We start from the raw sequence: 57,671 nt of genomic DNA, 5'->3' as shown, positions 1-57,671 counted from the left end.
ATCGGGCTGAGCCTGCTCCTCGCCCTGGTGGCGGGGGTGTTGATCCTGGCGCTGACGTCCGCCGCGGTGTTCGGCCTGTGCGTCTTCCTCGTGACACTGTGCCTCCCGCTGTGGCTCGTCAAACGGCGCGCACGACGTCGCACGGCCGTCCTGCGCGAGGTCTGGCCCGACGTCGTGGACCACCTGCGCTCCGCGATCCGCGCGGGCATGGGTCTGCCCGAGGCCCTGATGCAACTGCAGTACCGGGGACCGGAACCCCTGCGACCCGCGTTCGCCCAGTTCGCGGCCGACTACCGGGCGAGCGGTCAGCTCCACGGGTCGCTGACCATGCTCAAGCAGCGGCTCGCCGATCCCGTGGCGGACAACATCGTGGAGGCGCTGCGCGTGACCCGCGAGGTGGGCGGCACCGATCTGGGGAAGTTGCTGGGCACCCTGTCCGAGTTCCTGCGGGAGAACGAACGAACTCGCAGTGAACTGGAAGCCCGGCAGTCCTGGACCGTGAACGCCGCTCGGCTGTCCGTGGCGGCACCGTGGCTCATCCTCGCCCTCATGGCCACCCAACCCGCTGCGGTGCGCGCCTACAACACGGCCACCGGCGCCGCCGTGCTCCTGGGTGGGCTCGCGATCTCGGTGCTGGCGTACCAGCTCATGCTGCGTCTGGGTGCGTTGCCCACCGAGCGGAGGGTGTTGCGATGAACATCACGGTGCTGTCCGGGGTGCTCGGACTCGTCCTGGCGCTGGGACTGTGGCTCATCCTTGCCGCGGCCAAGGCCGTGGGAGCGCCCAGCTTCGCGGACCGGATCGCCCCGCAACTGCGCGCCGCGGAGCTCACCGCCGGTCTCGGGGACAACCCCTGGCGCTCTCGGCGGTCCCGCGGTCAGTCCTTGACGGGTGCGGCGGGCAACGCGCTCATGCACTGGATCCTGCAGCGCGCCGCGCCCCTGTTCTCCAACGCGGACGTCCTGGCGCGTCGACTCGTGAAGGACGGTTCCTGCAAGGACGTCATGGACTACCGCGCCGAACAGGTGCTCTTCGGTGTGGCCGGAGCGGTCGTGGGCAGCGTGATCGGGACGGCCCTGGTGCTGCGTGCGGACGTGAACATCGCGATTCTCGCCGTGGGTGCCGTCCTCGGCGCGGGGACCGGTGTGTGGCTGCGCAACTACCTCTTGAGCCGCAGCATCCAGCGCCGGGAGAAGCGCATGCTCGCCGAGTTCCCCGCCGTGGCCGAGCTCATGGCGCTCGCCGTGGGCGCCGGGGAGAGTACCGTGGGCGCGCTCGAACGGGTGTGCCGGGTCGCGGAGGGCGAGTTGGCCGGGGAGTTCCGAGCGGTGCTCGCCCAGACGCGCGCCGGGTCCGGATTGACGACGGCGCTGCAGGACTTCTCGGCGCGCACCGACGTCGTGGCGCTGGGCAGGTTCGTGGACGGCATCGTCGTCGCCATCGAACGGGGCACCCCACTCGCGGACGTGCTGCGGGCCCAGGCCCAGGACGTGCGGGACCACGACAAACGGGTCCTGATGGAGATCGCCGGCAAGAAGGAGATCGCGATGCTCGTCCCGGTCGTCTTCTTCATCCTGCCGCTGAGCGTGATGTTCGCGGTGTTCCCCGGACTCGCGGTCCTGGACCTGGGGTTCTGACGGACCGGCTCCCGGACTCACTGACTACACAAGGAGAAAATCATGAAACACCTGATGCGCTGTCACGCGGCCACCGTGTGGCTGCTGACCGTCGCCCTGCCCGCCCGGCTCGCACCGAGTGATGACCACCCGGATCGGGGAGACGTACCCGGCTGGGTCATGCTTACGCTCATGTCCGCGGTGCTCGTGGCGGGGTTGTTGCTGATCGCCCGGCCCGCCTTGGAGGGGCTGTTCCAGGATGCCATCAACCGCGTCTCGGGCCTCTGACCCCGCCCTGGACCCGGACGCCGGCAACGCGGTGGCCGAATACGTCATGGTCCTCGCGCTCGCGATCGTGCTGTTCGGCCTCATCCTGCAGGTGGGGTTCGCCCTGCACGTGCGCAACACCCTGATCGACGCCGCCGCGGCCGGGGCCCGGTACGCGAGCCTCGCGGACCGCACCGACGAGGACGGCATCGACCGCACGCGCGGGATCATCACCGACACCGTGGGGGCGAGTTATGCGCGGGACATCTCCGTGTCCCGTACCAGCGTGGGCTCACTGCCGGCGGTCGAGATCCGTGTGGTCTCGCCCCTACCGGTCATGGCCACGCTGGGCCCGCCGCGCGCGCTGGAGGTGAGTGGGCATGCGGTCGACATGGATTCGTGAGGTCCTGGCACGGCGGGGTTTTGGGGACGATCCGGACCGGGGGAGCGCGATCGTGGAGTTCATCGGACTGGGCCTGCTATTGCTCGTGCCCGTGATGTACCTGGTGGTCACGGTGGCCCGGGTCCAGGCGGGCTCGTTCGCCGTGGTCGCGGCGGCGGACCAGGCGGCTCAGGCCGTCTCCGTTCTCGAGGCCAAGGACCTCAATCGCGTGGGGGTGCACGACGTCGCCGCGGTCGCCGCCCAGGATCACGGTTTCGACCCGCAGGACCTCGCCGTGACGGTGAGCTGTTCGGACGGCACATGTGAGACGCCCGGTTCGGTGGCCCGGGTCCACGCAACGATCACCGTGGAACTGCCCGCGATGCCCGGGTTCGTCACGGCCCGGATCGCCACGCTGTCCTCGGACGTCACAGTCATCGCGGGGCGGTACTCATGAGGCGCGCGATGCTCTACGGCCGCGACGTGATGCGGCCCCTCATCGGTATCGCGACTGCGCAGATCGACGACCTCGACGGGCCGCGGCCACACGAGGATCTGGCGAACGCGGGGAGCCAGGACCGCGATGAACGGCATCGCGCGAACCCCGAGGATCCTGACTCCGGACAGACCACGATCGTGCTGATCGGTTTCGCCCTGGTGACCCTTCTCCTGGTGGTCACGGTCATGGCGATCACCAGCGTGTACGTGGGGGAGCGACAACTGCAATCGCTCGCCGATCGGGCGGCGGGGGCCGCCGCGGACACGTTCACGAACGTGGACCGCTCCGGCTCGGGCCCGCCCACACCCATTCTCACGAACGGGGCGGTGGCCGCCTCGGCCACGAGTTACCTGGGGACCGTGGGGGCGTTCCAGGACGTGAGCGGCCTGTCCCTCGCGGCGCCCACGGGATCGGCGGACGGGACGACCGCCCAGGTCACGCTCTCGGCCGTGGTGCATCCGCCGGTGGTCAACGTGTTCATCCCCGCGGGTGTCCCGATCAGCGCTACGGGGGACGCGCGAGCCGTCATGCGGCGGTGATCCACCTCACCCGGATCGCCGCCTGACCAGCGGTTTCACAGGTGACGTGTTGTGTAACGTTGACGCGTCACTGGTAGCGTTACTTTCCATGACAAGTAAAACTGCCATGACCGACGCTCCGACCACCACGACCGACACCGCACGCGCAACCTCATCGACCGCCGTCCAGCACGACGGCGCTCCCTCGGTGTCCGTGGGCCTCCTGATCCTGCGCCTGGCCCTGGGCATCACCTTCGTCATGCACGGGTGGCAGAAGTTCTCCGAATGGGGTCTGGACGGAACCGCCCAGAGCTTCGACGGGATGGACATCCCCGCCCCGGAGGCCTCCGCCGTGTTCACCGCCGTGGTGGAACTCGCGGGCGGGATCGCCCTGATCCTCGGGATCCTTACCCGGATCGCCGGCGTCCTGCTCGCCCTGGCCATGGCCGGTGCACTGATCCTCGTGCACGCCCCGGCGGGCTTCTTCGCCTCGGACGGCGGGATCGAGCTCGTGATGGTCCTCGGTGCGGGCGCGCTCGCCCTGGCCTTCACGGGCCCGGGCCGCTACGCGGTCGCCCGTGCACTGCCGTCCCGCGGTGGAGCGCAAGCCTGGGCCTGACGCCCCAAACGGCCCGATGACGGGTGCCGTCACGGGTGACGCGCCGCCATCAACGAGGCCTTGTCACAGGCGAGGTGTCGCTATGGACCACGCACCGCTATGAGCGTGGCGACGCTCTGAATGACATACCGCCGTGAACGAAGCACCGATACGACGAAGGCACGGCCGGGAGATTCCCGGCCGTGCCTTCGCCACATTGCAGTGGACGTGACTCAGCGGCGCAGCATGCGCAGCAGTCGACGGGCGGTGGCCACCCGGCGGTACGCGGCCACGGGAGGCACCACGCCGATGAGGCGGCGGGTGGCCTGGCGGCGCACGGTGGAACGCAGCACTTGACGCAGCACGGGGCCCAGGGTGGATCGGGAACGGCTCATGACGGGACGACCTTTCGAAGGAGGGGATCAGTACTGCTCATGGTTCCGCGGCAGGACCGCGGAGGTGTCGAACGCTTCTCGCTGGCTCACGGTACCGGTGCGGTCGATCACCGTGACGTGCTGCGCGGAACCGCGCTGCGAACCGCCGGTGATGTCCGCCCCGGAATCGGCGACCACGTTGCTGAGTTCCACCGTGGGGCCCACGTGCACGTTGTCGAGCAGCACGGAGTTGCGCACCACGGCCCCGGCCTCGATCACGCAGTTCTGGCCGATGATCGAGTGTTCCACGGTGCCGGCCACGCGCGCCCCGGGGGCGACGTACGAGCGGGAGACCGCGGCGTCGTCGTCGACGAAAGCGGGCGGGAGGGCGACCTGACCGCTCCAGATGGGCCACGCGGGATCGTCGAGGGTCGCGCCGTCGCCGTCGATGAGCTGCATCTGCGCGGTCCAGTAGGACTGGACGGTCCCGAGGTCCATCCAGTACCCGAGGTGGCGGTGTTCGACCACCCGGTGGTGTTCCAGGACGTAGGGGATGAGGTCCTCGCCGTAGTCGCCCAGCTGGCCCAGTTCGGACTGGAGGGTGTCCAGCGCGGACAGCAGGACGTCCGTGGAGAACAGGAACATCTCACCGGCCACCAGGTTGCCGTTGGGCTCCTCGGGCTTGTAGGCGAACCCGATGACCTGGCCGGCCTCGTCGGTGCGCACCACGCTGTAGCGGGAGGGGTCCTCGGGGACCTCCGTGGTGACCATGGTCAGGTCCGCGCGCTTGGTCAGGTGTGTGTCCACCACGGACCGGAAATCGATCGTGTAAAGGTGGTCCGCGGAGAGCACGAGGACCAGATCCGGGTTCGCCTCGCGGATGATCGCGCTCTGGCGGTAGATGGAGTCCGAGTTGCCGCTGGCGAAACCCTCGCCGTGGGATCCCTCGTACGGCGGGAGGATCTGCAACCCGCCGTGGGAGCGGTCCAGGTCCCACGGGCGACCGCCGGCCATGTAGGCGTTGAGGTCGTGGGGTAGGTACTGCTGCACCATCCACACGTCGGGGATGTGCGAGTGCGCCAGGTTGGAGAGGGAGACGTCGATCAAGCGGTACGTGCCGCCCACGGGCAGTGCGGGCTTGACCACGTGATCGGTCAGGGCGCCCAGTCGGGACCCCTTGCCTCCCGCCAGGATGAGTGCGAGTACGGTGGGGCGTTCCATCGGCGGGCTCCTCAGCAGCGGGGTCGCAGGGAATCCTACCGGCTCACGGGCCCGGGCACCATGACGTAAAGTGATGTGTCATGGCCTCCATTGACTACGCTGCAGAAATCCGTGCCCTCCGAGCCACCTACGACTCCGTGGCGGCGGTCAGCGACGTCGAGTCCATGAAGAAGCAGATCGCCGTCCTGTCCGAGCAGGCCGCGGCCCCGGACCTGTGGGACAACCCGGACGAAGCCCAGAAGGTCACCTCGCAGCTCTCGCACCAGCAGAGCAAGCTGGACCGGCTCAAGAAGATCTCCGGGCGCATCGACGACCTCGAGGTCATGGTGGAACTCGCGGAGGAAGAGGACGACCAGGACACCCGGGACGCCGCCGCGGAGGAACTCGGGTCCATCCGCAAGGCGCTGTCCGAACTGGAGATCCAGACCCTGCTGGCCGGCGAGTACGACGAGCGAGAGGCCGTGGTCACCATCCGCTCGGGCGCCGGTGGTGTGGACGCCGCGGACTTCGCGGAGATCCTCATGCGTATGTACTTGCGCTGGGCGGAACGCCACGGGTACCCCACCAAGGTCCTGGACACCTCCTACGCGGAGGAGGCGGGTCTGAAGTCCGCCACGTTCGAGGTCAAGGCGCCCTACGCGTTCGGGACCCTGTCCGTGGAGGCGGGCACGCACCGGCTCGTGCGGATCTCCCCGTTCGACAACCAGGGGCGGCGCCAGACGTCCTTCGCGGCGGTCGAGGTCATCCCGCTCATCGAGTCCGACGACACGATCGAGATCCCGGAGTCCGAGCTGAAGGTGGACGTGTTCCGCTCCTCGGGTCCCGGTGGTCAGTCCGTGAACACGACCGACTCCGCGGTGCGCATGACCCACATCCCCACGGGCATCGTGGTGTCCATGCAGAACGAGAAGTCGCAGATCCAGAACCGCGCGGCCGCGCTGCGCGTGCTGCAGTCCCGCTTGCTGCTGTTGCGCCAGCAGGAAGCGGACGCCAAGAAGAAGGAGATGGCGGGGGACGTGAAGGCATCCTGGGGTGACCAGATGCGCTCGTACGTGCTCAACCCCTATCAGATGGTCAAGGATCTGCGCACCAACTACGAAGAGGGTAATCCCAGTTCCGTGTTCGACGGCGGGATCGACTCGTTCATCGACGAAGGCATTCGCTGGCGCGCGGACGCCCGCCAGCACGACGAGGACTAAGGGTTCCACGCCGCACGACGACGCCGCTCCGCCCGGCAGGTGCCCCGCGCACCCGGGCCGGGACAGCGGCGTCGTCCCCGGCGGGACCCGGTGAAGGAAGAACAGGCCGATGGCCAAGAAGAACGCTGATGACGGCCGCCAGATCGTGGCCAACAACAAGAAGGCGCGCCACGACTACAACATCTACGACACCTACGAGGCCGGTCTGGCGCTCATGGGGACCGAGGTGAAGTCGCTGCGCATGGGGCGGGCGTCCCTGGTGGACGCGTTCTGCCAGTTCGACAACCGCGGCGAGCTGTGGCTCGAACACGCCCACATCCCGGAGTATCTGCAGGGCTCGTGGACCAACCATTCCGCGCGGCGGCGGCGCAAGCTGCTGTTGCACCGCTCCGAGCTGGACAAGATCGCGGGCAAGACGCGCGAGGCCGGCTACACCATCATCCCGCTGTCCCTGTACTTCGTGGACCACAAGCGCGTGAAGGTGGAGATCGCGGTGGCGCGCGGTAAGCGCGAGTACGACAAGCGTCAGACCCTGCGCGAGAAGCAGGACAACCGCGAGGCCCAGCGCGCCATGCGCTACCGCAACATGCGCGGCTGAGCCCTTCGACTCACGGCATCCCGGCCGGCACCTCCAGTGCGAGGTGCCGGCCGGTCCAGTTCCGGCGTAACCAGCGGTCGTGGGAGGCCACGAGCACGGTTCCCGGGTAGTCGGGTACCGCCGCCTCGAGCTGCGTGGCGAGCACGAGTGAGAAGTGGTTGGTGGGCTCGTCCAGCAACAGCACGTGGGGCGGGTCCGCGAGCAGTACCGCCAGCGCGAGCCGACGCCGCTGTCCCACACTGAGTTCACCGACCCGCCGGTTCTCGTCCCGCCCGGCCAGCAGACCGAACGTCCCCAGGGGTACGGTCTCCGCGCGGTCCTCTCCCACGAGCTCACGGTAGATATGGGCCGCCGTGTGCTCCGGGTCGGCGCCGGGCAGTGTGGCGTCCTGGTCCAGCATCCCCACGCGGACGCCGGGTGCCACGTGCACGGAACCGCTCGTGGGTTCCAGTCGCCGGGCGAACAGGCTCAGCAGGGTGGATTTGCCCACGCCGTTGGGACCCGTGATGAGCCACGACTCACCCGCGCTCACGGTCAGGGACGCGGGTGCCATCCGTCCCGCGACCTCGGCCGCGGAGGCGGTCAGTACCGGACCCGTGCGGTGCAGTGCGGCCTCCGATCCGGACAAACCCGCGGTGAGTCCCTGGAAGAACAGCTCCCGGGGTGGCTTGCGGATCTGCTCGTCCTCGAGGGTGGCCAGGCGGGTCCGGGCATCATTGACCCGCCGGGAGACCACCGCCGCGTTGCGGTCCGCGTAGAACTTCTTCGCCGCACGACCCTCCGTCTTGGGGGACCAGTCGCTGTGGCCCACGGTCTGCTGCTCCCGCACGGCCGCGCGCAACTTCTTCAGCTGCGCCTGTTCGTCCCGGTAGGTGCGTTCCCAGCGCTCGCGGGCATCCATGCGGGCGAGCACGTACTGGGAATAGGTCCCGCCGAAGCGGGTCACACCGATCCCCGTCCCGGTGCCGTCCCCCACGAGATCCGAGGTGACGGCATGCGGTCGGGGTGCCGGGTCCAGGTCCACGAGCGAGGTCACGGCGGTGTCCAGAAACGCGCGGTCGTGGCTCGCCAGCAGCACCGGACCGTGCCACGACCGCAGGGTGGCGCGCAGGAACTCCGTGGCGGCGTCGTCCAGGTGGTTCGTGGGTTCGTCGAGCAGGAGCACGTCCGGGGTGAAGAGCAGCAGCCAGGCCAGGGACAGCCGTGAACGCTGCCCGCCGGACAGGGCACCCGTGGGCCGGTCGCGATCCACGCCGCCCAGGCCGAGCCCGTTCAGGATGACGTCGATGCGGGTGTCCACGTCCCACGCGTCGATGCGTTCGGCGGCGTCCAGGGCAGCGGCGTACGCGGTGGCAGCGCCCTCGTCCTCCGGGGCGCGGGCAAGGGCGTCAGCTGCGCGGTCGACGGCGGACGCAACGTCCCGTACGGCCCGCACCGCCGATTCCACCGCCTGGGCCACGGTGTCGTGCGGCGCGAAGGGCGGTTCCTGGTGCAGCAGACCTACGCGCAGCGGATCGCCGGGGCCGACGGCGCGGACCTCACCGGCGTCGGGCGCGCGCAGGCCCGCCATGATGCGCAGCAGGGTGCTCTTGCCGGAACCGTTCTCGCCGATCAGACCCGTGGGATCACCCGCGGTCACGGAGAAGCTGATATCCGTGAGCACGCGGTGGGAGCCGTAGGAGGCGGAGATGCCGGACACGCGGATGTGCGCGGCCGTATTAGGGGTGGCGGGAGAATGCGGGGGATGAGCCATGGGTGTCCTCGGATAGCCGGGGTCCCCGCCGGGCAGCGGCCACGGGCGCGGGGAGGTCGAATGGCTCATCGGGACATGCGTTACACCCTAGGGCATCCCGCGGGGGAGGGCCAGGTCAGTGGAGCACCGGGGGTGTCAGCGCGGGCCGTGGGGGCCCGCCGTTCTCCGATCCTGTTCCCGGGGCCTGGGCCTTGGGGTCGTCGGGCTCAGCGTGCGGGAGGCTCGGTGGTTGGGGCCCGGTGCACGAGTGGGTCGGTGCATGGGGCCGGGGGCTCAGGGGCCCACGGCGAGTTGACGGTTTGGCCCGAGCGGGCGTATTCTGATGTGTCCACGCGCGGGCGGACCTTCTAGTTTCGTCGGCACGTGGAAGCTCATTGAAAAATGAATACGGGGATGATCGGTTTCGACGATGTGAGTTGAGACAGGGGAAGCGGGTCGAGGACGCAGAGTTATCTCGTAAACGCTCTCTGTAAAACAATAAGTGCCAAATCCAAGCGCACTGACTTCGCTCTCGCTGCGTAAGTAGCGACAGCAGTCTGGCAGCCCAGGTTCACCTTCGACCTGGATCCTGCCATCAGCTAGAAGGTCACTGCTGCGGACGCAGGTTACGGGCGTTCGTGGGACTCTTACGTAACTGAGTTCGGCGGTCACTCGTGTGCGAGATGACCGGAACTGAGAAACCTGTAAGCACACTGCACCCGGAGAAGCCCTGACAATGCTGCATCGGACGGGGGTTCAATTCCCCCCATCTCCACTGTCGTCCTGTCCCAGGACGTGAGAAAGACCCTGAACCATTGGTTCAGGGTCTTTTTATTTGGCTGAGCCCGGAAACATCTGAGTCCCGAGAAAGCACGTGGCCGATGCCTGAGAGTGCGTTATCGGGACATATTTGTGTCCTGGGGTCCGCGTTCGGCGGGGCAAGCACGGGAGCCCGGCGGACCCGAGGTACACGTCCGCATGTGTCCCCGGCCGGCCCATGTATGCCCGACCGGCGGGTGTCCTCGGGCCTAGGGTGGAGCCATGGCGACTCCACAGCCTCCAGTCCTTCGGCACGCTTTCACGGTGCGGGTGGAAGTGGCCGCACCCCTGACCGTGGGCCGGACCGCCGCCGGGACACGCAGGGTCGTACCCATCACGGGTGGCGCGGTGACTGGTCCTCATGGCTCTGGGCGAGTGCTGCCCGCGGGAGCCGATTACCAGGTGGTGGGTGCCGAGGTCTCCTGGCTCGAGGCCAAGTACGTCCTGGAACTCGCCGACGGTCACCTGGTCTACGTGGACAACCGCGCCGTACGGGTGGCCAGCGCGGAGGATTCCCGTGCGATCGCGCAGGGGATACCGGTGGACCCGAGTCGCGTGTATTTCCGCTGCGCGCCCGTGCTCACCGCGGGCGAGGACGGGCCGTGGGCGTGGCTCAACCGCACCGTGTTCGTGGGAACGGGGGAGCGGGACCCGGATTGTGTCCGCCTGGAAATCTTCGCGGTGCAATGAGGCGTGGAGAAGTGCGGTGAGGCGCGCCGTCCGTAACTGGGAGCGGTGGCCCAGGTCCACGCCCGCGCCCCTGGAACATTTGTGCTGCGATAAGACCGTGTACTGGCCGGTATCTGTGCGGATCGCAGCACAGAGGTTCAAGGCGGCCGGAAGGGGCGTGCCCGAGCGGGGTGGGCTGGGGCGTCCCCCGGTGTTCCCGGCTCGATGTGGAAGACTTGAGCCGGAAACCCATCATCGAAACCGAGAGGTAGGCGCTTCCATGAGTGAGCGGTCCAACGATCAGTCGGGTTCGTCCTCGGCCTCCCACCGGGACCAGCCGCAGTACGGTCAGTACTCCGACGACCGGGTTCAGGGTGCGGGCGGGACGCAGCAGCCCGAGTACGGCCAGTACAGCGATCCGTCCGCTCAGCAGGGCGGCCAGGGCTACGGGAACAAAGCCACCCAGACCGGCGGCTACGGCACCACGGGCCAGTACGGCACGTCCGATCAGTACGGCACGTCCACCCAGTACGGTGCCTCCAGCCAGTACGGCGGGGGCGACCAGCACGGCCAGTCCGGTCAGCAGGCCTACGGCGGCCAGGGTTACGGCAGCCAGGGCTACGGCAATCAGGGCTACGACCAGCAGGGCTACGGCGCCGGCGGTTACCCCCAACAGGGTTACGGCGTCCAGGGGCAGGACACCCAGGGTGGCTACCCCACGCACTACCAGAACGACTACAACCAGGGCGGGTACGACAACCAGGACGGCTACGGCAACCCGTACGCCCCGGTGCCGGGCCGCGGGCTGGGCATCGCCTCGCTCGTGCTCGGTATCCTGGGCATCCTCACGTTCTGGTTCGCCGGTCTGGGCGGTGTACTGGGCCTCGTGGGCCTGATCCTCGGCATCATCGGCGTGGTCAAGATCCGTAAGTCGCGCCGTGGTTCCCCGGCACTCGCGGTCGTGGGCATCGTACTCTCCGCACTCGCGCTGCTGGGAGGCATCCTGATGGCCGTGCTGTTCGCCTGGGTCTTCGGTCAGGCCGCCGACTGCATGGACCTCGCGGTGGCCGGAAACGACGCCGCGTACCAGGAGTGCGTGGAGAACGCCCTCAACGATTCCTTGAACTCCTGAGGTCCCCGCGGGTGATCCCGCCCCTCGGATGAGACGAACGAGCCCGGTGTCACGCACGTGACACCGGGCTCGTTCAGTCCTGGGAGGCGCGGGTACCGAGGACGTCCAGAGCGGCGTCGTGCAGGAGACCGTTGCTGGCCAGGGCGTTGTCCCCGAAGGGACCGTCCTGCCCGGCCAGGGACGTGAAACGCCCGCCGGCCTCGGTGACGATGGGCACGAGCGCGGCCATGTCGTAGAGGTTGAGTTCGGGTTCGCACGCGAGGTCCACCGCGCCCTCGGCGACCATGCAGTAGGACCAGAAGTCCCCGTAGGCCCGCGTGCGCCACACGGAATCGGTGAGCTCGATGAACTGCTGGCGTACACCCAGATCCCGCCATCCGCTCAGGGACGAGTAGGACAGCGATGCGTCCGAGAGCTGGTTGACTGAGGAGACCGACAAGCGCGTGGCCTGCGAGAGTGAGCGCCCCGTGAAGGCCCCCGACCCGGCGGCGGCCCACCAACGGCGGTTGAGCGCCGGCGCGGACACCACGCCCAACACCACCTCACCGTCCTCGATCAAACCGATCAGCGTGGCCCACACGGGTACGCCGCGCACGTAGTTCTTGGTGCCGTCGATCGGGTCGATCACCCACTGGCGGCCGCCCGAACCCGTGGTCCCGAACTCCTCACCGATCACGGCGTCCCGATTGCGTACGCGCCCCAGTTGCGCGCGGATCACCTGTTCGGCCTCGCGGTCCGCGTCCGTCACGGGTGTGAGATCGGGTTTGGTCTCCACGGTGAGGTCCTGGGACTTGAACCGTTTCATGGTCAGTCCGTCCACGGAATCCGCGAGGATATGGGCCAGGCGGAGGTCGTCCGTGTAACTGCTGGGTGTACGCATGCGTCTACGTTATCGCTTGTCCGAGCTGCTTCTCGCTGTCCCCCCGCTGTGTCTGCCCGCGCGACGCCGCGAGCAACCTGCGCAGCGATTCGAGCCGCTGCGGGGCCGCCGGGGAGGCCCCCGGGCGGTGCACCCACGCGTCCAGCGCGCACCCGGGGGAATCCTCCGTGTGCAGGCACCCGCGAGGACAGTCCGCGGTGGCGGGGACCAGGTCGGTGAACGCGTTGAGCAGTTCCTCCTCGGGCACGTGGGCCAGACCCAGGGAACGGATCCCGGGGGTGTCCACGACCCAGGTCCCGGGGCGGGTTCCGGGCACCGTGAGGGCACGCGCGGAGGACGACGTGTGCCGGCCACGGCCCGTGACGTCGTTGACGCCGCCGGTGGCCCGCTGCGCTCCCGTGAGGGCGTTGACCAGCGTGGACTTGCCCACGCCGGAGGGCCCCAGGAACACGCTCACATGACCGTCCAGCAACGACCGCAACCGCTCGAGGGAATCGTGGGACACGGCCAGGGACTCCTCGTGGATGCCGGCCTCGGGCCGTTCACCGCGGTCGGTCGCGCGCTGCGTGCTGAGGGTGATCACGTCCAGGTCGTGGAGGTAGTCCAGGAACTCCGTGGGATCGGCCAGATCAGACTTGGTCATGCACACCACGGGGGTGATTCCCGCGTCCCATGCCGCCACCAACCCGCGGTCCACGAATCCCGTGCGGGGGGTGGGAGAGGCCGCCGCGAGCACGAGCACGAGCCGGTCCGCGTTCGCCACGATCACGCGTTCCACGGGATCGGTGTCATCGGCACTGCGACGCAGCACGGTGGTGCGCGGTTCGATCCGCACGATGCGTGCCAGGGTGTCCGGGGCACCGGTGACGTCACCCACGACGCCCACGAGATCCCCGGGCACGATGGGCCGGCGCCGCAGCTCCTTGGCGCGCACGCACGTCACCGTGCGAGGTTGTTCCTCGTCCTCTCCCACCACGCACGTGTACCGGCTGCGGTCCACGGCCACCACACGTACGATCACGGCGTCCGCGTGCGTGGGTCGTTGCTTGGTGCGAGGGCGGGAGCCGCGCTTGTTCGCGCGGATCCGGACGTCGGACTCGTCCCAGGTCCTGCGGGCCACTGCGTCAGGAACCCCGCCGCGCGAGGCGGTCCCACATGCCCGGGAAATCGGGAAGCGTCTTGGCGGTGGTGGCGACGTTCTCCACCCGGATCCCGGGCACGCGCAGGCCCAGGATGGCTCCCGCGGTGGCCATGCGGTGGTCGTGATAGCTGTGGAAGACTCCGGCGTGCAGCTCAGCGGGGGCAATCCGCAGTCCGTCCGCGGTCTCCTCCACGTTCCCACCCAGCGCGTTGAGCTCGGTGCGCAACGCGGCGAGCCGATCGGTCTCGTGCCCGCGCAGGTGGGCGATACCGCGCAGCACGGAGGGGCCGGTGGCTAGCGCGCAGATCGCGGCCACGGTGGGCGCGAGCTCGCCGGCTTCCGAGAGGTCCAGGTCTACCCCGGCGATCTCGTCCGGACCGGTCACGGTGAACGTGCCGCCCTGCACACGGACGTCCGCGCCGAACAGGGGCAGGATCCGCCGCCACTGGTCCCCGCCCTGCGTGGTGTGGGCGGGCCAGTCGGGGATGCTCACGGTCCCGCCCGTGACCACGGCCGCCGCCAGGAACGGTCCGGCGTTGGACAGGTCCGGTTCCACGGTCACGTCCAGGCCGGCGACGTCGCTCGGGCTGACCCGCCACGCGGCGTCACCGATGCGCTCGGCGGCCACACCGGCGTCGCGCAGCACGGACACGGTCATGTCTACGTGCGGTAGTGAGGGCACACCGGAGCCGCCCTCGTGGTGCAGTACGAGCGGGGAGTTGAAGCGCACCGCGGAGAGCAGTAGCGCGGAGACGAACTGGGACGAGCCGCTCGCGTCGATCGTCACGGTGCCCCCGGTCACCGATCCGGTGCCGACGACGCGCAACGGCAGCGTGCCCCGGCCGTCGTCCTCGACGGACACGCCGAGCTCGCGCAACCCCGCGATCACGGGACCCATGGGTCGGACGCGCGCTCCGGCGTCGCCGTCGAAATCCACGACCCCGGAACATAGCGCCGCCAGGGGCGGGACGAAGCGCATCACGGTACCCGCAAGACCGCAGTCCACGGCCACGGGCCCGGTGAGAGTGTGCGCGCGGGGCAGGGGGGTGATCCGCAGATCCGGACCGAACGGCCCCGGGTCCGGCAGCGCTTCGATCACCGCGCCCAACTGCTCGAGCGCGGTGATCATGAGCTTGCTGTCACGCGAGTGCAACGGCTTGCGCAGCACGGACGGTTCGTCGGCGAGGGCCGCGAGGACCAGATACCTGTTGGTCAGGGACTTGGAACCGGGGACGGCCACCGTGCCTCTCACGGCGGCCCCCTCCGAGAAGGGGGCCCGCCAGTGAGCGGCATCCAGGGCTTGCGGTTCGCCGTTGCTCGGCATCACGTGGCGCGGTGCTCCTAGTTGGAAACGGCGTCCTGGACGGCCTTCTCGGCCTGCTCCAGCTTTTTCTTGGTGTCCTTGCCGACCTTGACCGCGTTCTTGCGGACGTCGTCGGCGAGGTGGCTCGCGCGCCACACGAGGGACGGGTTGCCCGAAGTGTCCACGGCTGCGATCATCACGGCACCCAGCAGGGACACGTTCTTGAGCAGGTCCGACCGGCGGGCGGCCTTGCCCTCGGCGGTGCTCGCGTCCGCGGAGCGGTATTGGGTGTAGCCGTTGAGCGCGGTGGTGCCGAGCAGCACGGTGGACGACAGGCGCGGGAGCTTGCTCGCGGCGAGCAGCGACGCCGCGACGACCTGGGCGGCGGCGATGCCCTGCGCGACCTGAGCGCGGTTGGCAGTCACGGGGCGCACCTGCGGGGCGGCGCTCTCGAGGGCCTTGAGGACCGGGTCCAACTGCTTCGCGGCAGCGGACGAGTTGCGGAACGCGTTGACGCCCCCGGCGATGTAACCGGTGGCGAGCAGCGGGCGGGCGAGACGACGAACAATGCTCATGGTTCTCCTCCTTACGGCCCCGGCATCTCCGGGTACGCACTGTAGCCATCCTATCGGCCCGAGTTCGCGCCGCCGCCGGGAATACTCGCACGGCGCGTGCGTGTTATCCACGGTGTACAGAAGCGCCACATATGTGACGTAACACTCGGCAATGACCAGGGAAGTGGGTGACGGCGGAGGATGACGGCCCCCACCTTAGACTGGGACGTGATGAACGATCAGCGAACTCACGATTCCCAGCCGGTGGAACACCCCGAAGAGGTGCCCGCCGGAGCGGAAACCACGCAGCAGCGCCGTAAGCGTTTCGAACGCGACGCCATGCAGTACGTGGACCAGCTCTACGCCGCGGCGTTGCGCATGGCCCGCAACCCGTCCGATGCCGAGGACCTGGTGCAGGAGGCCTACACCAAGGCATTCTCCGCGTTCCACCAGTACAAGCCGGGGACCAATCTCAAGGCCTGGTTGTACCGGATCCTGACCAACACGTACATCAACCTGTACCGCAAGCGGCAACGCGAACCGCGCCAGGCCAACACGGACACCGTGGAGGACTGGCAGCTGCACCGCGCGGAGTCGCACACCTCCACGGGATTGCGTTCCGCGGAGGCGGAGGCGTTGGACCACCTGCCGGACTCGGACGTCAAGCGCGCCCTGCAGGAGCTGCCCGAGGAGTTCCGCCTGGCGGTGTACTTCTCGGACGTGGAGGGATTCGCGTACAAGGAGATCTCCGAGATCATGGACACGCCCATCGGGACCGTGATGTCCAGGTTGCACCGTGGCCGCAAGCTTCTGCGCGAGAAACTGGGCGACTACGCCCAAGAACGAGGATTCGACACGTCCAAGGTCCAGAAGAAGACCAAGGACGGCGCACGAGCGAAGGATCGAGGCTAGAGCATGACCGCGAAACCGTGTCACAACGGCTGCACCGACGAACGCATCCAGCGGATCTACGAGTACCTGGACGGGGCACTGACCACCGAGGACCTCGAGGAGATCCACGCGCACCTCACGGACTGCGCCGACTGCGAGCGTGAGTACAACCTGGAGTGCGTGATCCGCTCCGTGATGAAGCGTTCGTGCTGCGAGACCGCGCCGGACGAGCTCAAGCGCTCGATCCTCGCGCGCATCGACGCCCAGTGCAACGAGCACCCCGCGGCATAGGAACCCGGCGGCGCAACTCCCGCGCACAGAGCGAAGCCCCCGCGACCTTGCCGGTCACGGGGGCTTCGTGATGCGTTCGCTGAACCTCAGGAGTTGGGCCGCTTGCCGCGGTTTGCCGAGTTCTTGCGACGATCCTTGCGCTTACGTCCACGCTTGCTCATGATGTACCTCCTGCGATGATTGGCTGGGACATCGTCCGCCAGTATCTCACATTCCGGGCGGTGCTCATGCCACGGCGAGAGGTGAGAGCGTCAGCGCGGCTCGGGCAGCTGCAGCCAGTCGTACCACCCGCGGTGCAGCACGAGCCATGCGATGAGCCCGTAGCCGGCCTGGCCGGGGTTGCCGTGGTTGGCCGCGAGGTCCTTGCGCCACTGCTCGTGGTGCTGCAGGGGGTTGAACGTGTCCACGTACACGTGGTTGCGCCGCGTGGTCACGTCCCCGTAGGCCGCGGAGAGGTCCGCGATCTTGCGGTTGCGCTGCGGGTCCAGGGTGGGCGGGGGACCCACCACGAGCACCTTGGCGTTGTTCTGGGTGGCCTGGTCCACGATGTTGGCCATGTTCAGTCGGGACCGGGCGGAGGTCATTCCCAGGTCGATGTCCAGGGCGGACGGTGCGATCACCAGACGGTTGTCGCACGCGGGATCGAAGCGGCGGGAGGCCTCCGCGAACCAGTGGTCGTTGAGGGTCTCACTGCCCTGACCGGGTGCGGCGAGATTGTAGGCGTCCACGGGAACCACGTCTCGGGGGGTGCGCGCCATGACTCGTCCGAACCAGCCGAGCGCGCGGGGGTCATCCACGCCGGCCAACAGTTCGTCTCCCACGGCCACAATGCGGATCCTGCGTTGGTCCACTCTTCTTACATCCTTCGCTAGCTGGGACCCGGGGGCCGTCTCGCGACGGCCCCCGGGCGGGTCATGCCCGGTGTTCGGGCGGGGGCGTACGACGCCGCGTGGCTCGCGGTCCCGTGCGCCGCACGGCACTCACTCGCCGCGGTCGAACGCCTGCTGCACCAGGGTCTCCAGCTCCGCCGCGTGGCGCTTGGCCGAGCCGTTGGCGGGGGAGGCCGAGGCGGGGCGGGACGCGAGCGTGACCGGGCGGTCCAGCTGCGGCACGAGGTTCACGGCCATGAAAGGCCACGCACCCTGGTTGGCGGGTTCGTCCTGAGCCCACAGGATCCGGGCCTCCGGGTAGCGCGCCAGCTGTTCCTTGATCTCGTCCACGGGCAGCGGGTAGAGCTGCTCCACGCGCACGATCGCGGTGGAGTGGTCGTCCGACTTCTTCCGCTGGGTCACGAGGTCGTAGTACAACCGACCGGAGACCAGGATGACGTCGGTGACCTTGGCGTCGTCGAGCCCGGCGGTGTCAGGGATGACCGTCTGGAAGCTGCCCTGCGTGAACTCCTCCACCGGGGACGCCGCGGCCTTCAGGCGCAACAGCTGCTTGGGCGTGGCCACGATCAGCGGCCGGCGCGGGCGCGAGTACGCCTGGCGGCGCAGCAGGTGGAAGTGGTTGGCCGGGGTGGAGGGCTGGGCCACGATCATGTTCTTCTCCGCGCACAGCACCAGGAAACGCTCGATGCGCGCGGAGGAGTGGTCGGGTCCCTGGCCCTCGAAGCCGTGCGGCAACAGCATCACCAGGTTGGAGCGCTGACCCCACTTCTGCTCCGCGGAGGAGATGAACTCGTCCACGATGGTCTGCGCACCGTTGGTGAAGTCACCGAACTGCGCCTCCCACACCGTGAGCGCCTCGGGGCGCTCCACGGAGTAACCGTACTCGAAGCCCAGCACGCCGTACTCGGAGAGCAGGGAGTTGTAGATCGAGAACCGTGCCTGGTCCGCGGAGAGGTGGTTCAGCGGGGTCCACTCGGCACCGTTCTCGGCGTCGAAGAACACCGCGTGGCGCTGCGTGAAGGTACCGCGGCGCACGTCCTGACCGGACATCCGCACCGGGACGCCGTCCATGAGCAGCGATCCGAAGGCCATGAGCTCGCCCATGCCCCAATCGATCCCGCCCTCGCGCGTCATCTCGCGGCGCTTCTCCGCGAGCTTGCGCAGCTTGCGGTGCATGGTGAAGCCCTCGGGCAGGTCCACGTAGGCGTCACCGATGCGGTGGGCGGCTTCCTCGGAGATGGCCGTGGTCTTGGGCACGGACACCCCGGAATCGGCCTGCTGGGCGGAGGGCCGCTCGATGTTGGCGATCGCGGCGGCGTCCCCGGTCACGAGCGGGACGGTGGAGGTCTGGGCCTCGTGGGTCTCGGCGAAGACCCGCTCCAGGCGCTCCTGGTAATCCTTGAGGGCGCGGTCTGCTTCTTCCTGCGTGATGTCCCCGCGGCCCACGAGGTTCTCGGTGTAGACCTTGCGGGTGGAGCGCTTGCCGTCGATCAGGGAGTACATCAGCGGCTGGGTCATCGAGGGGTCGTCGCCCTCGTTGTGCCCGCGGCGGCGGTAGCACACCAGGTCGATCACGACGTCGCGCTGGAACCGCTGGCGGTACTCGAACGCGAGCTGCGCCACGCGGGCCACGGCCTCGGGATCGTCCGCGTTGACGTGGAAGATCGGGGCCTGCACGGTGCGCGCGACGTCCGTGGAGTACGTGGACGTGCGGCCCGCGGAGGGAGCGGTGGTGAAGCCCACCTGGTTGTTGACCACCACGTGGATGGTGCCACCCACGTTGTAGGCCTCGAGCCCGGACATCTGCATGACCTCGTAGACGATGCCCTGACCGGCCATCGCGGCGTCACCGTGGACCTGGATGGGCAGCACGGGGTACTCGCCGTTGCCCTCCGGCCCGGCGCCGAGCACGTCCGTCTTGGCGCGGGCGATGCCCTCGATCACCGGGTCCGCGGCCTCCAGGTGGGAGGGGTTCGCGGCCAGGTACACCTGGGTCTCGTTGCCGTTGTCGGAGGTGAATACGCCCTCGGTGCCCAGGTGGTACTTCACGTCACCCGAGCCCTCGGCGGCGCGCGGGTCCTGGCTGCCTTCGAACTCGCGGAACACCTGGGCGTAGGACTTCCCGGCGATGTTGGTCAACACGTTGAGGCGGCCGCGGTGGGCCATGGCGATGCCCACACCCGCGAGGGAAGCGTCCGCGGCCTCGGAGATGATCGCGTCCAGCAGCGGGATCAGCGACTCGCCGCCCTCCAGGGAGAACCGCTTCTGACCCACGTACTTGGTCTGAAGGAAGGTCTCGAAAGCCTCGGCGGCGTTGAGCCGCTCGAGGATGTGGAACTGCTCCTCGCGCGCGGGCTTCTGGTAGTCGCGCTCGAGCTTGGACTGGAACCATTCGCGCTGCTCGGGCTCCTGGATGTGCATGTACTCCACGCCCACGGTGCGGCAGTAGGCGTCCCGCAGCCGACCCAGGATCACGCGCAGCGTGAGCAGGCTCTGGCCGCCGAAACCGCCGGTGGGCCACTCGCGCTCCAGATCCCACAGGGTGAGCCCGTAGGTGCGGATGTCCAGGTCCGGGTGCCTGCGCATCACGTATTCGAGCGGGTTGGTGTCCGCCATGAGGTGACCGCGCACGCGGTAGGAGTGGATCAGCTGCTGGATCCGGGCGACCTTGTTGATCTGGATCTCGGGGTTGACCTGGTTGTCCACGGCCCAGCGGACGGGCTCGTAGGGGATGCGCAGGGCCTCGAAGATGTGGTCGTAGAAGTCCTCGCCGCCCAGCAGGTAGTGCTCCACGAGCTTGAGGAACTCACCCGAACCGGCGCCCTGGATCACGCGGTGGTCGTACGTGGAGGTCAGGGTGATGACCTTGGAGACCGCGTTGCGCGCGATCGTGCGGGGGGAGGCACCCTTGTACTCGGCGGGGTAGTCCAGCGCACCCACGCCGATGATGCACGCCTGGCCCTTGGACAGCCGCGGCACCGAGTGCACCGTGCCGATGCCACCGGGGTTCGTCAGGGACACCGTGGTGCCCGCGTAGTCCTCCATGGTCAGCGCGCCGTTGCGCCCGCGCTTGACGATGTCCTCGTACGAGGTCCAGAACTGCTGGAAGGACATCTCCTCCGCACCCTTGATGTTGGGCACCACGAGGTTGCGGGATCCGTCCTTGTTGGGGATGTCGATCGCGATCCCGAAGTTCACGTGCGCCGGGTGCACCGCGGCGGGCTTACCGTCCACCTCGTCGTAGATCACGTTCTGGGACGGGAAGTTGGCGAGCGCGCGGATCACGGCGTAGCCCACGAGGTGGGTGAAGGACACCTTGCCGCCGCGGTTACGGGCCAGGTGCGAGTTGATCACCAGGCGGTTGTCGATCAGCAGCTTGGCGGGCACCGCGCGCACCGTGGTGGCGGTGGGCACGGTCAGGGAGGCGTCCATGTTGGCGGCCACGGCCTTGGCGGGACCGCGCAGCTTGACCACGGTGTCCTCGGCGGGCTTGTCCTGGCCCTTGTCCTTCGCGCGGTCCTCCGGCTGCGCCCGGATGGGGCGCTTGGTCCCGGAGCCCTCGTTGGTCTCGGTCTCGGTGTCCACGCCTTCGGGTCGTCCCTTCGCCTTGGATCCGGTGGTCGACGGCGCGGGGGACTTGGCCCGCTGCGCCTTCCTGGGCGCGTCCGCGCTGGCACCGGAGGTGTTCTGCTCGGTCTTGGATGAGGTCGACGCCGCCCCGGTGGCGGGCTTGCTCTCGCCGGACGTCCCGAAAGCGGCCTTGCCCGCGGAAGTCTTGGCGGCGGCGTCGTCGTCGCGCCGTCCAGCGGGACGATCACCCCCGGACGTGCGCGCAGCCGCCCCCTGGGACGGGGCGGCCGCGGAAGTCTTGGTGTCGGAGGTCTGGGTGTCGGACCGGTCGTCGCCGGCCATCTGTTCGAAGATGGGCCACCACTTCTTGTCCACCGAGTTCTTGTCCGCCTGGTACTTGTCGAACAACTCGTCCACGAGCCATTCGTTGCCGGCAAATTCTTCAGGGATAAGGTGACGCGGCTGGTCTGGCACTAGTGATACGCCTCTTCCATCTGTGCTGGGTGTCCCGGGCGGCGAGCTGGTCCTTGCGGCCCTCGTGTGGCTCCCACGGAGCTTACCGGCCGCGGGACTTGCGAACTGGCTTCGCGCACGCAAAGCCGTACCGGTTTTTCAGTCTAGTGAGGCATCTGGACGGTTGCCACCTACCCGCCGGCCCGCGGGTACCGCCCGGCCCACCGGCCCGCGACGGAGCACGTAGACTCTTCTCTCGTGCGATTCCTGACGACACCCACCACGGACCTGACCTACAACGACGTCTTCCTGGTGCCCTCGATGTCCCGGGTGACCTCCCGGTTCGACGTCGATCTGGCCCCCGCGGACGGCACCGGCTCCACCATCCCGCTCGTGGCCGCGAACATGACCGCGGTGACCGGGCGGCGGATGGTCGAGACCATGGCGCGCCGCGGCGGTCTGGGCATCCTGCCCCAGGACATCCCGCTGGACGTGATCGCGGAGGTGACCTCGTGGGTCAAGCAGCGCTCGCCGCGCTACGAGACCCCCGTGGTGATGCACCGCAGCAACACCGTGCACGACGCCCTGGGGATCATGCACAAGCGCCCCCACGGCGTGGTGATCGTCGTGGACGCGGACGAGCACTACGCGGGCATGGTCCTGGACTCCGATTGCCGGGACGTGGACCGCTTCACCCAGCTGGGGGATTTGGCCCATTCGGAGGGCCCCGAGTTCCAGGACAGAGACTTCCCCGTGGACTCCGACCCGGACGTGCTGCGCGCCGCCTACGAGACGATGTCCGCCGCGCGCGTCAACGTGGCCCCGGTGCTGCGCGGACGCGAAGTCGTGGGCATCCTGACCCACCAGGGCCTCGTGCGTTCCACGATCTACGCACCCGCCCTGGACGACGGCGGCCGGTTGCGCGTGGGTGCCGCGGTCGGGATCAACGGGGACGTCTCCGGCAAGGCCGAGCAACTGCTCGAGGCCGGGGTGGACGTCCTCATGGTGGACACCGCCCACGGTCACCAGATCAAGGCGTTGGAAGCCGTGTCCGCCGTGCGGGCCCTGGATCCCCGGGTGCCGATCGTGGCCGGCAACGTGGTCACCGCGGACGGCGTGCGGGACCTCGTGGGCGCGGGTGCGGACATCATCAAGGTGGGTGTGGGCCCCGGGGCCATGTGCACCACGCGCATGATGACGGCCGTGGGACGCCCCCAGTTCTCCGCCGTGGTCGAGTGCGCGGAGGCCGCGGCCGATCTCGGTAAGCACGTGTGGGCCGACGGCGGGGTCAAGCACCCGCGCGACGTCGCCCTCGCGCTCGCGGCCGGCGCGAGCCAGGTCATGGTCGGATCGTGGTTCGCGGGCACGCACGAGAGCCCCGGCGAGATCAACATCGACGCCAACGGGCGCGCCTATAAGGAGTCCTTCGGGATGGCCTCGGCCCGCGCCGTGCGTCACCGCACCGCAGGGGAGGACCGCTTCGCGCGGGCCCGCAAGGCCCTGTTCGAGGAGGGCATCTCCAACTCCACCATGTACCTGGACCCCCAGCGTCCCGGCGTGGAGGACCTGCTGGACCACATCACCTCCGGGGTGCGCAGCTCCATGACGTACGCCGGTGCGGCCACGCTCGAGCAGTTTGCGGCGCGGGCCGTCGTGGGCATCCAGTCCCAGTCCGGGTACGACGAGGGCCGCCCCCGCTCCGAGTCCTGGGCCTGAGCGGTCCGTTCTCACGACGCCCCTTATTGAGAATGATTCATGATATGCTCGCGCACGGCTACATGACATTGATTCTCATCGGCGTGAGCCGGGGGTCGGACGAGGGAGATGGACGATGACCGCAGGGCGCAACGTGCGCAAGGGGAGGACGAGCGTGATGGGCGCGGGCGTGGTGGTGGGTCTCGCGCTCGCCGGGTGTTCGAGCGGGACCGCATCGGACGCGCAGGGTTCGCCCGGTGCGTCCGAGGCGGGGAAGATCGCCGTGGTCACCTCCACGAACGTCTACTCGGACCTCGCGTCCCAGGTGGGCGGCGACAGGGTCTCCGCGACCCCCGTGATCGACTCGAGCGCCCAGGACCCCCACTCCTACGAGGCCACCCCCCAGGACCGGCTGACGGTGGAGAAGGCGGACGTCGTGGTGCGCAACGGCGGCGGGTACGACCAGTTCATGACCGATCTGGCCTCCGAGAACCAACACGTCGTGGACGCGGTGGAGGCCTCCGGGCTGCAGCCCGACGAGGACGCGCACGACGACCACGACCACGCGGGCGAGGACCACGACCACGGCTCCGGACACCACCACCACGGCGACTTCAACGAACACGTGTGGTACGACGTCGAGAGCATGCAGAAGGTCGTGGACCGGATGGCCGAGCAGCTCGGCCAGGTGGACCAGCAGAACGCCCAGTACTACCGGGACAACGCCGCGCGCGTGAAGAACGAGCTCGGCACGGTCGAACAGAAGGTCGAGGGGATCAAGGCCTCGGGCGGGTACATCGCGACCGAGCCTCTGCCCGGGTACCTCCTGCAGGACGCCGGTCTGCACGACGAGACCCCGCGGGCGTTCACCGAGGCCATCGACGCCGGCTCCGACGCCGCGCCCGCGGTGCTCAACGACACCCTCGGGCTCGTCAAGGGCGATGACGTGAAACTGCTCGCCTTCAACAAGCAGACCTCCACGGGGCAGACCGACCGGTTGCGCTCGGCCGCCGGGGACGCCGGCAAGCCCGTGGTGGAGTTCACCGAGACCATCCCGGACGGGCTGAACTACCAGCAGTGGATGACGCAGAACGCGGACCGCGTGGCCCACGCGCTCCAGAAGTAGGGACATGAACGCACCCGAACCCGCCCCCGAGGTGACCACCCGTTCCGGGGCCGACGACGCCGTCGTCCGGCTCCGGGACGCGCGCCTGGCCTTCGGGGACCGCACCCTGTGGTCCGGTCTGGACCTGGACGTCGCCCCGGGGGAGTACCTCGCGGTCCTGGGCTCCAACGGGACCGGTAAAACGAGCTTCCTGCGCGTGCTGCTGGGGCTGCTCCCGCTCACGAGCGGGACCGTACGCGTCAACGGGACCCGACCGCGAGCCGCCGCCGCCCGCGTGGGGTACGTGCCCCAACAGCGCGGCTTCCCGGCGCGCACGCCGCTGCGGGCCCGGGACCTCGTGGCGCAGGGGGTGGACGGGCACCACTGGGGGATCCGCCTGCATCCGCGGCGCGTGCACCGCACCGTGGACGAGCTGCTCGAACGCGTGGGTGCCACCGACTACGCGGACGCCCCCGTGGGCGTGCTGTCCGGGGGCGAGCAACAACGCCTGCGCGTGGCCCAGGCGCTCGCGGCGGACCCCACGCTCGTGCTGTGCGACGAGGCCCTGCTGTCCCTGGACCTGCATCACCAGCACGTGGTGAGCGAACTCGTGCACGAACAACGTGAACGCAGCGGGTGCGCCGTGGTCTTCGTGACCCATGACGTGAACCCGATCATCGAGCACGTGGACCGGATCCTCTACCTGGCCAACGGCTCGTTCCGGATCGGCACACCGGACCAGGTGCTGCGTTCGGACGTGTTCTCCGAGCTGTACGGGACCCGCATCGAGGTGCTGCGCAGCAACGGTCGCATCCTCGTGGCCGGGCGCCCGGACAGCTCCCACCACACCGATTCCCCGGAGGAACTGATCCCGTGAGCCTGGCCGCGATCGACTGGAACTCGCTGTTCGGTTCCGTGTTCGTCTTCGACAACTACGGCGAGCTGCTGTCCCTGCTGCGCAACTCCGTGTGGGCGGGCGCGGTGCTCGGCCTGGTGGGCGGGCTCGTCGGCACGTTCGTGATGATGCGCGATCTCGCGTTCTCGGTGCACGGGATCGCGGAGCTGTCCTTCGCCGGTGCCGCCGCGGCCCTGCTGATCGGCGCCGATGTGGTCACCGGTTCCCTCGTGGGGTCCGTGCTCGCCGCGCTCATCATGGGGTTCATGGGCCTGCGCGCGCGGGAGGGCAACTCGTTCGTGGGCGTGCTCATGCCCTTCGGCCTGGGGCTCGGAATCCTCTTCCTGTCCCTCTACGAGGGCAGGTCCTCCAACAAGTTCTCGCTGCTCACGGGCCAGATCGTCTCCGTGTCCTCGCTGCAGCTGACGTCCATGATCGTGCTGTCCGTGGTGGTGCTCGCCACCCTGCTGGTGGTGTGGCGGCCGCTGACGTTTGCGAGCACGGACCCGCTCGTGGCCCAGGCCAAGGGGCTGCCGATGCGCTCCTTGGCGATCGTGTTCATGGTCGTGCTGGGGATCTCGGTCGCGATGTCCGTGCAGATCGTGGGTGCGCTGCTCGTGCTCGCGCTGCTGATCACCCCGGCCGCGGCGGCCATGAATCTCACCTCGAGTCCCGCGCGCACCGTGGTGCTCTCCGTGGTCTTCGCCGAGCTCGCCATGGTGGGCGGGATTCTGTTGGCCCTGGGTGGCAACGTCCCCATCAGCCCGTACGTCACGACCATCTCGTTCGCCGTGTGGCTCGTCTCGCGGTGCGTGCGCGCGGTGCGTGAGCGCTCGTCGTCGTACCGCCGGACGACGACGCCGCGGTCCACGACGCCGCTCGGCGCCGGCGGCGCGGTTCAGAACAGGACGCGCACCGCGGCGGGGAGCACCTTGAGCGAGGCGGGCAGCGGACCCAGTCGTTCGCCGTCGCCGTAGGCCGCGTCCCCGTCCCGCGGCTCGGAGGGGATGCCGTGGGGTGCGACGGTCGCTGCTTTGGCGGGTACCACGGTGACCTCCCGCAGGGATTCGTGCGTGCCCAGGAACAAGCGGGGGAGCAACCACGCGAGCCGTAGCGCGCCCACGTCGGAGACCATGAACAGCTCGCCCGTGCCGTCTGTGGGATCCGCGCGGGGCACGATGGTCAGCCCGCCCCCGATCGACGAGGTGTTCGTCAGTGCCAGGAAGGTCAGCGTGCGGTCACTCACGTGGCATGCGCCGTCCGGGCCGGTCCAGCTCAGGTCGTAACGCCGCGCGCGCATCGAGACGGCCTCCACGGCGAGCGCGGCGACGTACTTCACCGAGTGCGTGACGCGGGACCAACGGTTGGCGCGCGCGTTCACGCGGGCGTCGAGGCCCAGGCACACCGCGGTCGCGCACACGTGGTGGCTGCCGTCCGCGCACGTGACGTGCACGAGGTCCATGCTGCGTTCGGGGGACTCGAGTCCGCGCAGCACCCGGCCCGCGGCGCGTTCGACGTCCCCCACGGGCACGCCGTGGAACCGGGCCAGATCGTTGCCGGAACCGGCCGGGATCAGCCCGAACGGGAACTCGACGCCCTGTTCCCTCAACAGGTTCAGCGATTGCAGGACCAGGTGCACCATGCCGTCCCCGCCGACCGCCACGACCGCCGCGATCCGGGTGGAGGCATTGCGCAGGGTCGCGGTGAGGTCGCGGGACAGGGCCTCGGCCGTGGCCGCTTGGAGCGGACGGGGTTCGTAGCCGCCGGCCCGCAGGATGCCCACGGCGCGTTCGCACGCGTTCCGGCCCATGCGGGAGGCGCCGTTGTGGACGAGCAGGATCTTGCGGGGTGACATCCGGGTCACCGGGCGGGCTTCGCGGTTTCTCGGGCGTCGGAGGACTCGGCGCGGTCCCGGGCCGCGCACTCGGCGCAGATCCCTGAGATCTCCACGGTGTGGTCCACGTCCGCGTAGCCGTAGCGGCGCGCGGTCTCCTCCGCCCACGTCTCGACGTCCGGGGCCTCGAGTTCCACGGCCGCGCCGCACGAGCGGCACACGAGGTGATGGTGGTGGTGCTCGGCCTCGCACCGGCGGTAGATGGCCTCGCCCTCGGCGTTGCGCAGCACGTCCACCTGACCCAGCTCGGCCATGGACTGCAGGATCCGGTACGTGGTGGCCAGGGACACCGACTGTCCGCGATCGCGCAACAGCCGGTGCAGGTCCTGCGTGGAGATGAAGTCCTCCAACCCCTGCAGCGCGCCGGTCACGGCACGGCGCTGCTTGGTGTTGCGAACCTCCGCGGTTCCGGTGGTCTTGGTGCTCAACCCAGGTGTCCTTTCCGCGAGCGGTCGTCCGGGACATCTTAACGTGCGGCGCGGACATGCACAGGCGGCGTCGTCACGGCCGGACCGAGCCGCTAGGGTGAAGCCATGTTGCTGACCAAGTTCACCCACTCGTGCGTGCGCCTCGAGAAGGACGGCGCGGTGCTCGTGATCGACCCGGGCACGTTCTCCGAGGTCGAGGAGGCACTGCGCGGAGCGGACACGGTCCTCATCACCCACGAGCACCCGGACCACTACGACGCCGAGCGGCTGGGCGCCGCCCTTTCGGCGGATCCCGAGTTCACGGTGCATGCCCCGGGCCAGGTGATCGAGAAACTCGCGGAGCACATCACGGACACGGACCGGTTGCACGCCGTGTCGGCGGACACCACGTTCACCGCGGGGCCGTTCTCCGTGGCCACGTACGGGGGCCAGCACGCACTGATCCACCCCCTCATCCCCACCATCGCCAACGTGGGCTACGTCATCGACGACGCCGTGTTCCACCCCGGGGACTCCTTCACCGTCCCGCACGGACTCACCGTTCCCACGGTCCTGGTCCCGTTGCACGCCCCGTGGTCCAAGATGTCCGAGGTCATCGACTTCATCATCGCGACCCGCGCGCAGCGGGTGTACCAGATCCACGACGCGCTGCTCTCCGAGACCGGCTTCGGTGTCGTGGAGAAGCAGGTCAAGCATTTCTCGCGGGTCTACGGGACCGAGTACCGGCACCTGGACACTCGCGAGAGCGTGGAGCTCCACACCGCATGACCCATCCGGCCACCAGCCGGTTCCACCCGACGGAAAGGACATCACCGTGAGTTCAGTGTTCACCAGGATTATCGAGGGCGAACTGCCCGGCCGGTTCGTCTGGGCGGACGAGCACTGCGTGGGCTTCCTGTCCATCCAGCCCCTGTCCCAGGGCCACGTCCTGGTGGTCCCGCGCCAGGAGATCGACGCGTGGGTGGACCTACCCGTGGAGCTGGCCATGCACCTCATGAAGGTCAGCCAGTTCATCGGCAAGGCCATCGACGCCGCGTTCACGCCCAAACGGGTGGGGCTCATGATCCAGGGCTTCGAGGTGCCCCACACCCACCTGCACGTGTGGCCCACCAATTCGATCGAGGAGTTTGACTTCGCCCAGGTGGATCAGGACCCGGACCCCGCGGTCCTGGACGAGTCTGCCCGCCGGATCCGCGAGGCCCTCGAGGCCCAGGGCCACCAGGACGAGGTCCCGCAGCAGTAGCGACCGACGGCCTCGCTCACGGGTACCGGCGGCGGGTGCAATGCACCCGTCGCCGGCGGGCTTTAACCGCCGGTGTCGCTCAGCCGAGCTCGCGCAACCGCTTGCGGATCCGCTTCTCCGACACCGTGTGCGCGGTGCCCAGTTCCTGCGCGAACAACGAGATGCGCAGTTCCTCGAGGTCCCAGCGCACGGCCCGCAGCGCAGCGGGCGTGGGTACGGTCGAGGGGACGGCGTCCACCGCGGCGCGGTACTCGGCCTCGAGATGGTGCACGGTCTGCATGGCCACGGCGTCCCGCTGCAGGTGGCCGGAGAGTTTGTCCAGGCGCACGTTGATCCCCGCGAGGTAGCGCGGCACGTGCTGCAGGGCCCGCCACCCGGTGCGGGCCACGAAGCCGGGATGGATCAAGCGGGAGAGCTGCTCGGACATGTCCTTGAACGCGGCGACCGCCCCGAGTGACCCGGGTTTCTTCAACCGTTTGCGCACGGTGTTGGACTCGGTGAGCGCGGTGGTCACGAGCGCGGTGACGGCGAAGACCGTGTCGATCAGCTCGGCGCGTACGTGCTCCGCGACCGCCCGGAACTGGTCCCGCGTGAACGGCGGCTCCTCGGGTACCAGCCGGTCGATCGCGGCGATCGTGCAATCGGTGATGAGCGCCTCGACCGAACCGTGGGGGTTCTGGGTGAAGATCAACCGTTCCTTCTGGCTCAGGTGGTCCACCACGTAGCGGTGCACGGACGGCAGGGTCCGGTGCAGCAGGGCGATCACGCCGTCGCGTTGCGCGGCGCGCTGTTCCTCCGCGTCGCTCAGGATCCGCAGGTCCACGCGGGGTGGCTGCGAGGCATCGGTGTCCCGCACCGCCACGAGTGTGGGGTATCCCGTGACCGTCTGACCCGCCACGGTCGTCTCCACGCGGCGCGGCGGATCGGGTTCGGGCCACGCCGTGAGGTCGGTGCGTTCCAGCGAGGCGGCCTGGGGTGCGCCGGATCCGGGGGAAGCCCCTGGGGCCGGTCGCGCCGAGCCCCGCTTGCCGCGACCGCGACGGGCCGCGGCGGCGTCGTCACCGGACGAGGCCGAACCCTCGGCGCTGCCCCGAGCGGCGTCGTACAACTGGGCCGCAGCACCCCCGAGGGACTCGGCGAGCGCCGCGCGGACCTTGGGCCGCAACCGCTGCTTGAGCTCCGTGAGGTCGTCGCCGCGGCCCAGGACCGAGTTGCGGGCGTCGCGCACCTCGAAGCGCATGCGCAGGTGGGCGGGCAGGACCTCCGGGTGGAAGTCCGAGGCCTGGACGGGGTGACCCCGCAACCGCCGCAGCACGGTGGCCAGGGACTCCAGGAGGGAGTCGTGGGCCGGGTCGAACTCGGCGTCCAGGTGCTTCACGGCGGTGACGGCGGTGTCCGGGGCGGGCACGAAGTTGCGCCGCACGGCCTTGGGCAGCGATTTGATCAGCGCGGTCACGAGTTCCACGCGCAGCCCGGGGATGTGCCACTCGAACTGCTCGGGGGCCAGGCGGTCCAGGAACAGCACGGGGACCCGCACCGTGACGCCGTCCGCGGTGTCCGCCCCTGGTGCGAATTCATAGTCCAGGTCCAGGCTCAGCTCGCCGTCCGGGGACGCCACGGTCCAGGACCGCGGGAAGGAGGCCGTGTCCAGCTCCGCGACCTCGGGCGCGATCAGGTCCTCGGGAGTGAGGTCCAGCAGGTGCTCGTCCCGCTGGCGGGCCTTCTTCCACCACGCATCGAAATGCCGCTGGGAGACCACGTCCGCGGGCACGCGCGCGTCGTAGAAGTCGAACAGCACCTGGTCGTCCACGCGCAGGTCCTTGCGGCGCATGCGGTTCTCGAGCTCCTCGACCTGGGCCAGGGCCTTGCGATTGCGCTTGACGAACGTGTGGCGGGTCTGCCAGTCACCCTCCACGAGCGCGTGGCGGATGAAAAGTTCCCGGGAGAGCTCGGGATCGATCCGGGAGAACAACACGGACCGTTCGGACACCACGGGCAGCCCGTAGAGCGTGACCTTCTCGTAGGCCATCACGGCCCCGCGGGAACGGGACCAGTGGGGTTCGGAGTAGCTGCGCTTGACGAGCTGCGGCGCGATCTCCTCGGCCCACTCGGGCTTGATCGCCGCGTTGGTGCGCGCCCACAAGCGGGAGGTCTCCACGAGTTCCGCGGACACGAGCCAGTCCGGGGACGTCTTGAACAGCGCCGAGCCCGGGAAGATCGCGAACTTGGTCCCGCGCGCGCCGCGGTACTCGCGCGTGCGTTCGTCCCGCACGCCGATGTTGCTCAGCAGCCCGGACAGCAGGCTCTTGTGCACGGCCTCCTGGTGCGAGGCGACGTCGATCTCCCGGGACGCCCCGGCATCGATCCCCACCTGGCGTGCGATCTGCCGCAGCTGCGCGTAGAGGTCCTGCCACTCGCGGATCCGCAGGAAGTTCAGGTACTCGCGTCGGCACAGCCTGCGGAACTGGGACGAGGACAGCTCGCTCTGCTGCTCCTGCAGGTACTGCCACAGCAGACCGTAGGACAGGAAGTCGGAGGTCTTGTCGCGGAAACGCGCGTGGAACTCGTCCGCCGCCTGGCGCTTCTCGAGTGGGCGTTCCCGCGGGTCCTGCACCGTGAGCGCGGCCGTGAGCACGAGCACCTCGCGCACGCAACCCCGGCGCTGCGACTCCACGATCATCCGGCCCAGTCGCGGGTCCACCGGCAGCGCGGCGAGCACCTCGCCCGTGCGGGTCAGCGGACCCCGCGGTCCGCTCTGCCGACCGCGGTGACGTCCGGACCGCGAGCGCCGCTCCCGGTGCCCGTCACGCGCGGACGACGACGCCGCGTCGTCGCCCGCGTCCGCCGCACCCGAGCGCAGGGCGCCGAGTTCGCGTAGCAGCACCACCCCGTCCCTGACCGCGCGCGCATCGGGTTTCTGCACGAACGGGAACCGGGTGATGTCGTGCGGTTGCTCCACCACGCCCACCGAGATCATCTGCAGGATGACCGCGGCGAGGTTGGTGCGCAGGATCTCCGGGTCCGTGTACTCCGGCCGGGACTCGAAGTCCTCCTCGGAGTACAACCGGATGCACACGCCGTCGGACGTACGCCCCGAGCGCCCCGCACGTTGCCGGGCCGACGCCTGGGAGATCCGCTCGATGGGCAGGCGCTGGATCTTGGTGCGCGCCGAGTAGCGGGAGATCCGGGCGGTGCCCGGGTCGATCACGTACTTGATCCCCGGGACCGTGAGCGAGGTCTCGGCCACGTTGGTCGCGAGCACGATCCGGCGGTGCGTGGACGGCGCGAACACACGGTTCTGCTCGGCCATGGACAGTCGCCCGAACAGCGGCAGGATCTGGGTCCCGGCCAGGGAGCGGTGCGAGTCGATGACCTTGTGCAGCGCGTCCTGGGCGTCCCGGATCTCGCGCTCGCCCGCGAAGAACACGAGGATGTCCCCGCGGGGTTCGCGCGAGAGTTCCACGACGGCGTCGCACACGGCGTCGATCGGGTCGCGGTCCTCGTCCGCGAGGCCGTCACCGGTGTCGTCCTCGTCCTCGCCGCCGTCCCCGCTGCGCTCCTGGGTCAGGGGCCGGTAGCGGATCTCCACGGGGTAGGTGCGCCCGGAGACCTCGATGATCGGGGCGGGCTCCGGATCGGCGTCCGGGTGCTGCGGGTCCGGCAGCGCGAAGTGCTCGGCGAAGCGTTGCGGGTCGATCGTCGCGGACGTGATGACGATCTTCAGGTCGGGGCGCTGGGGGAGCAGTCGTTTGAGGTAGCCCAGCAGGAAGTCGATGTTGAGGGAGCGCTCGTGGGCCTCGTCGATGATGATCGCGTTGTAGCGCGACAGCTGCGGGTCGTGGCTGATCTCGGCCAGCAGGATGCCGTCCGTCATGAGCTTGATCCGCGAGTTCTTGCCCACCTCGGACGTGAAGCGCACCTGGTAGCCCACGGTGTCGCCCACGCGCTGTCCGAGTTCGTGGGCGATGCGCTCGGCCACCGAACGCGCCGCGATCCTGCGCGGCTGGGTGTGGCCGATCAGACCGCCGTCCCCCAGGCCCAGCTCCAGACACATCTTGGGTAGCTGGGTGGTCTTGCCGGAACCGGTCTCACCCGCGATCACCACGACCTGGTGATCGCGGATCGCGGCCATGATGTCCTCCCGGCGCGCGCTGACGGGGAGGTCTTCCGGGTACACGATGCGGGGCTGGATGCGGGGCTCAGTCATGTCAACGGAAGAGTCTACGGGCCCCGGCCGACACGCGCCCACGGGCCGCTGCGGGGGCCCGACGACGCGCCCGATTGTCCGCACATGTGAGCTGCGTCTCTTTTTCGACCGATTGTTAGGTAATATCCACTCATCATTGATCCCCGGGGAAAGGAATTACCCGTCATGAAGCGTTTACTCCCGGTCGCCGCCGTGGCCACCACCGCGGCGTTGCTGCTCACAGGTTGCGGATCCGACAACGGTGGGCAGTCCGGCGAGACCAAGAAGGTCACCGTGGGCATCTCGCAGTTCGTGGAGCACCCCTCGCTCGACGCCGCCCGCGAAGGTTTCGTGCAGGCTCTCAAGGACGGCGGCTACACGGAGGGTGAGAACCTCACCCTGGACGTGCAGAACGCCTCCGGCGACCAGGCCACCGCGACCAACATCGCCTCCAACTTCGCGTCCTCCAACGAAGACCTGATCCTGGGCATCGCCACGCCGTCCGCTCAGTCCCTGGCCCAGGCTGTCACGGACAAGCCCGTCCTGTTCACCGCCGTGACCGATCCCGTGGACGCGGGGCTCGTGAACTCCATGGGCGCGCCCGGCGCCAACGTCACCGGCACCACGGACATGAACCCCGTGGCCGAGCAGATCCAGCTCATCAAGAAGCTCAAGCCCGGCGCCAAGTCCGTGGGCATCATCTACAGCTCCGGTGAGACCAACTCGCAGGTGCAGGTGGACGAGGCCAAGAAGGCCGCGCAGGCCGAGGGCCTGAAGGTCGAGGAGAAGACCGTGACCACCACGGCGGAGGTGGCTCAGGCCGCCGAGTCCTTCGACACCGACTCCATCTACGTTCCCACCGACAACAAGGTCGTGGCCGGTCTCGAAGCCGTGATCTCCGCCGCGGAGGCCAAGAAGATCCCGTTGATCGCGGGTGAGGGCGACTCCGTGGAGCGCGGTGCCCTGGCGACCCAGGGGATCAACTACACGGACCTCGGCAAGCAGACCGGTGAGATGGCGGTGCGCATCCTCAAGGACGGCGCCAAGCCCGGCGAGATGGCCGTGGAGTCCCAGAAGGAGACCAAGCTCATCATCAACGCCAAGGCCGCCAAGGCCATGGGCGTGGAGATCCCGCAGAGCCTGCGGGACCAGGCCGACCAAGTCATCGAGTAACACCGGTGATCGCTGGAATCGAACTGGGGCTGATCTACGCGATCATGGCCCTGGGCGTGTACCTCACGTTCCGCGTGCTGGACTTCCCGGACCTCACCGTGGACCAGTCCTTCACGAGCGGGGCGGCCACCGCGGCCATGGTGATCCTGCACGGCGGCAGCCCGTGGTTGGCGACCGTCGTGGGCTTCGTGGCCGGCGCCTTCGCCGGTCTGATCACCGCGCTGCTGCACACCAAGGCGCGGATCAACGGGCTGCTCGCGGGCATCCTGACCATGACCGCTCTGTACTCCGTGAACCTGCGGCTCATGGGTGGCAAGGCCAATCTCGCGCTGTTGCGCGAGGAGACCGTCTTCACGCCCCTGCGCGAGGCCGGGCTGCAGGGGACGGTCGTGGGAGTGCTGTTGCTTTTGGTCGGTGTCTTGCTCGTGAAGCTCGCACTGGACTGGTTCCTGTACACGGACGCCGGTCTGGCCATGCAGGCCACGGGTGACAACCCGGAGATGATCCGCTCGTTCGGCGTGAACACGGACCGGCAGAAGATCCTCGGTCTGTGCCTGTCCAACGCCCTGGTGGGCCTGTCCGGTGCGTTGATCGCGCAGTACCAGGGCTTCGCGGACATCGGCATGGGTATCGGCATGATCGTCGTGGGCCTCGCCTCGGTGATCCTCGGCCAGGGCATCTTCGGCACGCGCACCGTGGTGATCGCCACGCTCGCGGTGATCCTCGGTTCCGTGCTGTACCGCCTGGTGATCACCGTGGCGCTGCAGGCGGGGTTGAACCCCTCGGACATGAAGCTGATCTCCGCGGTGCTCGTGGTGATCGCGCTCGTGCTGCCGCAGCTCGGCGTGTACAAGCGGTGGAAGCGCCACCGCACCCTCAGGGCCGCGCAAGCGGTGCAGGCGGACGTGCGATCCCACGCCCGGCGCACCGTGGACGCCGGCGTGTCCGGACGAACGGGAGCGTGATCGGATGTTGAACGTACAGGACGTGCGCAAGACGTTCTTCGCCGGGACGGTCAACGAACGCGTGGCGTTGAACGGGGTGAGCCTCACGGTCAACCCCGGGGACTTCGTCACGGTCATCGGCTCCAACGGTGCGGGCAAATCCACACTGCTCAACACGGTGTCCGGGACGATCATCCCGGACAGCGGCCGGATCACGGTGGGGGACCGGGACGTCACGCGGCTGCCCGAGCACCGCAAGGCCACGTGGATCTCCCGGGTGTTCCAGGACCCCATGAAGGGGTCCTCGCCCACCCTGAGCATCGAGCAGAACATGGCCATCGCGCAGCGCCGCGGTCGCTCCCGTGGACTCGCGCGCGGCGTCACCCGCGCCCGGCGCCACGAGTTCGAGCAGGAGCTCAAGACGCTCGAACTGGGTCTGGAGCACCGGCTCGGGGCCAAGGTGGGCCTGTTGTCCGGCGGGCAACGCCAGGCGTTGTCCCTGCTCATGGCCACGTTCTCCGCACCCGAGATCCTGTTGCTGGACGAGCACACCGCCGCCCTGGATCCCCAGCGTGCGCAGCACGTCACGGAGATCACCGAGCGGATCGTCAACGAGCGGCACCTGACCACGCTCATGGTCACGCACAACATGGAACAGGCACTGCGGTTGGGCAACCGGCTCATCATGATGCACGAGGGCCGGATCCTCTTCGAGCTGGACGCCCAGCAGAAGGCCGAGGCCACCGTGGCGGACCTGCTCGCCGAGTTCCGCAAGCTGCAAGCGGCCACGGGCGAGCCCGCCCTGGATGACGCTACGCTTCTGGAGACAGCTCGTAGCGCCGAACCGGCCGGTGCCCCGTCCCGGGGTGCCCGTGCCCACGGTGCCCCAACGGGTGGTTCCTCCGCACCGGGGGTGTCACCGGAAGGTCATTGATCCCATGAAGCAGCCCCACCGCAGACAACGTTCCACGTCCGTCATCACCGCGGTGGGGCTGCTTCTGTTGTTCGTGTGTTGTTTCACCCTGCCGGAGGGTCTCGTGGCGATGAGCCGGGCCGCGGCGGACCACGGGGGAGAACCCCTGAACGCGCGCGGGTGGACCATGATCGCGGTGGGCTTCGGAACCCTCGCGGTGGGTGGTGTGTTCACGATCGTGGGGGTCGTGCTGCGGCGCACGGCTCCGCCCCGCCCGGTGGAGGAGGACCAACTGCTCGAGGAGCACTACGGCAGCGATTCCGTGGTCAACGAGTACGACCCGCTCGAACTGAACCCCCACCTGAGGACCCGCGAGCAGCGCCGCGGTCATCGCTGACCCGCTGGCCCGGACCACCCGCGGTCCGGGTGCCGACCCGGTGGGGCGCGGGGTCCGTGAACGCGAAAATGCCCTCCCCGAGGGGAGGGCATTCGTGGTGCCCGCGACAGGATTCGAACCTACGACCTTCTGCTCCGGAGGCAGACGCTCTATCCACTGAGCTACGCGGGCGGGTCATGTCACGAACCCGGGAAACCCGGGCCGCGACGACAACTCGACGATACTACCAGGTCGCGCGGGCGCACCAATCGACGCGGATCGAGCGGGGTGCTCCCGCGCCGTTACACTGGCACGGTGACTCCTGAAGAACTTTCCTCCGCCGTGTCAGCATGCCTGCAGGACGCCGTGGCCGCCGGTGAACTGACCCCGGTGGACGGCGCCGAACTCCCGCACGCGAAGGTGGAGCGACCCAAGAACCGTGAGCACGGGGACTGGGCCACCACCGTGGCCATGCAGGTGGCCAAGAAGGTGGGCCGTCCTCCCCGGGACGTCGCGCAGATCCTCTCCGAGCGCCTGTCGGCCGTGCCCGGTGTGAAGACCGTGGACATCGCCGGGCCGGGCTTCCTCAACGTCACCCTCGACGCCGCCGCGGCCGGTGAGCTCGCGCAGTCGATCGTGGAGCAGGGCCGCGCCTTCGGGACGGCGGACACCCTGTCCGGCACCACCATCAACCTCGAGTTCGTCTCCGCGAACCCCACCGGCCCGATCCACCTGGGCGGCACGCGGTGGGCCGCCGTGGGTGACTCGCTGGCCCGCATCCTGGATTCGCAGGGCGCCTCGGTCGTGCGGGAGTACTACTTCAACGACCACGGCAACCAGATCGACCGCTTCGCCCGGTCCCTGCTGGCCCGTGCCCGCGGTGAGGCCGCTCCCGAGGACGGCTACGGTGGCCAGTACATCTCGGACATCGCGGACGAGGTCCTCGCCGAGCACCCGGACGCCCTGGAGTCCGAGGACCCGCAGGAGGTCTTCCGCGCCGCGGGCGTGGAGCTGATGTTCGCCCAGATCAAGTCCTCGCTGCACGAGTTCGGCGTGGACTTCGACGTCTTCTTCCACGAGAACTCGCTGTTCGAGGACGGCCAGGTCGAGAAGCTGCTCGACCAGCTGCGTTTCTCGGACGCGTTGTACTTCGAGGACGGTGCATGGTGGCTGCGCTCCACCGATCACGGGGACGACAAGGACCGCGTGGTCATCAAGTCGGACGGTCACGCCGCGTACATCGCGGGGGACATCGCGTACTTCAAGAACAAGCGGGATCGCGGCGCGGACCTGTGCATCTACATGCTCGGCGCGGACCACCACGGCTACGTGGCCCGGCTCAAGGCCGCCGCGGCCGCGCTCGGGGACTCCCCGGACGCCGTCGAGGTGCTGATCGGTCAGATGGTCAACCTCGTCAAGGACGGCACCGCGTTGCGGATGTCCAAGCGCGCGGGCACCGTGGTGACCATGGAGGACCTCGTGGAGGCCGTGGGCGTGGACGCCGCGCGGTACTCGCTGACCCGCTATTCCGTGGACTCCAACATCGACATCGACCTGGACGTGCTGACCAAGCGCTCCAACGAGAACCCGGTCTTCTACGTCCAGTACGCCCACGCGCGCACGTGCGCCGTAGAGCGCAACGCCCACGCCGCCGGTGTCTCCCGCGCGGACGAGTCCGGTGCCGCCCGGTTCGACGCGTCCCTGCTCGAGCACCCGCGCGAAGCGGACCTGTTGGCAGCGCTCGGACAGTACCCGTCCGTCGTCGCCCAGGCCGCGGCCCTGCGCGAACCGCACCGCGTGGCGCGCCACCTCGAGGCCCTGGCCGGGGCGTACCACCGCTGGTACGACGCGTGCCGGGTCACCCCGCAGGGCGAGGACCCCGTGGCACCCGTCCACCACACCCGCCTGTGGCTCAACGACGCCGTACGCCAGGTGCTCGCCAACGGGCTGGACCTGCTGGGCGTCTCCGCTCCCGAAAGGATGTGATCCCATGACCGAACTCGCTCCCGCCCACCCGCTCGCCCCGGCCTGGCTGCAGGTCCCCGCGGACCCCGCGGCACTGGACCCCGTGGTCTTCACGTCCCAGTACGCCCGGGATGACACGGGGTGCGTCACCGTGGATTCCGTGCCCGTGACCGAGATCGCCGCGCGCCACGGTTCCCCGAGCTACGTAGTCTCTGAACGGACCTTCCGGGACCGCGCCCGCGGTTTCCGCGAGGCGTTCGAGGCCGCCCTGAATCCTCTCGGCGTGGAACTCGAGGTCTACTACGCCTCCAAGGCCCTGCTCAACACCGCCGTGGCGCGGTGGGCCACGGAGGAGGGCCTCAATATCGACACCGCCTCCGGCGGGGAACTCGCCGTGGCGCTCGCCGCGGGTGTGGCCCCGGGCCGGATCGCGTTGCACGGCAACAACAAGTCCGCGGAGGAACTCGACCGGGCCCTCGAGGTGGGCGTGGGACGCATCGTCGTGGACTCGCTCGCCGAGATCGAGCTCGTGGCACGGCTGGCCCGCGACCGCGGCACCCGCGCGCCCGTGATGATCCGCGTGACCCCGGGGGTGCACGCGTCCACGCACGAGTTCATCGCGACCGCCCACGAGGACCAGAAGTTCGGACTCTCGCTGAACCCCGTGCAGGAGGGGGAGGACTCTCCCGCACTCGTGGCCGTGGCTGCATGCGTTGACGCCTCCGATGCACTGGACCTGCGCGGGCTGCACTGCCACATCGGATCCCAGATTTTCGCGGCGGAGGGCTTCGGTCAGGCCGCCGAGCGCGTCTTCGCGCTGCGCGAGACCGTGGCCGAGCGCTGGGACGTGACGCTGCCCGAGATCGACCTGGGTGGCGGCCACGGTGTGGCGTACACCGCCGCGGACAGCCCGCGCGAGGTCGCCGCGATCGCCGCGGACCTCGCCCCGCTGCTCACTTCCGTGCTCGAGTCCTCGGACCTGCCCACCCCGCACCTGTCCTTCGAACCGGGCCGGTTCATCGCCGGGCCCTCCGGGTGCACGGTCTATACGGTGGGCACCGTCAAGACGGTCACGGTCAGCCCGGGCGTGCAGCGCCGGTACGTGTCCGTGGACGGCGGCATGAGCGACAACGCCCGTCCCGTGCTCTACGACGCCGACTACACCGCCGTGCTCGCCAACCGCGTGTCCGAGGAGACCCCCGTGCTCTCGCGCGTGGTCGGCAAGCACTGCGAGTCCGGTGACATCGTGGTCAAGGACGTCTACCTCCCCGGGGACGTCACCGCGGGTGACCTGCTCGTGGTGCCCGTGACCGGTGCGTATTGCTGGTCCCTGTCCAGCAACTACAACTGGCTGCCCCGCCCCGGGATCGTGGCGGTCGCACCGGACGGTGCCACCCGCGAAATCGTGCGCCGCGAGTCCCTCACGGATCTGCTCGCCCGCGACACCGGGGTGTGAGCCGCCCGGCGCGGTCGAGGTACGCGAGCGACGTCGCACCCCGCCACCGCGCCGGACGCCGCCCCGCCGCGCCCGCCTCGCCGCGCCCACCGGGCCGCGACCGCCCGCGGGGCGCGGCCCCACCCATTGACACGCCCCGACAGCAAGCCCCCGACAGAACACCAGGAGCCATGAACACTTCACCCGCAACCGACCGCGAGACGCCCGTGCTGAAAGTGGGCCTGCTGGGTGCCGGCACCGTGGGTTCCCAGGTGGCCCGCGTGCTGCTCAACCACGCCCACGAGCTGGCCCTGCGCAGCGGCGTGTGCCTGGAGCTGAGCGGCGTGGCCGTGCGCAATCCGCAAGCCCCGCGGGACACGGAGCTGCCCGCGGAGCTGCTGACCACGGACGTGGACGCGGTGATCGACGCCGCGGACGTGGTGGTGGAGCTGACCGGCGGGATCGAACCCACGCGCACGCGTGTGCTGCGTGCCCTGAACGCCGGGAAGTCCGTGATCACGGGCAACAAGGCGCTGCTCGCCGAGCACGGGCGCGAACTGCACGACGCCGCGGCGGCCTCGGGCGCCCAGCTGTCCTATGAGGCCGCGGTGGCCGGTGCGATCCCCATCGTGCGCCCCATGCGCGACTCGCTCGCGGGGGACCGGGTCAACCGTTTCCTGGGCATCATGAACGGGACCACCAACTTCATCCTGGACCAGATGGACACCACGGGGGCCGCGTTCGACGACGCCCTCGCGCAGGCTCAGGAGCTCGGCTACGCCGAGGCGGACCCCACCGCGGACGTCGAGGGGCACGACGCCGCCGCCAAGGCCGCCGTGCTCGCGTCCCTCGCGTTCCACTCGACCTACACGATCGCGGACGTGCACTGCGTGGGGATCACGGGCATCACGGCGCAGGACGTCGCGGCCGCCCGCGAGGCGGGGTACGTGATCAAGCTGCTGTCCGTGGGCGAGCGCTGCGGTGACGGCGTGAATCTGCGCGTGAACCCCGTGATGATCCCGCGCGACCACGTGCTCGCGGGTGTGCACGGCGCGTACAACGCGGTGTTCGTGGAGGCCGCGAACGCGGGTTCCCTCATGTTCTACGGACAGGGCGCGGGTGGTCACCCCACGGCGTCGGCGGTGCTGGGCGACCTCGTCTCCGCGGCGCGCGCGATCGCGCTGGGAGCTCAGGGCATCCCGCTCGACGCCTACGCGGCGCTGCCCGCCGTGAGCATGGACGACGCCACCACGCGGCTGTCCATCACGGTGGCCGTCACGGACCGACTGGGTGCGCTCGCGCAACTGGCCCAGGTGTTCGCGGACCACGGGGTCTCGATCTCCACGATGCTGCAGATCGAGGACCCGGACGCCCCCGGGATGTCCCAGCTGCGGCTCGTGACGCACAGCGGCCGACACGCGTCCCTCATGGCCACGGTCGCGGCCCTGCGCGAGCTGGACGTGGTGCGGGACATCGTGTCCGTCACACCGGTGGAAGCCGGAGAATAATTCTTGAGCGCCCCGCGCACCACGCGGCGCGGGGCCACGAGTCGAACCGAGGAGCACGCGGCATGGCACACGTCTGGCAGGGCGTCATCAACGAGTACAAGGACCGGTTGCCGGTCACCAAGCAGACCGAGGTCATCACCATGGGAGAGGGTGGCACCCCTCTGATCCGGGCGCGGGCGCTGTCCGAGCTCACGGGCTCCACGGTGTGGCTCAAGTTCGAGGGCATGAACCCCACCGGTTCGTTCAAGGACCGCGGGATGACCATGGCCATCACCAAGGCCAAGGAGTCCGGGGCCAAGGCCGTGGTGTGCGCGTCCACCGGCAACACGTCCGCGTCCGCGGCGGCGTACGCCAAGCAGGCCGGGATGCGCAGCGCGGTGCTCGTGCCGGAGGGCAAGATCTCCATGGGCAAGATGTCCCAGGCCGTGGCCCACGGCGCGGACATCATCCAGATCGACGGCAACTTCGACAACTGCCTGGAGGTCGCGCGCAAGCTCTCCGAGTCCTACCCGGTGTTCCTGGTCAACTCCGTGAACCCGTACCGGATCGAGGGTCAGAAGACCGCGGCCTTCGAGGTCGTGGACACCCTGGGCGACGCCCCGGACATCCACGTGCTGCCCGTGGGCAACGCCGGGAACATCACGGCGTACTGGAAGGGCTACCGCGAGTACGCGCAGGAGACCCCGGCGACCTCGGGTGAGACCCTGCCCGCGGTCTCCACCCGCACGCCCGCCATGTGGGGCTTCCAGGCGGAGGGTGCCGCACCGCTCGTGCTGGGGCACCCCGTGACGGAACCGGAGACCATCGCGACCGCGATCCGGATCGGCAACCCCGCGTCCTGGGACACGGCCATCGCCGCGCGCGACGAGTCCGGCGGGCTCATCGACTCCGTGAGCGACGACGAGATCCTCGAGGCCCACCGCTGGCTCTCCTCCCGCGAGGGCGTGTTCGTGGAGCCGGGTTCCGCGTCCGGCGTGGCGGGTCTGCTCAAGAAGGCCCGGGCCGGGGAGGTTCCCTCCGATGCGACGATCGTCGTGACCGTCACGGGCCACGGCCTGAAGGACCCCCAGTGGGCGATCAAGGGTGCCGAGGCCGAGGACCCCACGGCGGCCGAGCCCAAGCGCGTGGCCTTCGACGTGGTCTCCGTGGCCGCGGCCCTCGGTCTGGAATGATCGGTCCCGCCGTGAGTGACGCACAGTTGCACGCCGCCCGCACCGACGCGCAGGGTGCCGAGGGCGCACCGGGTGCCGCCCCGGTGGGCACCACCGTGAGTGTGCGGGTCCCCGGTTCCACGGGCAACGTGGGCCCGGGCTTCGACTCGCTCGGTCTCGCGCTGGGCCACTACGACACCGTGACGCTCACGCGCATCGAACGCGGGCTCGAGTTCGACCTCTCGGGGGAGGGTGCGGCGGGAGTGCCGCGCGGTCCCGAGCACCTGGTCATCCGTGCCATGCAGGCCGCGTTCGACGCCGCCGGGGCCGGTGAGCTGCCCCCGCTGCGGTTGCGCGCCCACAACGTGATCCCGCACGGCCGGGGCATGGGTTCCTCGGCGTCCGCCGTGGTCGCCGGTGTCCTCGCGGCCAACGCGTTGCTCCCCGAACCCCACCGGCTGTCACCGGATGCGGTGCTGCAGGTGTGCTCCCACATGGAAGGGCACCCGGACAACGTGGCCCCCACCCTGTTGGGCGGCCTGACGATCTCGTACGAGGACGAAGGCCGTTTCCACAGCGTGCCCGTGCGCGTGCACCCGGACGTGGTCCCCGTGGTCGCGGTGCCCGACTTCGAGGTCGCCACGTCGGTGGCCCGCGGACTGCTGCCGGAGACGGTCGCGCATCGCACGGCGGCCGTGAACGCCGGCCGCGCGGCTCTTCTGGTTGCGGCCCTGGGCGAACGGCCCGAGCTGCTCGTCCCCGCGACGTTCGACCTGCTGCACCAGCCCTGCCGCGCGCAGGCCATGGCACCGAGCTTCGAGCTCATGACGCGTTTGCGCGACCTCGGTCACGCCGCCCTGATCTCGGGAGCGGGCCCCACCGTGCTCACGCTCGCGAACGGCGCGGAGCACGCGCAGCGCGTGGCCGCGGCGATCGAGGAGATCGCGGCGGACGCGGCGTCGTCGGCGCACGAGTACCAGGGGCGCACGGTGACGTGGCGTGTCCATGTCCTGCGGGTGCCCGAAGAGGGTGCTAAAGTGAGCGTATCCACGCAATAGGCCCCGGGTTCGCGTCCGTGCCGGACAGTGCAGCCCCGCAGCCGAGCCCCGTGCGCAGTTCCTCAACGCAGGTGTTCGACCGCGTCGCCTCTCTGCGATCCTCTTCCGCGTAGACCAGCCACCTCTGTGATGTGGCGTCCCGGCTCCGCGGGAGATTCGGGGGACTTCATTGCTGATGACGCGCGCCTCCGGCGCGTACTTTCGTGGCCCGCCGCGGGTGGCCCACACCATCATCGTCGGGTTGCTGGCGATCTGAGTGCCGCAACCCCCATCGAGTCAGAAGGAAGCTTCGTGACAGAAACCACCGCCCCCGAACAGGGAACGGACACCTCGAACGCCCAGAGCACCGGTCTGTCCGGGCTCAAACTCGCGCAGCTGCAGGCCCTCGCGGCACAGTTGGGCATTACCGGCGCGCGTCGCATGCGCAAGTCCTTGCTGGTCGAGGCCATCGAGGCCCACCAGCGCGGGGGCGCCGTCGCCGAGCGCGACAAAGCCGTGGAGGCCAAGATCGAGCAGACCGCTCGCAAGGCCTCCCAGCGCCACTCCTCCGACGCTCCGCAGTCGTCCTCCGCCGACGACGCTCCGGCCGCCGCGTCCGCGGACGCGGCGTCGTCGGACTCCTCCTCGAAGTCCCAGGAGGGCTCGGAGGGCGAGAACGGCGAACAGAACGTCCCGCGGCAGAGCGGTTCGCGCCGTTCCCGGCGCGCCACGGCCAGCGGCACCGGTGAGCACGGGCGCTCCGGCCAGGACCGTTCGGCTCAGGACCGTTCCGCCCAGAACCAGCAGGAGAAGGACCAGCGGGACAAGGACCAGGCGGAGAAGGGCCGGGACGAGTCCGGTGAGGACTCCGCCCAGGGCTCGGACGACTCCGGCAACGAGTCCGGGCGCGGTCAGCGCAACCAGCGCGGTCGCCGCAACGAGAAGTCGGCGGAGAACGAGCAGAACGGCTCGTCCCAGGACGAGAACAGGCGCGAGAACAAGCAGGGTCAGTCGGACGGTTCCCGCCACGGCAACCACCAGAAGGATTCCAAGGACAACGGTCAGGACCGGGACAACCGCCGTGACTCCAAGGGCCAGGGCGGGTCCAACGATTCCGGTGACGCCAAGGACGGCGGTCAGGACAACCAGAACCGCAACGACCGGCGCAACCGCAACACCAACGATCGCAACAACGACGGTGAGGGCAACTCCCGCCGCAACCGGCGCAACCGCAATCGTAACGATCGCAACGATCGGAATGATCGCAACGACCGCAACGAACGGCGCAACCGTCGCAACCGGCACAACGGTCCGGACGTGGACGACGTCGAGATCACCGAGGACGACGTCCTGCTGCCCGTGGCGGGCATCCTGGACGTGCTCGACAACTACGCGTTCGTGCGCACCTCGGGCTACCTGCCCGGCCCGTCGGACGTGTACGTGAGCCTGTCCCAGGTCAAGAAGAACAACCTGCGCAAGGGCGACGCGATCGTGGGTGCCATCCGTGCTCCCCGCGAGGGCGAACAACACAACAACTCGCGCCAGAAGTTCTCCGCGCTCGTGCAGCTGACCACGGTCAACGGCCGCAAGCCCGAGGAGAACAAGGACCGGGTCGAGTTCAACAAGCTCGTCCCGCTGTACCCCCAGGAGCGGCTGCGCCTGGAGACCGAGCCCAAGAAGATCGGTCCCCGCGTGGTGGATCTCGTGGCCCCGATCGGCAAGGGCCAGCGCGGTCTGATCGTCTCCCCGCCCAAGGCCGGTAAGACGCTCATGCTGCAGTCGATCGCGAACGCGATCACGACCAACAACCCCGAGGTCCACCTCATGATGGTGCTCGTGGACGAGCGCCCTGAAGAGGTCACGGACATGCAGCGCACGGTCAAGGGTGAGGTCATCGCCTCGACCTTCGACCGGCCCGCGGACGATCACACCACGGTCGCGGAGCTCGCGATCGAGCGGGCCAAGCGCCTGGTGGAAATGGGTATGGACGTGGTGGTCCTGCTGGACTCCATGACCCGCCTGGGCCGCGCGTACAACCTCTCGGCACCGGCGTCCGGCCGCATCCTCTCCGGTGGTGTGGACTCCGCCGCGCTGTACCCGCCCAAGAAGTTCTTCGGCGCCGCGCGCAACATCGAGAACGGCGGCTCGCTGACCATCCTCGCGACCGCGCTCGTGGAGACCGGGTCCAAGATGGACGAGGTCATCTTCGAGGAGTTCAAGGGCACGGGCAACATGGAACTGCGCCTGTCCCGTCAGCTCGCGGACCGGCGGATCTTCCCGGCCGTGGACGTCAATTCCTCCGGCACCCGCCGCGAGGAGAACCTGCTGTCCGCGGACGAGATCAAGATCATGTGGCGCCTGCGCCGCGTGCTCTCCGGTCTGGAACAGCAGCAGGCCCTGGAGCTGCTCACGAGCAAGCTGCGGGACACCCAGTCCAACACCGAGTTCCTGCTGCAGGTCCAGAAGACCACGCTGGCCGGTCACTAGGAACCCGCGAGCACCGCGTTCCACCCGTCGATCCCAGGAGAGCACCGCATGTCCGACCCCGTTCAGCCGCTGCTGGATGAGCACGCCGAGCTCCAGCGCGCCCTGGCGGATCCCGCCGTCCACGCGGACGCGGGCAAGGCCAGGAAACTGGGTCGGCGCTACTCCGAACTCAACGGCATCGTCGAGGCGCATCGCCGGGTGGAACGCCTCTCCGAGGACTTGGACGCCGCGCGCGAGCTCGGGAGCATGGATCCCGAACTCGCCGCGGAGGTCAAGCCCCTCGAGGACGAGCTCGTCGTGGCGCGCGAGGAACTGCGCCGCAAGCTCATCCCCCGGGACCCGGACGACGGCCGCAACGTGATCCTCGAGGTCAAGGCGGGCGAGGGCGGGGACGAATCCGCCCTGTTCGCCGGGGACCTGCTGCGCATGTACATGCGCTTCGCCGAACAGTCCGGTCTCAAGACCGAGATCCTCTCGTCCACCCCCACCGAACTGGGTGGGTACAAGGACGTCCAGCTCGCGGTCAAGGGGTCCTCCTCCGATCCGGCCGAGGGCGCGTGGGCCCGGTTCAAGTACGAGGGCGGGGTGCACCGCGTGCAGCGGGTGCCCGTGACCGAGTCCCAGGGGCGCGTGCACACGTCCGCCGCGGGGGTGCTGGTATTCCCCGAGGTGGACGAGCCGGACGAGATCGACATCAACCAGAACGACCTGAAGATCGACGTCTACCGGTCCTCGGGTCCGGGTGGGCAGTCCGTGAACACCACGGACTCCGCGGTACGGATCACGCACGTCCCCACGGGCATCGTGGTGTCCATGCAGAACGAGAAATCCCAGCTGCAGAACCGTGAGGCGGCCATGCGCGTGTTGCGCGCCCGGTTGCTCGCGCACCAGCAGGAACAGATCGACGCCGAGAACGCCGCGGCCCGTAAGTCGCAGGTGCGCACCGTAGACCGTTCGGAACGCATCCGCACCTACAACTTCCCCGAGAACCGCATCGCGGACCACCGCACGGGGTACAAGGCCTACAACCTGGACCACGTCCTGGACGGCGCGCTAGAACCCGTGATCGCCTCCGCCGTGGAACTGGACGAGAAGCACCGGTTGGAACAACTGGGTCAGGACTCCGCACAGCACGGGTCCACGGGCGGGAAGTAATTCTCCGTGGCCGCGACTCTCGCCCAGGCGATCGCGTGGGGCCGGTCCCGGCTTCTCCGCGCGGGCGTGGCCTCCCCGGACGCCGACGCCGTGTTGCTCGCCGCCCACACGCTGGGCCTGGGCCGCGGTGACACCGAGGCGCGGGCCATCCTGGGCGCGCCGGAACCGGACGGGTACCGCGACCTCGTGGAACGCCGCGCGCGGCGTGAGCCCCTGCAACACATCACGGGCACGGCCCCGTTCCGCCAGCTCGAGCTCGCGGTGGGTCCCGGGGTCTTCGTCCCCCGCCCGGAGACCGAACTGCTCGTCCAATTGACCTTGGACCTTGTGCGGGTATGGCGCGAGGCCGGCGAGACCCACCCGGGGGTCATCGACCTCGGGACGGGCAGCGGCGCGATCGCCCTGGCCGTCGCGAGCGAGGATCCCGCGAGTCGGGTCACCGCCGTGGAACGCGAACCGGCCGCGCTGGAATGGACCCGGCGCAATCTGGCGGGCTCCCGCGTGCGCTTGCTCGAGGCCGACTACCGCGACGTCACGGTCGAGTCGGCGGGGCGGTTCTGCGTGGTCGTGACCAACCCGCCCTACGTCCCGGACGGTGAGATTCCGGAGGATCCCGAGGTGCGCGACTACGATCCGCCCACGGCGCTGTACGGCGGGGACGAGACCGGGATGACGTTCCCGTGTGCCGCGATGGACACCGCCGTGCGGATCCTGCGTCCGGGCGGTTCGTTCGTCATGGAACACGCCGAGTCCCAGGTCGCGGCCGTCGCCCGCGCTCTCTGGGACCGGGGGTTCCGGGACATCCGTATGCACCACGACCTGACCGACCGCCCGCGGGCCACGACCGCCACGCTGCCGGGGCCGGGGGGCTGAGACACCGGCGCACCCCAGCGCCGTCGTTCAGGGAAACGCGTCGAGAGACGCACCAGGGACGGGACGGCCGGGTGCGCGGAGCACGGGAAGAACACGAAACACGTCAGCAGAGGAGTTGCTCGTGAGTGAGATCCGATCCTGCGGGACCCCGCAGGAACTCGAAGCGGCCGTGACCGAGGCCGCGGGCGTCGTCGCGGACGGCGAATGCCTCGTGTTGCCCACGGACACCGTCTACGGCATCGGTTGCGATGCGTTCTCGGCGCCCGGTGTCCAGGGACTGCTGGGCGCCAAGGGTCGCACGCGCGAGATGCCCCCGCCCGTGCTGATCGCGCGCCCCGAGGTGATCGACGGTCTCGCGGACCAGGTCTCCGACGACGCCCGCGCGCTCGCGCAGGCGTTCTGGCCCGGCGCCCTCACGATCATCTGCTGGGCACAGCCCACCCTGGGCTGGGACCTGGGGGAGACCCACGGGACGGTGGCGCTGCGCGTTCCCGACGACGCCGTGACCCGCGCGGTCCTCGAGCGCGTGGGACCCATGGCCGTGTCCTCCGCGAACCGCACGGGAATGCCCGCCGCGCGCACCGCCGAGCAGGCCCGCGAGATGCTGCAGGACCGCGTGGCGCTCTACCTCGACGACGGTCCGCGGCCCGCGGATGAGGTCCCCGCCGACGCCCGGGACGTGGCCTCGACCATCGTGGACTGCACGGGGGAGACGCCCGTGGTGCTGCGCCACGGCGCGATCACGCTGGCGCGGCTGCACGAGGTCGTCCCGAACGTGGACGGCGGCGCCGAACCGGCAGCTCCGGCGTCCGGTGAGAGCCCCGAGGCGACCGCTGCCGCCGGTGCCGGTGCGGTGCCTGCGGACGGCGACGCCGCGGCGTCGTCCCAGGGCTCGCCCGCGGGCGACGCGGTGTCGGCCAATGGAGCGGGACCGGTGAGTGAGACCGTGCCCGCAAGCGGGACGGCGCCAGGGAGCGGGGCCTCTCCCGAGACCGGCGGACCCGTGACGGAGGACGCCACGGTTGTGGCCCGCGAACGGGACCTGACAACTGACCGTGATACCGCGGCGTCGACACAGTCCGCGCACCAGAACCCCGAAGCGAATGAACCGGAACCTTTCGGGGCCGACGCGACCCCCGCGGACGGCTCGACCCCCGCGGACGAGGACCTCGTGACCGACCTGGTCCGCAGTTCCCCCGCGGAGGCCCGTCCGTTCGTGGACCAGGGCAGGGAACGCACACCGGACACCGAGCCGCGCTGGGACGGGACCGGGGCGCTCAGCATGGCGGAGGCACAGCGGCTCATCGCCGGGGAAACCGAGAACCACGGGGCCTGAACGACAGACGCCTCGACGAGACGATCCCCGCACCACCCCATGACGGGTACGGTGCGGGGATCGTTCTGTCAGCGCGGGAGTGCTCTTGACCGGGCGCGGCCGCGCCGCGAAGAACGCGACGCGCGGCCACGCTGCGAAGAACGCAACGCGCGGCTCAGCGACCCAGCGCGAGGTGCGCCTGGCGCAGCACCTCCTGCACGTGGGGCTCGGGGAGCACACCGTTCTCGTGGGCCCACCCGGGGACCTGGCGCTGACCGAACCACGTGACCTCCAGGCGGCGGATAAGCCCGCCGTAGCGATAGCCCGCGGCGGCCGAGGCGGTGCGCGCGGTCGCGATCACGGCCCGGCACACCCAGGACGGCAGCTGCAGGGGGTGGCGGCGTCCGGCGTCGCGCAGCACGGAACCGGTCGTGGCGCCCTCCCACGGCTGCAGGATCACGGGCGGCAGGACCTCGGGGAACTCGCCCACGGCCACCGTGAACTGCGCGAGGGCGGTCACGGAGGTCACGGGGGTGGGGGCGGAGCCGTCCCCGGCGACCGAGCTCAGGGTCGAGGACGCGAACCGCGCGAGCATGCGCGTGGTGCGCCGCCCGCTGCCCATCACGGACGTCGCGCGGATGACGCTCATCTGCGGAGCGCCGGATTCCTCGCGCCACTGCGAGCGCAACCGGTAGAGCGCGGACTCGCCCAGGGCCTTGGAGAAGGAGTAGGGGGAGAACGGTGCGGTGCGGATGGACTCGTCCAGCACGGGGGCGTCCGCCTGTACGGACGCGGAACTCATGTGGATCACCCGGCGCACGCCCGTGCGGTGGGCGGCGAGCGCCACGAGAACGGGGAGCAGCGCGTTGGCCCCGGTGAGGGACTGCTGATGTGTCTGATCGGGGGCGGCCAGACCGGCGGCGTTGACCACCACGTCCGCGCCGGCGAAGGAATCGGCCAGGTAGTCGATCACGGACTCGAGGCGGTGCGCGTGCTCGATGAGGTGGTGCACCGTGGTCGCGGGCGAGGCCAGTCGGGGGGTGGCCACCGGGGTGACCGGGATGTTCCGGGTCTGCAGGGCAGTGGTGATGGCGGAACCGATGAACCCCGTGGCCCCGAGAACGCGCCAGCTGTGAGCCGTCACTGTTGTGTCTCCTCCCGTGATGGTGTCTTCATCGTACGGTAGCGCCCCGGACCCACTCCTGGTGGTCAGCCCGTGGTCGTCAGCGCGGCACATCACCCGTTCGGGTGACGTCGAGGTGGCGTCAAGGTACGCGTTGATAGACTCCGGGAGTTCACCGGCGTGCCGGGCGCCCGCGCGAGCGGTTGCGCGTGCGCCGCGGTCGAGCACATCTTCCCTGCACATCACGAGTCGTCCCGGGGGCGCCATGACCGAATCCACCGCGCGGGCGAGCGACCGTCCGGACGCGAACGTGAGCGTCGCGTGCGTCACGCAGGACCGCCCCGAGGACGTCACGGCGCTGATCGACGCGCTGCGCGTCCAGACCGACCCGATCGCGAGTCTGTGTCTCGTGGACGCCGGGCGTACCGCCCTGGACGAGGCCGCGCTGGGGGAGCGGATCGGGGGAGCCTTCACGCTGCACTACCGCCGCTCCGAGGCCAATCTGGGCGGGGCGGGCGGATTCGCGCTCGCCATCCTCACGGCGCTCGCGAGCGGCGCGGACCAGGTGTGGCTCATGGACGACGACGCCCATCCCGAGGACCCCGAATGCCTGCACACCCTGCGCGAAGCAGCGCGCGAGCGGGGGCTCGCCGTGGTGTCACCGCTCATCGTGGCACCCCAGGACCATGATGCCCTCGCGTTCCCGTTCCGGCTGGATGGTGGGATCACCCATCGCCGCGCGGACCTGGAACCGCTGGGGTTCATCGACTCCTACGCCAATTTCTTCAACGGTGCGCTCATGGACGAGTCCGTGTTCTTCCGGGTGGGGTTGCCGGACCTGAAACTGTTCCTGCGCGGGGACGAGGTCGACTTCCTCGTGCGCCTGCGCAAGAGCGGGCTGCCGTTCGGCACGGTCACGACCACGGCCGTGTCCCACCCGCCGGGCTGGGCCGAGGAACACGTGGTGATCCCCGGCAAGCTGCAGGTGTTGATCCCTCCGGGGGAGTTCAAGCAGCGCCACTTCTTCCGTAACCGCGGGTACGTCTCATGGCGCTACAAGCGCGTGGTGCAACTGGTCGCGGACGCGATCGGCTACCCCGCCCACTATGCACGCCACCGTGATCTGCCCGGACTGGTGCGGTGGGCGCGGCTCTACGGCAACGGCATGCGCGGACGTGGTTTCGGTGGCCCTCGCTGACCCGCTGACCCCCGCGCAACTGCCGGCCCGGTTCTCGGTGTTGATCCCTGTGTACGCCGCGGACACCGCCGAGCGGATCCGGCGCGCGGTGGAGTCCAATTCCGTGGAGCAGACCCGCCCGCCCGCGGAGGTGCTGCTCGTCCAGGACGGTCCGGTGCCGGCGTCGGTCACGGCGGAGCTCGAGCGGCTCGCGAAGGAATCCCCGATCCCCGTCCGGTTGCTGCGGATCCCGGAGAACGGTGGCCTCGCCCAGGCACTGACCGTCACGTTGCCGCGGTGCGCGTACGACGTCGTCGCGCGCGCGGACGCGGACGATGTCTCCTACCCCCGCCGGTTCGAGAGGCAACTGCCCCTGATCGAGGACGGCGCGGACCTCGTGGGCGCGTCCATGCACGAGATCGGCGACGACGAGACCCGGCCCGTCGCGCTGCGTACCGCCCCCGTGGGGGCCGCGCGGATCGCCGCGGTGAGCCGATACCGCAACCCCATCTCCCACCCCACGGTCGTGCTGCGCCGCAGTGCGGCGCTCGCCGTGGGCGGTTACGAGGACGTCCCCATGGCCGAGGACTACTGGTTGTGGGCGCGCATGCTCCACGCCGGCGCGGACGTGCGCAACGTGGCGGAACCGCTCGTGGGCTACCGCGTCTCCGCGGGCTCCTACGAACGCCGCGGCGGGTACCGCGTGCTGCGGGCCGAACTGACGTTGCAGCACCGGTTGCGCACCCTGGGTCACGTGGGGTTCCTACAATGGGCCGTGAACGTCATGGTGCGCGGCGGCTACCGATTCGTCCCCCTGAGGGTGCGGGAAACGGCGTACCGGCTCATGGTGGGTCACCGCGACTGACCCGCACCCGAAAGGACTACGACTGCATGGTCACCCCCGCAAGCCCCACCCCCCGAGCGGACAAACCGGTCGCGTGGCTGTGGATCCAGATGATCCTGGATTCCGTCGCGTGGATCGTGGCGCTGTGGGTCGCGGTGTTCCTCCGGTTCGAGATGAACGTGGAGCTCATCTCCGTGGGTGGCGTGATCATCACGTGCGTGGTGGCGGTCGTGCTGCAACTGCTCGTGGGCTTCTCGTTCGCCCTCTACAAGGGCCGGTACTCGTTCGGCAGTTTCGAGGAGGCCAAGCTGCTCGTGGTCGTGACCGTGATCGTCACGGCACTGCTCGAGGCCGTCCTGCTGGTCTTCGGTGTGGCCCTGTGGATCCCGCGCTCATTGGGGTTCATCGCGTTCCCGTTCGCCTGCCTGTTGATGGCCGCGTTCCGCTACCTCAAGCGCATGTACCAGGAGTCCACGGCCAAGCCAGGTGAGCAGGCGCAGAACGTGGTGATCTTCGGCGCGGGCGCGCTGGGCACGTTCCTGGTCCACCGCATGATGCAGGACCCGGCGTCCGGTTTCCTGCCCATGGCCCTGCTCGACGACGACCCCGCCAAGAAGCACCTGCGCATCTCCTCGGTCCCGGTCATGGGCACGCTGCACGACGCCGCGTCCGTCCTGGAGCACACGCGCGCCGGCGTGCTGATCGTGGCCGTCGCGGACGTGGACCCCCGCACCATGCAACGCGTCTCGGAAGCCGTGGAGGGCACCGGGACCCGCGTGATGACCGTCCCGCCGCTGACCGAGATGCTCACCGGCGCAAACCAGAGCGTGGACCTGCGTGACATCTCCATGGAGGACCTCATCGGACGGCGGCCCGTGGACATCCACGTGGAGGCCATCGCGGGGTACGTGACCGGCAAACGCGTGCTCGTCACGGGCGCGGGTGGGTCGATCGGTTCGGAATTGTGCCGCCAACTCGTGGGTTTCGAACCCGCCGAGCTGATCATGCTGGACCGTGACGAATCCGGGTTGCAGGCCACCCAGATCTCCATCACCGGGCGTGGCCTGCTGGACGGCAACGACACCGTGCTGTGCGACATCCGCGATCCGGACGCCCTGACCCGGGTGTTCCAGGACCGCCGGCCCCAGGTGGTCTTCCACGCCGCGGCCCTGAAACACGTGTCCCTGCTCGAGCAGTACCCGGACGAGGCGTGGAAGACCAACGTCATGGGCTCGCTGCACGTGCTGAGCGCCGCGGCCGCCGTGGACGTGGACGTGTTCGTGAACATCTCCACGGACAAGGCCGCCAATCCCACCACGGCCCTCGGTCACTCCAAGCGTGTTGCGGAGAAACTCACCGCGTGGATGGGGGACCGCACGGGCAAGCGCTACGCGTCCGTGCGCTTCGGCAACGTCTTCGGTTCGCGCGGGTCCATGCTGCCGCTGTTCGCGGAACAGATCCGCCAGGGCGGGCCGATCACCGTGACCCACCCGGATGCCACCCGGTACTTCATGACCATCCCCGAGGCGTGTCAGCTCGTGATCCAGGCCGGTGCGATCGCGCGCGGGGGAGAGGTGCTCATCCTGGACATGGGGGAGCCCGTGCGGATCCTGGACATCGCCCGCCGGTTGCGCTCGATGTCCGGGCGCGAGGACATCAGCATCGAGATCACCGGGCTGCGCCACGGTGAGAAGCTGCACGAGGACCTCATCGGTACGGGTGAGACCGACGAGCGGCCCTTCCACCCCAAGATCTCCCACGCCAAGGCCGAGCGCCTGGATCCCGCGAACCTGGATCGCCACGTGTGGAAGGTGCGCGGCGGGATGATGTTCACGGGATCCATCCCGCAGGTCGTGGTGAGCACCCAGCCCAAGGTCACGGACTTCTCCGTGCCGCGCGCCGCCGAGTGCGCCCCGGCCACGGGATCCCGCGCCGAGGACGCGGACGTCGACGGTGCGGACGGCGACGCCGCCGAGGGACACACGGGCTGGAGGCGCCACGCATGAGCACCGTCCTCGCGCCCACCGCGTTCCTGCCCGCCCACGGCGTCCCCACGGCCCCCGCGGTCGTCACCGGCCCCGCCACTCTCACGGACGGCCAGGCGCTGAACCTGTTGCTGGCCCTCGCCCCGTGGACACTCGCCGCTGCCTTCGTGCTCTCGGTGCTCCTGCCGTTCGCGGTCAAGCCGTTGCTGCGCCGGTGGGGCGTGATCGACATCCCCTCCGACCGGTCCTCGCACTCGCGCCCCGTGCTGCGCGGGATGGGTCTTGCGGTGGCCATCGCCCTGATCCTCACGTACGGGCTGTCCCTGGGGTTCGGTCTGATCCCCGTGGACCGTTCGATCGCCCTGTCCGTGCTCACCATGACCGCGGCCAGCGCGGCCCTGGGCTGGGCCGAGGACTACCGCGGCGTGTCCATCGGTGTCCGGTTGGGCGTACAGGCCCTCGTGGGCGCGCTCGGGACCGCCGCGATGATCGTGGCCCTGGGCATCCCCGCGTGGTGGTGGCCCGTGGGCGTGCTCGCGACCGTGGCCTACGTCAACATCGCCAACTTCATGGACGGCATCAACGGGATCTCCGGGCTGCACGGCGGCGTGGTGGGCGTGTTCTACGCGTGGGCCGGTGCGGCGAACGGGATGCCGTGGATGGTGTGCGCGGGCCTCGCGCTCGCCGGAGCGTTCCTGGGCTTCCTGCCGTGGAACCTGGGGCGCGGCACGGTCTTCCTGGGCGACGTCGGCTCCTACGTCCTGGGCGGTGCCATCGCCGCGATCGCGATCGGCGCGTTCCTCTCGGGCGTCTACGTGGAGTACCTGCTGCCCCCGCTGCTGGTCTACCTCGCGGACACCGCCGTGACGCTCGTGCTGCGGATCCGCCGCGGGGAGGTCTGGTACACACCGCACCGGCAGCACGTCTACCAGCGCCTCACGGACGTGGGCCTGTCCCACGTGCAGTCCGCCGCGGTGGTCACGACCGCCACGGCGTGCGTCAGTCTGATCTCCCTCTACGGTCTGCGGGCCGCGGGCACGGGTTCCGTGCTCGCCGGCGTGGCCGTGGTGCTCGTGATCGTGCTGTACCTCGTGTCCCCGGTGCTGCTCGACCGCGCCCGGAGCTCCGCCCGGAGTCCGCGCCCATGACCCCTGACCGCGCTCCGCGTTCGTCGGCGGAATCCGCCGCGCACGACGCCGCCCGCTCCCGTCCCCCTTCCTACGGCCGGGGTGTGCGGGCCGGGGCAGTCATGTTCCTGATCGTCGGTGTGATTCTGCTTACACTTTCGGCGCTCATGGGCATCCCGTCGGTGCCGCGTTCCGTGCTGCTCGGGGCGGGGATCATCGCGATCAGCTCCGCGGCCACCGCCCTCGTGGCGGCCCAGATGTACCGCGTGGCACCGGCGGCCACGGCTCCCGCGCTCGCCGCGCTGTACCTCCTCAAGGTGCTCGTGCTGGGCTGGTTCCTGATGTTCCTGGGGGCTCCGCCGTGGCTCGCCCCGCGCGCGTTCGCCGTGACCGTCCTGGTGTGTCTCGTGCTCGCCCTGGCCGGTTTCGCCGTGCTGACCCGCGGTGTCACCCGGCAGGACGCGCCCGATCCCGCACCCGACGCGGCGTCGTCGGCCATCGAACGAGCCCACGACGACGCCGCTGCCGCCCCGTCCGTCCCTCCCGCCCGTGACGTACACGACGGCCAGGCGGGGCACGACCGATCCACCCACGAAAGGCGAACGCCATGAGTTCCGCACCGAACGAGCCGGGAGGCCGGCGTCCCAGGGACCTGCGGGGGATGTCCACGCGCATGCGGGACAACGCGCGCAAGGAGACCCTGCACACCGCGGGGGAGCTCGTGGAGCGCGGCGGCCTGGGGGGCGGGATCGCAGTCCTGCTGTACATCGTGGTCGGTGCGGTGTTTTGGAGTTTGGTAGGCTGGTTCCTGGATCACCTACTGGGAACTCGGTGGATTGTGATCGCGGGAGCTGTCTTCGGAGCGGCCGCCGGGGTGTACCTCGGTTACCTTCACATGAGGGACGCCTTGAACCGCAGTACCGCCCCGCAAAAGACCCCGTCGGAGACGAAGAAGTCACCCGACTTGGGCCCCGAGCCCAGAGTGTGACCGGTCTGGATACCGCAGAAAGGACCCGTATTGAACCCCGCCCTGAGGATTCCGGCCGAATTCGTGGCCCCGTCCACGGAAGATGCGTATCTGCCCCCGTTCTTCGAAGTGGGTTCCTTCGCCTTCGGTAAGCACTCGTTGCTGATCCTGTTGTCGGTGGTTCTGATCGCGGCGTTCTTCATGTACGTGGTGCGGCGGCGCGCGCTGGTCCCCACCAAGGGGCAGTACCTGGGTGAGATGGGCTACGGCCTGGTCCGCAACCACCTGGGTCGCGACATAATCGGCGAGAAAGACTTCCGTCCGTTCGTGCCCCTGCTGTTCACCTTCTTCTTCTTCATCCTGGTGAACAACCTCTTCGGGTCCATCCCCGTCCTGCAGCTGCCCACGTTCTCGCACCCCGGCACCGCGTACGTCTTCGCGGCCGTTGCCTACGTCGTGTGGGTCGGAGTGGGTATCAAGCGCCACGGTCTGGGCCACTTCATGGCCAAGATGACCATGCCGCCGAACGTCCCCAAGGTCCTCTACATCATCCTGATCCCGCTCGAGTTCCTCTCGAACATGATCATCCGCCCCGTGACCCACGCACTGCGTGTGTTCGCCACCATGTTCGCCGGCCACATGGCCATCATGGTCGCGGCGGCCTTCATGGCGTACCTCGCCACCGAGGTGGGCGGCGTGCTCGGGATCGGCGGTTCGGTCTTCGGTCTGGTCCTCGGACTGTTCATCTACTTCCTGGAGGTTCTGATCCAGATCCTGCAGGCCTACATCTTCACCCTGCTGTTCGCCGTGTACGTACAGGGCGCACTGCAGGAGGGGCACTAGCCCCACGAAGGAGCGCGACCTCCGGGCCGCTCACGTGACCATCGACCATTCACGGTTTCCCGTAATGGCACCACGGCCCGCTCCAGCGGGCACCCAGAAAGGAAATATCCATAATGGAAGGTTCGCTCAGCGTTATTGGCTACGGTCTCGCTGCCATCGGCGGTGGCATCGGTGTGGGTCTCATCTTCGCGGCTTACATGCAGTCCGTGGCCCGTCAGCCCGAGTCCCAG

Annotated in this window: 54 protein-coding genes, 1 tRNA gene and 1 other RNA gene (2 of these 56 running past the window's edge); 41 read left to right on the top strand and 15 right to left on the bottom strand. The window is 69.4% G+C overall.

The annotated features are described in order from the left end of the window. The 7 genes from AS25_RS09865 to AS25_RS09835 all read left to right on the top strand — a co-directional run. Positions 1-696: the 3' portion of a type II secretion system F family protein gene (locus tag AS25_RS09865; protein ID WP_035964719.1), read on the top strand. The gene continues 162 nt to the left of window position 1, outside the view; 696 of the gene's 858 nt are visible here — the last part of the coding sequence; its start codon lies off the left edge, out of view; its stop codon occupies positions 694-696. Further along, positions 693-1,637: a type II secretion system F family protein gene (locus AS25_RS09860; protein ID WP_035964718.1), complete on the top strand. Its 945-nt coding sequence runs from the start codon at positions 693-695 to the stop codon at positions 1,635-1,637. Before AS25_RS09865 ends, AS25_RS09860 begins: the two co-directional genes overlap by 4 nt. A 42-nt stretch (positions 1,638-1,679) precedes the next feature. After that, the gene (locus AS25_RS09855; protein WP_156960949.1) at positions 1,680-1,904 is read left to right on the top strand and encodes a hypothetical protein; all 225 of its coding nucleotides are present in this window, start codon (positions 1,680-1,682) and stop codon (positions 1,902-1,904) included. Continuing rightward, the gene (locus AS25_RS09850; protein WP_253270545.1) at positions 1,876-2,286 is read left to right on the top strand and encodes a TadE/TadG family type IV pilus assembly protein; all 411 of its coding nucleotides are present in this window, start codon (positions 1,876-1,878) and stop codon (positions 2,284-2,286) included. Before AS25_RS09855 ends, AS25_RS09850 begins: the two co-directional genes overlap by 29 nt. A gap of 52 nt (positions 2,287-2,338) precedes the next feature. Continuing rightward, entirely contained in the window at positions 2,339-2,722 is a 384-nt protein-coding gene (locus AS25_RS09845; RefSeq protein ID WP_253270544.1) for a hypothetical protein, read from the top strand. Positions 2,723-2,730: 8 nt separating this feature from the next. Next, positions 2,731-3,303 carry a pilus assembly protein TadG-related protein gene (locus AS25_RS09840; RefSeq protein WP_253270543.1) on the top strand — a complete coding sequence of 191 codons (573 nt, stop codon included), beginning with the start codon at positions 2,731-2,733 and terminating at the stop codon, positions 3,301-3,303. 106 nt (positions 3,304-3,409) lie between these two features. Continuing rightward, complete coding sequence (locus AS25_RS09835; RefSeq protein WP_253270542.1) at positions 3,410-3,901, top strand: DoxX family protein; 492 nt, start codon at positions 3,410-3,412, stop codon at positions 3,899-3,901. A 212-nt stretch (positions 3,902-4,113) separates the two neighbouring features. On the opposite strand, the gene AS25_RS14680 is transcribed toward AS25_RS09835, so the two are convergent. Both AS25_RS14680 and AS25_RS09830 read right to left on the bottom strand, forming a co-directional pair. After that, the gene (locus AS25_RS14680; protein WP_156523380.1) at positions 4,114-4,275 is read right to left on the bottom strand and encodes a hypothetical protein; all 162 of its coding nucleotides are present in this window, start codon (positions 4,273-4,275) and stop codon (positions 4,114-4,116) included. Positions 4,276-4,302: 27 nt separating this feature from the next. Further along, positions 4,303-5,475 (bottom strand): glucose-1-phosphate adenylyltransferase family protein, encoded by a 1,173-nt coding sequence (locus AS25_RS09830; RefSeq protein ID WP_035964716.1) that lies wholly within the window; start codon positions 5,473-5,475, stop codon positions 4,303-4,305. An 80-nt stretch (positions 5,476-5,555) separates the two neighbouring features. Here AS25_RS09830 and prfB point away from each other — a divergent pair, with 80 nt between their 5' ends. Continuing rightward, positions 5,556-6,674: a peptide chain release factor 2 gene (gene prfB, locus AS25_RS09825; protein ID WP_035964714.1), complete on the top strand. Its 1,119-nt coding sequence runs from the start codon at positions 5,556-5,558 to the stop codon at positions 6,672-6,674. Between the two features lie 109 nt (positions 6,675-6,783). Beyond that, on the top strand, positions 6,784-7,272 hold the full coding sequence (gene smpB / locus AS25_RS09820) for an SsrA-binding protein SmpB (RefSeq protein ID WP_035964713.1): 489 nt from the start codon (positions 6,784-6,786) through the stop codon (positions 7,270-7,272). Between the two features lie 10 nt (positions 7,273-7,282). Here smpB and AS25_RS09815 read toward each other — a convergent pair whose 3' ends face one another. After that, positions 7,283-9,025 (bottom strand): ABC-F family ATP-binding cassette domain-containing protein, encoded by a 1,743-nt coding sequence (locus AS25_RS09815; RefSeq protein ID WP_035964709.1) that lies wholly within the window; start codon positions 9,023-9,025, stop codon positions 7,283-7,285. 389 nt (positions 9,026-9,414) lie between these two features. Here AS25_RS09815 and ssrA point away from each other — a divergent pair. The 3 genes from ssrA (at position 9,415) to AS25_RS15455 (ending at position 11,624) form a co-directional block, all read left to right on the top strand. Next, positions 9,415-9,782, top strand: a transfer-messenger RNA (tmRNA) gene (gene ssrA, locus AS25_RS14285). Positions 9,783-10,045: 263 nt separating this feature from the next. Then, a complete protein-coding gene (locus AS25_RS09810) occupies positions 10,046-10,513 on the top strand; it encodes a DUF3237 domain-containing protein (RefSeq protein WP_035964707.1) in 468 nt (155 codons plus the stop codon). A gap of 259 nt (positions 10,514-10,772) precedes the next feature. After that, complete coding sequence (locus AS25_RS15455; protein WP_052160872.1) at positions 10,773-11,624, top strand: DUF4190 domain-containing protein; 852 nt, start codon at positions 10,773-10,775, stop codon at positions 11,622-11,624. A gap of 73 nt (positions 11,625-11,697) precedes the next feature. Here the strand turns inward: AS25_RS15455 and hisN are convergent, their stop codons facing one another. The 4 genes from hisN to AS25_RS09785 are packed head-to-tail and all read right to left on the bottom strand — an operon-like array spanning position 11,698 to position 15,523. After that, positions 11,698-12,504: a histidinol-phosphatase gene (hisN, locus tag AS25_RS09800; RefSeq protein WP_035964706.1), complete on the bottom strand. Its 807-nt coding sequence runs from the start codon at positions 12,502-12,504 to the stop codon at positions 11,698-11,700. A gap of 4 nt (positions 12,505-12,508) precedes the next feature. Beyond that, positions 12,509-13,624 carry a ribosome small subunit-dependent GTPase A gene (rsgA, locus tag AS25_RS09795; RefSeq protein WP_035964704.1) on the bottom strand — a complete coding sequence of 372 codons (1,116 nt, stop codon included), beginning with the start codon at positions 13,622-13,624 and terminating at the stop codon, positions 12,509-12,511. A 4-nt stretch (positions 13,625-13,628) separates the two neighbouring features. Continuing rightward, positions 13,629-14,969, bottom strand: a complete 1,341-nt coding sequence (gene aroA / locus AS25_RS09790) for a 3-phosphoshikimate 1-carboxyvinyltransferase (protein WP_035964703.1) — start codon at positions 14,967-14,969, stop codon at positions 13,629-13,631. 17 nt (positions 14,970-14,986) lie between these two features. Then, positions 14,987-15,523 carry a DoxX family protein gene (locus tag AS25_RS09785; RefSeq protein ID WP_035964701.1) on the bottom strand — a complete coding sequence of 179 codons (537 nt, stop codon included), beginning with the start codon at positions 15,521-15,523 and terminating at the stop codon, positions 14,987-14,989. Positions 15,524-15,733: 210 nt separating this feature from the next. Between AS25_RS09785 and AS25_RS09780 the strand changes: the two genes are divergently transcribed. Next, complete coding sequence (locus AS25_RS09780) at positions 15,734-16,414, top strand: sigma-70 family RNA polymerase sigma factor (protein WP_035964770.1); 681 nt, start codon at positions 15,734-15,736, stop codon at positions 16,412-16,414. 3 nt (positions 16,415-16,417) lie between these two features. Continuing rightward, a complete protein-coding gene (rsrA, locus tag AS25_RS09775; RefSeq protein ID WP_035964700.1) occupies positions 16,418-16,684 on the top strand; it encodes a mycothiol system anti-sigma-R factor in 267 nt (88 codons plus the stop codon). A gap of 86 nt (positions 16,685-16,770) precedes the next feature. Here rsrA and AS25_RS15625 read toward each other — a convergent pair whose 3' ends face one another. The 3 genes from AS25_RS15625 to AS25_RS09765 form a co-directional block, all read right to left on the bottom strand. Beyond that, the gene (locus AS25_RS15625; protein ID WP_098054049.1) at positions 16,771-16,845 is read right to left on the bottom strand and encodes a 50S ribosomal protein bL37; all 75 of its coding nucleotides are present in this window, start codon (positions 16,843-16,845) and stop codon (positions 16,771-16,773) included. Between the two features lie 90 nt (positions 16,846-16,935). After that, on the bottom strand, positions 16,936-17,535 hold the full coding sequence (locus AS25_RS09770; protein WP_035964698.1) for a GDSL-type esterase/lipase family protein: 600 nt from the start codon (positions 17,533-17,535) through the stop codon (positions 16,936-16,938). 129 nt (positions 17,536-17,664) lie between these two features. Beyond that, on the bottom strand, positions 17,665-21,561 hold the full coding sequence (locus tag AS25_RS09765) for a multifunctional oxoglutarate decarboxylase/oxoglutarate dehydrogenase thiamine pyrophosphate-binding subunit/dihydrolipoyllysine-residue succinyltransferase subunit (protein WP_437123714.1): 3,897 nt from the start codon (positions 21,559-21,561) through the stop codon (positions 17,665-17,667). A gap of 294 nt (positions 21,562-21,855) precedes the next feature. Here AS25_RS09765 and AS25_RS09760 point away from each other — a divergent pair, with 294 nt between their 5' ends. The 4 genes from AS25_RS09760 to AS25_RS09745 all read left to right on the top strand — a co-directional run bounded on the left by AS25_RS09760 (position 21,856) and on the right by AS25_RS09745 (position 26,269). Beyond that, complete coding sequence (locus tag AS25_RS09760; RefSeq protein ID WP_035964696.1) at positions 21,856-23,313, top strand: GuaB1 family IMP dehydrogenase-related protein; 1,458 nt, start codon at positions 21,856-21,858, stop codon at positions 23,311-23,313. 115 nt (positions 23,314-23,428) lie between these two features. Further along, positions 23,429-24,418 (top strand): metal ABC transporter solute-binding protein, Zn/Mn family, encoded by a 990-nt coding sequence (locus AS25_RS09755; RefSeq protein WP_035964695.1) that lies wholly within the window; start codon positions 23,429-23,431, stop codon positions 24,416-24,418. A gap of 4 nt (positions 24,419-24,422) precedes the next feature. Beyond that, on the top strand, positions 24,423-25,274 hold the full coding sequence (locus AS25_RS09750) for a metal ABC transporter ATP-binding protein (RefSeq protein ID WP_052160871.1): 852 nt from the start codon (positions 24,423-24,425) through the stop codon (positions 25,272-25,274). Then, on the top strand, positions 25,271-26,269 hold the full coding sequence (locus tag AS25_RS09745) for a metal ABC transporter permease (protein ID WP_084118131.1): 999 nt from the start codon (positions 25,271-25,273) through the stop codon (positions 26,267-26,269). The genes AS25_RS09750 and AS25_RS09745 overlap by 4 nt, the downstream gene beginning before the upstream one ends. On the opposite strand, the gene AS25_RS09740 is transcribed toward AS25_RS09745, so the two are convergent. Beyond that, positions 26,191-27,147 carry a diacylglycerol/lipid kinase family protein gene (locus tag AS25_RS09740; RefSeq protein WP_035964693.1) on the bottom strand — a complete coding sequence of 319 codons (957 nt, stop codon included), beginning with the start codon at positions 27,145-27,147 and terminating at the stop codon, positions 26,191-26,193. The genes AS25_RS09745 and AS25_RS09740 overlap by 79 nt on opposite strands. 5 nt (positions 27,148-27,152) lie before the next feature. Beyond that, positions 27,153-27,614 (bottom strand): Fur family transcriptional regulator, encoded by a 462-nt coding sequence (locus AS25_RS09735; protein ID WP_035964692.1) that lies wholly within the window; start codon positions 27,612-27,614, stop codon positions 27,153-27,155. Between the two features lie 105 nt (positions 27,615-27,719). Here AS25_RS09735 and AS25_RS09730 point away from each other — a divergent pair, with 105 nt between their 5' ends. Both AS25_RS09730 and AS25_RS09725 read left to right on the top strand, forming a co-directional pair. After that, positions 27,720-28,382, top strand: coding sequence for an MBL fold metallo-hydrolase (locus AS25_RS09730; RefSeq protein WP_035964691.1), 663 nt, complete (start codon positions 27,720-27,722; stop codon positions 28,380-28,382). 46 nt (positions 28,383-28,428) lie between these two features. Further along, entirely contained in the window at positions 28,429-28,857 is a 429-nt protein-coding gene (locus tag AS25_RS09725) for an HIT family protein (RefSeq protein WP_035964690.1), read from the top strand. A 79-nt stretch (positions 28,858-28,936) separates the two neighbouring features. Here AS25_RS09725 and hrpA read toward each other — a convergent pair whose 3' ends face one another. After that, entirely contained in the window at positions 28,937-33,064 is a 4,128-nt protein-coding gene (gene hrpA, locus AS25_RS09720; RefSeq protein WP_035964689.1) for an ATP-dependent RNA helicase HrpA, read from the bottom strand. 165 nt (positions 33,065-33,229) lie between these two features. Here hrpA and AS25_RS09715 point away from each other — a divergent pair, with 165 nt between their 5' ends. Genes AS25_RS09715 through AS25_RS09700 form a run of 4 tightly spaced genes read left to right on the top strand, consistent with a single transcriptional unit; the run spans position 33,230 to position 36,470 of the window. Beyond that, on the top strand, positions 33,230-34,216 hold the full coding sequence (locus AS25_RS09715; RefSeq protein ID WP_035964687.1) for an ABC transporter substrate-binding protein: 987 nt from the start codon (positions 33,230-33,232) through the stop codon (positions 34,214-34,216). 5 nt (positions 34,217-34,221) lie between these two features. After that, a complete protein-coding gene (locus AS25_RS09710) occupies positions 34,222-35,181 on the top strand; it encodes an ABC transporter permease (protein WP_035964684.1) in 960 nt (319 codons plus the stop codon). Between the two features lie 4 nt (positions 35,182-35,185). Continuing rightward, the gene (locus AS25_RS09705) at positions 35,186-36,094 is read left to right on the top strand and encodes an ABC transporter ATP-binding protein (protein ID WP_035964683.1); all 909 of its coding nucleotides are present in this window, start codon (positions 35,186-35,188) and stop codon (positions 36,092-36,094) included. A gap of 4 nt (positions 36,095-36,098) precedes the next feature. Next, the gene (locus tag AS25_RS09700; RefSeq protein ID WP_035964682.1) at positions 36,099-36,470 is read left to right on the top strand and encodes a hypothetical protein; all 372 of its coding nucleotides are present in this window, start codon (positions 36,099-36,101) and stop codon (positions 36,468-36,470) included. A gap of 95 nt (positions 36,471-36,565) precedes the next feature. Here the strand turns inward: AS25_RS09700 and AS25_RS09695 are convergent. Next, a tRNA-Arg gene (locus AS25_RS09695) sits at positions 36,566-36,641 on the bottom strand. 123 nt (positions 36,642-36,764) lie between these two features. On the opposite strand from AS25_RS09695, the gene argS reads away from it, so the two are divergent. The 9 genes from argS to AS25_RS13855 all read left to right on the top strand — a co-directional run bounded on the left by argS (position 36,765) and on the right by AS25_RS13855 (position 49,396). After that, positions 36,765-38,435, top strand: coding sequence for an arginine--tRNA ligase (gene argS, locus AS25_RS09690; protein ID WP_035964681.1), 1,671 nt, complete (start codon positions 36,765-36,767; stop codon positions 38,433-38,435). 4 nt (positions 38,436-38,439) lie between these two features. Beyond that, positions 38,440-39,870, top strand: a complete 1,431-nt coding sequence (gene lysA, locus AS25_RS09685) for a diaminopimelate decarboxylase (protein WP_035964680.1) — start codon at positions 38,440-38,442, stop codon at positions 39,868-39,870. A 170-nt stretch (positions 39,871-40,040) separates the two neighbouring features. After that, positions 40,041-41,357: a homoserine dehydrogenase gene (locus AS25_RS09680; RefSeq protein WP_052160870.1), complete on the top strand. Its 1,317-nt coding sequence runs from the start codon at positions 40,041-40,043 to the stop codon at positions 41,355-41,357. A 62-nt stretch (positions 41,358-41,419) separates the two neighbouring features. Next, positions 41,420-42,529: a threonine synthase gene (gene thrC / locus AS25_RS09675; protein ID WP_035964677.1), complete on the top strand. Its 1,110-nt coding sequence runs from the start codon at positions 41,420-41,422 to the stop codon at positions 42,527-42,529. Between the two features lie 26 nt (positions 42,530-42,555). After that, positions 42,556-43,566 (top strand): homoserine kinase, encoded by a 1,011-nt coding sequence (gene thrB, locus AS25_RS09670; protein ID WP_052160882.1) that lies wholly within the window; start codon positions 42,556-42,558, stop codon positions 43,564-43,566. Between the two features lie 291 nt (positions 43,567-43,857). Then, entirely contained in the window at positions 43,858-46,032 is a 2,175-nt protein-coding gene (gene rho, locus AS25_RS09665) for a transcription termination factor Rho (protein ID WP_035964675.1), read from the top strand. A 48-nt stretch (positions 46,033-46,080) separates the two neighbouring features. Then, on the top strand, positions 46,081-47,187 hold the full coding sequence (prfA, locus tag AS25_RS09660; protein WP_035964674.1) for a peptide chain release factor 1: 1,107 nt from the start codon (positions 46,081-46,083) through the stop codon (positions 47,185-47,187). Between the two features lie 6 nt (positions 47,188-47,193). After that, positions 47,194-48,060 (top strand): peptide chain release factor N(5)-glutamine methyltransferase, encoded by an 867-nt coding sequence (prmC, locus tag AS25_RS09655; RefSeq protein ID WP_035964673.1) that lies wholly within the window; start codon positions 47,194-47,196, stop codon positions 48,058-48,060. Positions 48,061-48,181: 121 nt separating this feature from the next. Beyond that, entirely contained in the window at positions 48,182-49,396 is a 1,215-nt protein-coding gene (locus tag AS25_RS13855; protein WP_052160869.1) for an L-threonylcarbamoyladenylate synthase, read from the top strand. Positions 49,397-49,550: 154 nt separating this feature from the next. On the opposite strand, the gene AS25_RS09645 is transcribed toward AS25_RS13855, so the two are convergent. Next, complete coding sequence (locus AS25_RS09645; protein ID WP_035964672.1) at positions 49,551-50,519, bottom strand: NAD-dependent epimerase/dehydratase family protein; 969 nt, start codon at positions 50,517-50,519, stop codon at positions 49,551-49,553. Between the two features lie 244 nt (positions 50,520-50,763). Here AS25_RS09645 and AS25_RS09640 point away from each other — a divergent pair, with 244 nt between their 5' ends. From AS25_RS09640 to atpE, 8 genes are all read left to right on the top strand, one after another. After that, complete coding sequence (locus AS25_RS09640; RefSeq protein ID WP_052160868.1) at positions 50,764-51,696, top strand: glycosyltransferase family protein; 933 nt, start codon at positions 50,764-50,766, stop codon at positions 51,694-51,696. Then, positions 51,683-52,540: a glycosyltransferase gene (locus AS25_RS09635; RefSeq protein ID WP_035964668.1), complete on the top strand. Its 858-nt coding sequence runs from the start codon at positions 51,683-51,685 to the stop codon at positions 52,538-52,540. Before AS25_RS09640 ends, AS25_RS09635 begins: the two co-directional genes overlap by 14 nt. 26 nt (positions 52,541-52,566) lie before the next feature. Then, positions 52,567-54,525: a polysaccharide biosynthesis protein gene (locus AS25_RS09630; RefSeq protein ID WP_084118128.1), complete on the top strand. Its 1,959-nt coding sequence runs from the start codon at positions 52,567-52,569 to the stop codon at positions 54,523-54,525. Further along, entirely contained in the window at positions 54,522-55,652 is a 1,131-nt protein-coding gene (locus AS25_RS09625) for an MraY family glycosyltransferase (RefSeq protein ID WP_084118127.1), read from the top strand. Before AS25_RS09630 ends, AS25_RS09625 begins: the two co-directional genes overlap by 4 nt. Next, positions 55,649-56,242, top strand: coding sequence for a hypothetical protein (locus AS25_RS09620; protein WP_035964667.1), 594 nt, complete (start codon positions 55,649-55,651; stop codon positions 56,240-56,242). The genes AS25_RS09625 and AS25_RS09620 overlap by 4 nt, the downstream gene beginning before the upstream one ends. Continuing rightward, positions 56,239-56,619, top strand: coding sequence for a hypothetical protein (locus AS25_RS13850; RefSeq protein WP_052160867.1), 381 nt, complete (start codon positions 56,239-56,241; stop codon positions 56,617-56,619). The genes AS25_RS09620 and AS25_RS13850 overlap by 4 nt, the downstream gene beginning before the upstream one ends. Before the next feature lie 30 nt (positions 56,620-56,649). Further along, a complete protein-coding gene (atpB, locus tag AS25_RS09610) occupies positions 56,650-57,441 on the top strand; it encodes a F0F1 ATP synthase subunit A (RefSeq protein ID WP_035964665.1) in 792 nt (263 codons plus the stop codon). 113 nt (positions 57,442-57,554) lie between these two features. Then, a protein-coding gene (gene atpE / locus AS25_RS09605) for an ATP synthase F0 subunit C (protein ID WP_035964663.1) crosses the window boundary here: on the top strand, positions 57,555-57,671 show its 5' portion. It continues 84 nt past the right edge of the window; the window shows 117 of its 201 coding nt (coding positions 1-117); its start codon is at positions 57,555-57,557; its stop codon lies beyond the right edge, outside the window.

It is taken from the genome of Kocuria marina (genome assembly GCF_000786655.1).
Lineage (GTDB): Bacteria > Actinomycetota > Actinomycetes > Actinomycetales > Micrococcaceae > Kocuria > Kocuria marina_A.
This window is presented reverse-complemented; position numbering and strand designations above follow the sequence as displayed.

Coding starts and splice junctions, on each gene's coding strand:
- AS25_RS09860 (WP_035964718.1), top strand. CDS start 693: ATGAACATCACGGTGCTGTCCGGGGTGCTCGGACTCGTCCTGGCGCTG.
- AS25_RS09855 (WP_156960949.1), top strand. CDS start 1,680: ATGAAACACCTGATGCGCTGTCACGCGGCCACCGTGTGGCTGCTGACC.
- AS25_RS09850 (WP_253270545.1), top strand. CDS start 1,876: ATGCCATCAACCGCGTCTCGGGCCTCTGACCCCGCCCTGGACCCGGAC.
- AS25_RS09840 (WP_253270543.1), top strand. CDS start 2,731: ATGCTCTACGGCCGCGACGTGATGCGGCCCCTCATCGGTATCGCGACT.
- AS25_RS09835 (WP_253270542.1), top strand. CDS start 3,410: ATGACCGACGCTCCGACCACCACGACCGACACCGCACGCGCAACCTCA.
- AS25_RS14680 (WP_156523380.1), bottom strand. CDS start 4,275: ATGAGCCGTTCCCGATCCACCCTGGGCCCCGTGCTGCGTCAAGTGCTG.
- AS25_RS09830 (WP_035964716.1), bottom strand. CDS start 5,475: ATGGAACGCCCCACCGTACTCGCACTCATCCTGGCGGGAGGCAAGGGG.
- prfB (WP_035964714.1), top strand. CDS start 5,556: ATGGCCTCCATTGACTACGCTGCAGAAATCCGTGCCCTCCGAGCCACC.
- smpB (WP_035964713.1), top strand. CDS start 6,784: ATGGCCAAGAAGAACGCTGATGACGGCCGCCAGATCGTGGCCAACAAC.
- AS25_RS09815 (WP_035964709.1), bottom strand. CDS start 9,025: ATGGCTCATCCCCCGCATTCTCCCGCCACCCCTAATACGGCCGCGCAC.
- AS25_RS09810 (WP_035964707.1), top strand. CDS start 10,046: ATGGCGACTCCACAGCCTCCAGTCCTTCGGCACGCTTTCACGGTGCGG.
- AS25_RS15455 (WP_052160872.1), top strand. CDS start 10,773: ATGAGTGAGCGGTCCAACGATCAGTCGGGTTCGTCCTCGGCCTCCCAC.
- hisN (WP_035964706.1), bottom strand. CDS start 12,504: ATGCGTACACCCAGCAGTTACACGGACGACCTCCGCCTGGCCCATATC.
- aroA (WP_035964703.1), bottom strand. CDS start 14,969: ATGCCGAGCAACGGCGAACCGCAAGCCCTGGATGCCGCTCACTGGCGG.
- AS25_RS09785 (WP_035964701.1), bottom strand. CDS start 15,523: ATGAGCATTGTTCGTCGTCTCGCCCGCCCGCTGCTCGCCACCGGTTAC.
- AS25_RS09780 (WP_035964770.1), top strand. CDS start 15,734: ATGAACGATCAGCGAACTCACGATTCCCAGCCGGTGGAACACCCCGAA.
- rsrA (WP_035964700.1), top strand. CDS start 16,418: ATGACCGCGAAACCGTGTCACAACGGCTGCACCGACGAACGCATCCAG.
- AS25_RS09755 (WP_035964695.1), top strand. CDS start 23,429: ATGACCGCAGGGCGCAACGTGCGCAAGGGGAGGACGAGCGTGATGGGC.
- AS25_RS09750 (WP_052160871.1), top strand. CDS start 24,423: ATGAACGCACCCGAACCCGCCCCCGAGGTGACCACCCGTTCCGGGGCC.
- AS25_RS09740 (WP_035964693.1), bottom strand. CDS start 27,147: ATGTCACCCCGCAAGATCCTGCTCGTCCACAACGGCGCCTCCCGCATG.
- AS25_RS09730 (WP_035964691.1), top strand. CDS start 27,720: ATGTTGCTGACCAAGTTCACCCACTCGTGCGTGCGCCTCGAGAAGGAC.
- hrpA (WP_035964689.1), bottom strand. CDS start 33,064: ATGACTGAGCCCCGCATCCAGCCCCGCATCGTGTACCCGGAAGACCTC.
- AS25_RS09715 (WP_035964687.1), top strand. CDS start 33,230: ATGAAGCGTTTACTCCCGGTCGCCGCCGTGGCCACCACCGCGGCGTTG.
- AS25_RS09705 (WP_035964683.1), top strand. CDS start 35,186: ATGTTGAACGTACAGGACGTGCGCAAGACGTTCTTCGCCGGGACGGTC.
- AS25_RS09700 (WP_035964682.1), top strand. CDS start 36,099: ATGAAGCAGCCCCACCGCAGACAACGTTCCACGTCCGTCATCACCGCG.
- lysA (WP_035964680.1), top strand. CDS start 38,440: ATGACCGAACTCGCTCCCGCCCACCCGCTCGCCCCGGCCTGGCTGCAG.
- AS25_RS09680 (WP_052160870.1), top strand. CDS start 40,041: ATGAACACTTCACCCGCAACCGACCGCGAGACGCCCGTGCTGAAAGTG.
- thrC (WP_035964677.1), top strand. CDS start 41,420: ATGGCACACGTCTGGCAGGGCGTCATCAACGAGTACAAGGACCGGTTG.
- prfA (WP_035964674.1), top strand. CDS start 46,081: ATGTCCGACCCCGTTCAGCCGCTGCTGGATGAGCACGCCGAGCTCCAG.
- AS25_RS09640 (WP_052160868.1), top strand. CDS start 50,764: ATGACCGAATCCACCGCGCGGGCGAGCGACCGTCCGGACGCGAACGTG.
- AS25_RS09630 (WP_084118128.1), top strand. CDS start 52,567: ATGGTCACCCCCGCAAGCCCCACCCCCCGAGCGGACAAACCGGTCGCG.
- AS25_RS09625 (WP_084118127.1), top strand. CDS start 54,522: ATGAGCACCGTCCTCGCGCCCACCGCGTTCCTGCCCGCCCACGGCGTC.
- AS25_RS09620 (WP_035964667.1), top strand. CDS start 55,649: ATGACCCCTGACCGCGCTCCGCGTTCGTCGGCGGAATCCGCCGCGCAC.
- AS25_RS13850 (WP_052160867.1), top strand. CDS start 56,239: ATGAGTTCCGCACCGAACGAGCCGGGAGGCCGGCGTCCCAGGGACCTG.